Origin of the sequence: Hymenobacter duratus, assembly GCF_014698995.1 — a bacterium.
Taxonomy (GTDB): domain Bacteria; phylum Bacteroidota; class Bacteroidia; order Cytophagales; family Hymenobacteraceae; genus Hymenobacter; species Hymenobacter duratus.
This window is the reverse complement of record NZ_JACWZZ010000001.1, coordinates 460,419-518,089: the sequence shown is the minus strand read 5'-3', so window position 1 is coordinate 518,089 and position 57,671 is coordinate 460,419. Positions and strand designations below refer to the sequence as shown.

The window sequence follows — 57,671 nt, the reverse complement described above, 5'->3', positions numbered from 1 at the left end:
AGCATTACCCCAACCACCGAGAAGATGATTTCGGTGAGAATGATGACCGGCTTGCTCACGGAGTTGAATTGCATTACCAGCACCAGGAAAATGAGGGCAATGGCTCCCACAGCAGCTACACCGAGGAAAGAGCTGGTTTCCTCCTGGTCTTCCTGCGCACCGCCCATTTTCACGCTGTAGCCTGGAGGCGTCGGGAAGGCTTTGAGCGAGGTTTCGATCTGGCGCACCACGTCAGGGCCGGTAAAGCCGTTGAGCACGTTGGAGGAGATGGTGATGACGCGCTTCACGTCTTTGCGCTTGATGCCACCGTAGGTAGTGCCGTAGCGCACATCAGCTACTGAGGAAATCGGAACCTGGCGGATGGCGCCGGTAGCGTCGCGGAACGTGAGCGGCGAGTTCAGGATGGCGTCCACGTCGGAGCGGTAAGGCTCGGCATAGCGCACCTGAATCGGATACTCGTCATCGGGCGTTTTGAACTTGCTGGCCTCGGTGCCATAGATGGCCGTGCGCACTTCGGAACCAATCTGGGCGGTGCTGATGCCTTCCCGGTTAGCGCGAATACGGTTGATATCCACGGCAATTTCGGGGTTGCGGTCTTCCAGGTTGGAGCGCAGCTGCTCAATACCCCCGATTTTCTTGGACTCGATGTAGCGGGTTACGTCTTTCGACAGCTTGATCAGGGTCGGATAGTCGTCGCCGGCTACTTCGATGGCAATGGCCTTGCCCTGCGGCGGACCGCTGGCTTCCTTGTCCACCGAAATTTCGGTACCAGGGATGCCTTTCACCGCTTCCCGGATTTTGTCCATGTAAGTGCTGGTGGCCGGGCCGGTCCGCTCGCTCATCTCCTTGAACGCCACGGCCACTTTGGCCAGGTTCGACTGGGACGTGCCCGAAGCAGAAGCTTCACCTGGGTCAGAGGCACCGATGGCCACGTTGGTAATCACCGATTCCACATCGGGATTGTCCTTGCCGATAACCTTATAGATACGGTTTTCCAACTCGCGGGCTACTGAGTCCGTCACCTCCACGCGCGTGCCCACGGGCATCTTGAGGTAGGTATACACGAATTTCGGGTCACCGGAGGGGAAGAAATCTACTTTGGGGCTGCGGGCACCTACTGCGAAGATGGAGATAAAAAACAGCACCACCATGCTCACCATCACCAATACCGGGTGGCTGATGGCCCAGTTCACGAGACTGGCGTAGCCGTTCTGGAAGCGAGGCAGCACCTTGGTCTGGAAGCCTGCAATCATCCTGTTGAACAGAAACGTATTCAACCAGATAAGTGCCGCAATAGTGAGGAGAAGGTTTCCCAAGAAATGCCCATGGGTCTGGAAGAATCCTGCATCTTCGACCCCAACACCCACTGATGCTCCGGAGGCTACCGGCATACCAATCTCAGCTTTTCCAGTGAAGCCAAGGATATTAAACAGGATACCCAAACCAACCAGCGCGGCAGTCCAGATCAGCAGATTGCGTGTCACTTTCGGCTTTTCGCCGCTGTGGTGGTCTTCGCGCTCCATGAAGCTCACGGCAAACACCGGGTTCATGATGAAGGCCACGATGAGCGACGACATCAGCGTGAGAATGAGCGTGACGGGCAGGTAGAACATAAACGAGCCTACAATGCCCGGCCAGAACATGAGCGGTACGAATGGCGCTACCGTGGTGAGCGTGCCGGCCAGCACCGGAATGAATACCTCTCCGGCGGCGTACTTGGCGGCCTGCGCCGTCGTCAGGTTGGGGTGCTCGTGCAGCAGGCGGTGAGTGTTTTCGATGACCACAATGGCGTCATCGACCACAATCCCCAGGGCCAGCAGGAAGGCAAACAGCACAATCATGTTCAGCGCAAACCCAAAGCCGGGCAGCAGCACGAAGGCCAGGAACATAGAAATCGGCACCGAAAGGCCCACGAACAGCGCGTTGGTCGTGCCCATGAAGAACATCAGAATCAGCGTCACGAGGATGAAGCCGATGATGATGGTATTGATCAGGTCGTGGAGCGTGACACGCGTATCGTTGGATGTGTCGCCCGTTACGGTGATGGTCAGCTCGCTGGGCAGGCTCGTTTTCGAGTCTTTGATAACTTCCTTGATCTTGTCGGAGGCATCAATCAGGTTTTCGCCCTGGCGCTTGATAACGTTCAGGGTAATGGCCGTTTTGCCATCGAGGCGGGCGTAGGATTCGCGGTCCTTGAAGGCATCCGTCACGGTGGCAATGTCGCCGAGACGCACGGCCGCGCCGTTCAGGTTTTTCACCTGAATGTTGGCAATATCCGCGGCCCGGGCATACTGGCCGGCCACGCGCACGGCGCGCTTCTGGTCGCCCACGTTCACGGAGCCGCCCGAAATGGTGATGTTCTCACGCGCAATGGCGGCGCTTACGTCGGTGAAGCTGAGGCGGGATGCCCGCAGACGGTTCAGGTCCACGTCCACGTTCACCTGCTGGTCCAGAGCCCCGATGATGTCAACGCGGGTAATTTCGGGCAGAGCCTCAATCTTGTCCTGGAAGTCGTCGGCGTACTTTTTCAGCTGGCTTACCGGCAGATTGCCCGCCAAGTTGATGTTCATGATGGGCAGCTCCGACAGGTTGACTTCCTGCACAGTGGGCGGCGAGGGCAGGTCGTTGGGCAGCTCGTTTTGGGCCTTGTCTACGGCATCCTTGATGAGCTGCTTAGCATACTGCACGTCCACGCCGGAGTTGAACTCCACATCCACGATGCAATAGTCCTGGTTGGAAGTGGAGCTGATTTTCTTCACCCCGTTCACGCTCTTGATTTCCTTCTCCAGCTGGCGCGTGACAAGGTTTTCAATATCGGTCGGCGAAGTACCCGGATAAATCGTGGCCACGATGATACGCGGAATCACGATGTCGGGAAACTTCTCCTTGCCCAGCTTGATGTAGGAGAAAATACCCGCCACGCAGAGCAGCAGCGTGATGATGTAAATGGTCGTCTTGTTATCAATGGACCAACTGGTGGGCCCGAATTCTTTTTCTACGTCCTGCATGATATAGTCTTTGCGGGGTGGACGAAACGCTCTTCCTCAATGGAGGAAGGGGGTCGCTCTGCTACAGGCTCACCGCCTGGCCTTCGTTCAGGTTCTGATACCCAGCAGAAATTACCTGGTCGCCGTTTTGCAGGCCGCTGGTAACTTCCACTTTGCCATTGTAGGTGTTGCCCACCTGAATGATGCGCTTCTTGGCGACTTGCTTGCCACCTTCCGAAGCCACCACCAACACGTAGCTGTTCTGTTCGTCTTTCTGTACCAGATCTACGGGCAGTACCGTAGCGTTCTGGCGGTCGTAGTTCTGGATGCGCACATTGGCCACCATGTTGGGGCGCAACTGGCCAGTTTTAGCGTTGTTCAGGCGCAGTTCCGTGGTGAAAGTCCGGCTGGTAGGATTGATGGTGCTGGTCACGACGCGCACCGTAGCGGGAGCTTCCTCAGTTCCCAGGTCCGGAATGGTCACCAGCGCCTTGTCGCCGACTTTGATGCGGTTGGCGTAAGCTTCCGATACATCCACGATGATCTTGCCAGTGCCACCGCCGCTCAGCAGCTTCACTACCGGAGCGCCGGGCGCCACGGCTTCGCCCAGTTTGGGCAGCACATCGTCAACGGTGCCGCTGAAAGGAGCCACTACGCTGTAAAGGGCGCGCTGCTGGTTCAGCGTAGACAGGTTGCGCTGCAGCGCCTGGTAGTTGTTTTTGGCCTGCAGATACTGGATTTCGGTCCCAATCTGCTGTTTCCAGAGACGGTCCTGCTTCTCGTAAATCACGCGGGCGAGGTCCATACGGGTGCGCAGTTCGGCAATGTTGGCGTCCAGAATGGAGGCATCTACGGTAGCCAGCGTCTGGCCTTTGCTCACCCGGTCGCCGCGCTGCACGCGCAGGCTGGTAAGCGTACCGGCAGCCCGGGCAGCCACGGTGGCATTCTGGTCGAAATCTACACGGCCCTGCACCTCGAGGTAGCTCTTGAAGCTCTCAGGAGCCACTTTTATCACCGAAACGGGAGTCGTCAGTACAGCAGCCTCTTCACCAGTTTTGCCGGATTTGGCTTCCAGTTCGGCAATTTTGGCCTGATTAGATGCCTGTTCCTGTTTCAGTTTGGCCAGTTCGGCGGCGGGGTCTTTCTGACCACAGGACGCCAGTAGCGCCAGTGCCAGCACGGCCGCGGAGGTAGAGTATTTCATATGCAAAGAAGAGAGTAGCATGGAGTTGAGGAGCAAGAACGAAGTTGTACAAGACTGGGGTAGAAGCGTGTAACACGTGGCATCTGCCGCCCAGCGGCTTACTTCTGCGACTGGTTGTACAGCTCGCCGGTAGCTTTGTCACGGTCTACTTTCGCCACCAGCACATCGTAGATAGCAGCGTAGTAGTTGGTCTGGGCCTCCCGAAGCGAGGTTTCGGCCGTCACGACTTCCAAGTTGGAGCCTACGCCCTCCTGGAACTTGATGCGCGATACGCGGGCCACATCCTGAGCCAAATCGAGGTTGGCTTTCTGGTTGTCCAGTACGTCCAGGGCGTTGATGAGCGTGGTGCGGCTCTGGGCATCCTGCAGGTCGATGCTCTGGCGCAGGGTTTCGAAGCCTTTTTCAATGGTCAGCTGCTGAATACGCGCCTGCTGCACTTGGTATTTGCGGCGGAAGCCGTCGAAGACCGGAATCTGCAGGCTCAGGCCCACGTTGCCGAAACCAAACCAGTTCTGGTTGGGGAAGCCGTTAGACGCCCGCGAATCAGGACCGCGGAAGGCAAACAAGTCGCCGGCGTTCTTGGCCGAGCCGGAGAAACCGTAGGCCGCCGTAGCCAGCAAGCGGGGGTATGCACCAGCGCGGCGGTTGGCTAGGTCGAGGCCAGCCAGCGCCTGCTGGGTTTCCAGCGTACTGAACTCGATGCGGTTGTTATAGTTGAAGGCAGCGGCTAACTGGCCAGTGCGGGCACCGCTGAGGGCCGTCTGCTGATCCTGCTGGCGCTGCGCGTCGGTGTTGCCAGAGTTAATAGTTGGCGCAGTCGGCACACCACCCAAGCCCGTCACACCACCACCAGTAGTGGGGCTGGCAGCGCCCAGGCGCTGACGCAGGGTACCGGCATTTACAACAGCCGTTCCGAGCGAGTCGGTGAGCTGTACGCTCTGGTCCTGGGGCAGGCCCATCTGGAACTTGAGCAGCGCAATGCTCAGGTCCGTTAGGCGCTGGGCTTTCTGCTGTTCTACTACCAAGTTATTGCGCTGCACACGTAACCGGTCCACGTCAAGCTTTTCAGCGAAACCTGCTTTGAAGGTTTCGTTGGTCTGAAAGAGCACCGTATCGAGGCGCTGCACGTTGCGGCCCAGCAGCGCCAGCCGCTCACGGGCTACCAGCGTGCTGTAGTAGGCTTTGCTTACCTGCTCCACCACGTCAATTTCGGCCTGTTGCGTCTGCTTTTTGGCGAGTTCCTCATATACTTTGGCCGCTTTCAGGCCAATGAGGTACGCACCATCGAACAGCAGCTGCGACACCGAAGCACTGGTGTTGCCGGCCCATTGCAGACCAAAGGCAAACGCCTGCGGCGGCACCGGCTCCGAAGGCACCGTTACCGTTCCCAGATTCACCGTTTGGCCGCTCTGGGCTGCCGTTACGTCGGCGGGGGTAAGTGCCGTGGCCGATGCTCCGCCGCCCAGCGCCCCAAAGTCTACCAGCGCCTTCTGCAGCTTGAAGTTGTCGGCTACGTTGGCCGCCACGTTCACCTGCGGCAAACCGGCAGACCGAATTTCGCCTACTTTGGCCTTTGCGGTTTGCTCACCGAGGCGCGTGGAGAGTAGCGTTGGCTTGTTTTTGACGGCGTAGTCGATGGCCTGCTGCAACGACAGCGAAATAGTGCCCACCTGCTGGGCCTGGGGCGCGCCGCCTACCTGGGCCTGAGCGGCTGCCAGAGGTCCGCAGAGCGCCGTAGCCAGCAGCAAGGGTCGGATGATTCGTTTCATAGAGTGGTGAAACTGGAGCAGAAAGGGGGTTATTCTTCCTCCGTCACATGACGGAATGTATTAATGAGTCGGTGGCCCTTGAGCGTAGCCACGCCCAGCATGAAGTGTTCCTGCGTGGTCAGAATCACACGCTTGGGGTCGAATTCGCTGGGGGGAAATACCTGGGCGTTGAATGCCAGCTCCACCTGCGAGAGGCGCAGACGGGCCAGCACTTCCACGTCGAGGTCGGCGCGGTAGAGGCCCTCGGCCATACCCCGCCGAAGGTTGGCTATTATCTGGGCCAGGATGTATTTGTTTTTGTGTTCCAGCCACAGCTGCCACGACACCGGGTAGTATTTCTGCATATCGTGGAAGATGCTGGGATGGATATCGGCGAACTGGCTTTTCATCCAGTCCAGCATCCCAAACAGCTCCCCAATAGCCGACGAGGCCTTGCCAATCAGCACCTCACACTCGCCCTGGGTCTGGCCCAGATGCTGCCGTATCACGCCCTCTACTATCTGGTCCTTGTTTTCGAACCACTTGTAGAGCGTTTTTTTCGACATGCTCAGGTGCGTGGCAATGTCATCCATCGAGACGCTGCGGATGCCGTTGCGCGTGAACAGCTCCCGCGCTGCCAGTAAGATTCGGTCTTTTATTTCCATGAGTTACTTCCGGGCCCAAAGGTACAACGGAAACTTTTATTGTTTCCAAAGTTTCCGCATCTTTTTTCTCAGTGCTTTCGGGGCCCGGAAAGTTCCATCTTCTTCATGGACGATACAGGCCGGGTTTTACCTTAAATCCGGCGAGAAATTTCTGTTATCAGCCACTGTCGCTGGGCCAGCTCGGTACCGTTGTGGCCGCTGGCTCACCTGTTTCGGCAGCTTTGAAGGCTACGTGCTGCCGGCGCTTACCTTTGCGCGGTAGCCAGCCAGCGCCGGTTGGCTCTCTGTAGATTCATCTTTTCTTTTCCGCATGAAAATCCGGACCGGCTTCGGCTACGACGTTCACCAGCTCCAGGAAGGCCTGCCGTTCTGGCTCGGCGGCATTGAGGTACCGCATACCCACGGTGCCCTCGGCCACTCCGACGCCGACGTGCTCATCCACGTCATCTGCGACGCGCTGCTGGGCGCGGCCAACCTGCGCGACATCGGGTTTCACTTCCCCGACACCGACCCGCAGTATAAAGGCATAGACTCGAAGCGGCTGCTGGCCGAGGTAGTGCGGCTGCTGCGCGAGCGGGGCTACAGTATCTCCAATATCGACTCTACGGTTTGCCTCGAAGCGCCCAAGGTGAACCCGCACATCCCGGAAATGCAGCGGGTACTGGCCGAGGTAATGGGCATCGAAGCCAACGATATCAGCATCAAGGCCACTACTACCGAGAAGCTGGGTTTTGTGGGCCGCCGCGAAGGAGTAGCGGCCTACGCTTCGGTGCTCATTGTGCAACCCTCCTGATGACTTCGTGACTTAGTGAGGTACTACGTCACGCATCCGCAACTTTCTCCTCTTCCTACTATGAACAGACATTCCTTCCTGGCGCTGTTGCTGGCGGCCGGCATGGCATCTTCGGCCGTAGCTCAGCAGACGCCCGAAAAAGTAAAGGTCAAGAATAAGCGCAAGGCCAAAACGGAAGCCACCGTGCAGCCGATGCCGGCTACTCCGGCGCTGGCCGGCCAAATCGACCAGTCGGCCCAGACGGACTGGGCCAATGCCTACGCCGAAACCATCACGCAAAACGACCTGCGCGAGCACCTGACCGTGCTGGCCTCCGACGCCTACGAGGGCCGCGAAACCGGTGAGAAAGGCCAGAAAATGGCGGCAGACTACCTTAGTACGGAGTTCAAGAAGCTGGGCTTGGCAGGCCCGGTGAAGGACTCTGACAACCCGTACCTGCAGCACTTCACGATGGTACGCAGCACCTGGAACGAGGATGCTACCCTCAAGCTGGGCGGCCAGACCTACAAGTGGCTGGTGGATTTCTACGCTATGGGCAACTCGCCTTTCCAGCAGGAAACCACGGTACAGCCGGTATTTGTGGGCTACGGCATCGAGCAGGAAGGCTACTCCGACTACGCCGGCAAAGATGTGAAGGGCAAGGACCTGATCATCCTGCTGGGTGAGCCCACCTCTCCCGACGGCAAGCCCGTGCTCAGCAAAGACCGAAGCACCACCAAATGGGGCAACGGCTACCGGGCCAAAGCGGCTATGGCCGCTGAGAAAGGCGCCCGCAGTGTCTTTTTCATCGATTTTGACCCCAACAGCAACTTCGATAAGCTGGTGCCGCGCATGATGCCCTCCATCCGTCGGCCCGGTATTTCGTTCAAGGATGCCAAAGCCGAAGCCCGCCCGACAGCCTTTTTCGTGTCGCCGAAGGTGGGCTACAAGCTGCTGGGTACTACGGCTCCGGCGGTTACAAAGTATATGGCGGCGGCAGGCAAGGCCAGCAAGCCAGTGGTCAGCACCTTCAAGCCGACGAAATTTGCCATCAAAGCCGCCAAAAAGCAGGAGGATTTCACCACCGAAAACGTGCTGGGCTTCTTGGAAGGCTCCGATAAGAAAGACGACGTATTGGTGCTGTCGGCCCACTACGACCATATCGGCATCATTGACGGTGAAGTGCACAACGGCGCCGATGATGATGGCTCGGGCACGGTAACGGTGCTGGAAATGGCGCAGGCGTTTGCCAAAGCCAAGGCCGAAGGCCACGGCCCGCGCCGCAGCATCCTGTTTCTGTGCGTAACGGGCGAGGAAAAAGGCCTACTGGGCTCCGAGTACTACACCGACCACCCGGTTTTCCCGCTCAGCCAGACGGTAGCGGACCTGAACACGGACATGATTGGCCGCACCGATAAAGACCATGAAGGGAAAGGAGACTATGTGTACGTTATCGGCTCGGATAAGCTTTCGTCGGAGCTGCACGAAATTGTGCTCAACTCCAATGAGAAGTACACCAAAATGGAGTTGGATTTCCGCTTCAACGACCCCGAGGACCCGAACCATTTCTATTACCGTTCCGACCACTACAACTTTGCCAAGCACAAAATACCGGTAGCCTTCTTCTTCAACGGTGTGCACGACGACTACCACGGTGCCGGCGACGAAGTAGAGAAAATCGAGTTTCCGAAAATGGAAAAGCGGGCCCGTCTCGTGTTTCACTCGGCCTGGGAGCTGGCCAACCGCGACACGCGCGTGGTGGTAGACTCGAACAAGCCCTAGCTTTTTTAGGGGCTAACGTTAGAAACGCCTGTCATCCTGAGCCAAGCGAAGGACCTTATCACGCCTGAACGACTGTCAAAACAACGACTCGTTCAGGCGTGATAAGGTCCTTCGCTTGGCTCAGGATGACAGGCGGCTCCCTTCTTAGTTCTGGCCTCCCGCCTTTATATTTGTTGGTATCTGCTGGTCTAACTGCTGCACGCCATGAACCCGACGACGACCACCTCAGCCAACAAAGCCGCCCAATTTCTGGCCGATTCCGATGCCAAGGCCTTCGACCTGGAGCACCGGCGCAAAATCCGCTTCAACATTGGCAAGTACAACGCGGCTGTCAGCACCGGCCTGGGCTTCTACCAAGACCATGAGCTGGCGCGGGAGCGGGCATCTTACCTGAAATCCAAGGTGATAAACCACCTGGACGAGTACCTGCTGGAGTTTGAGCGCAACTTCACGGCGCGGGGCGGTAAAGTAATCTGGGCGCAGAACGCGGATGAGGCCCTGCGCGAAATCGGGAAGATAATGGCGCGCCGCCACGCCCGCACCGTGGTGAAAGCCAAGAGCATGACCACCGAGGAAATTCACCTGAACCATTTTCTGGAGCAGAATGGCATTGAGTCGGTGGAGACAGATCTGGGCGAGTTTATCGTGCAGCTAAACGGCGAGCGGCCCTACCATATCGTGACGCCGGCCATGCACCTGAGCAAGCTCGATATTGCCGATATCTTCGTCAAGCACCTCGGCACCGAGTATACTGATGATGCCCAGAAGCTGGTGCTCACGGCCCGCCACCTGCTGCGCAACAAGTACACCACAGCCGAAGTGGGTATTACGGGCGGCAACTTCCTGATTGCTGATACCGGCGCCGTGTGCGTCACCGAAAACGAAGGCAACGCCCGGCTGTCGGCCACCTTTCCGCGCACGCACATTGCCATTGTGGGCATCGAGAAGGTGATACCGAAGCTGGAAGACCTGGATTTGTTCTGGCCGCTGCTAAGCACCAGCGGCACCGGCCAGCAGGTGACGGTGTACAACACCATTTATACCGGCCCGCGCCAGCCGCTGGAAAAAGACGGCCCCGACGAAATGATTGTGGTGCTGCTCGACAACGGGCGCACCAACCTGCTGGCCCAGCCGGCCCAGCGCGAGGCCCTGAACTGCATCCGGTGCGGCGCCTGCCTCAACATCTGCCCGGTCTACAAGAACATCGGCGGCCACACCTACGAAACCACGTACTCCGGCCCCATTGGCTCGGTTATCAGCCCGCACCTGAGCGGCATGGCCGAGAATAAGCACCTGAGCTACGCCAGCAGCCTGTGCGGGGCCTGCACTTCGGTGTGCCCGGTCAAGATTCCGATTCATAACCTGCTGCTGCAGAACCGCCAGCAGGCCGTGCGTGAGCAGCTCACGGAGAAGGACGAGCGGACAGCTATCCGGCTGTGGCTGCTGGCTATGAAAAACCGTCGCCTGCTGGACCTGTTGCCGGCCCGCGCCAAAAACTGGGTGCTGCTGCGCCTGCTCAGCCAAGTAGGCTGGAACAAGCGCCGCGACGCGCTGGAAGTAGCTCCACAATCTTTCCGGAAGCTATGGAAAGCGCGGAACCGCTGAAAACAGGCTGGACCGGTAACTAGTAAGACCGATACCAGAATAAGCTAAATACGTCTCAGATTCCTTAAAAAGCCAACCCATAGGAAGGGTTGGCTTTTTAATTGGATGTGAGATGGATAGCAATGCTTGAATAATGCGCTAGAACCTGTATTTTTCAGGCCCTTAAGTTTTTGTTCTCTTCTTGGGCGGCATGTGTCCTGCTTCCAAGATTATCTATCTTTCTCGTTTTGCTTTCATGCGCTTTTCTACCCCCAGTATCTATTTGCCGCAGATATTCGAAGCGCTGATTCTTTAGCCGCTCTATCTTATAAAAGTCGGGCATTTTTAGCCCAGCCGGTATGCTCACGGCCACTTTGCCTTTGTTGCTCCCGCTTGCCAACCCGCCTTACACGGCTGCATAGCCCTTGTAAGAACTACTGATTTCCCTTACCCTGTTTTCACCCATTTTTTCACCAACCCATTTTCCCTTTTATGCACACACCTTTACACACGTCTGCTCTGGCTGGTCCTCCCCCGGCTACAGAGCAGCGAACCGGCCGCTGGCTGCGGCGCCTGCCGGCCCTGGCCTTTCTGGGGCTATTGGGCACTTCGGCCGCGCAGGCGCAGGTAGTTCGTACGCTGCCCGGCACTTATGCCAGCCTCTCGGCTGCCATCACCGACCTGAACACCAATGGCGTTCCGGCGGGTGGTGTTACCATCGACGTGGCAGCGGGCTACACCGAAACGGCCATCAACCTGACCCTGACGGCTACCGGCACCAGTACCAGCCCGATTGTGTTCCAGAAAGCCGGAACCGGGGCCAACCCGCTGGTGACAGCGGCTACTGGCAGCACCAGCACGACGCTGGATGCCATTATCAAGCTAGTGGGCTCCGATTACGTCACGTTCGACGGTATTGACCTGGCTGAAAACGCGGCCAACACAACGGCCGCCACGCAGGCTGAATTTGGGTACGCGCTGTTCCGGACTTCGGCCACGGATGGCAGCCAGTACAACGTCATCAAGAACTGCGTGGTGACGCTGAACAAAACCAACGCCAACACCATCGGTATCTATGGCGCCAACTCGCTGCCGACGGCTACTACGGCCCTGGCCGTGACCAGCGCGGACGGTAGCAACTCCAACAACAAGGTGTTCGGCAACGTGGTGAGCAACGCGGCCACGGGCGTTCAGTTTTCGGGTAGCTCGGCCGCGGGCTTCCTGGATGCCAACAACGAAGTCGGGGGCCCAGTCGGCAACACGATTGGCAACTTCGGCAGCACGACGACCAACTGGGGTATCGGGGGCTCCAACCAGATTGGCTTTAAAGTGGTGGGCAACACCATCAACAGCACGCTGAACTATACGTCGGCCACGGCTTCCACGCCGGTAGCTGCTTCCACCGTGACCAGCACCCTGCGCGGCGTATACACGCCCTCGGGCACGTCGGCCAACATCGACATCACCAACAACATCATTACGCTGGCCAGCGGTGGCACCACGGCGCAGATGTCGGGGGTTGAAAACGGAGCCGGAAATACGGCGGCCAACAACACTGTCAACATCAGCAACAACACTGTTTCTCTGACCTATACCACTGCTACTTCGGCTACGGTACACGGCATTTATAACTCTGCGTCGCCGGCTACGGTGGTAATGAGCGGCAATACGCTGAGCGCTACGCTCTCGAACACCGGCACCACATTCATGCTGGATAACAACTCGAGTGCGGCCTCTATCACGGCACTGAACAACCAGGTAACGAGCCTGAGCCGCACGGGTGCTTCCGGCGCGGTATATGGCTACTACAACAATGCGTCGGGCACCGGTACCCAAACGGTTAGCAACAACACGTTCAACAACGTGACGGTGGCGGGTACCAGCACGTTCTACGGCGTGTACTCGAACACTTCGGGTTCGGAAACCCAGATCCGCACGGGCAATACCGTCAGTAACATCACGGGTGGCACGGGCGCGGTATACGGCATGTTTACGGCCTACGGAACAGCTACTTCGCAGTTCAGCAACAACACCGTAACCGGCATCAGCACGGGCGGCACCATTTACGGACTGTATTTCGGCAACACCGCTTTTGCTGGCTATGAGGCCTTCGGCAACACGGTCAGTGCGCTAAGCACGACGGGAACCTCCAGCATCATCTACGGTATTTACACCTCCTCTACCACGTCCAATGTGTTCCGCAACAAGGTGTACAACCTGTCGGGCACGGGCACGGGCCTCACGATTTATGGCATCGGGGTACTGGGCGGCACTACGGTAACGGTTTATAACAACCTCGTGGGCGACCTGCGGGCCCCGGCGGCTACGGGCACGGCGGCCATCAGCGGCCTGTACGTGAGCAGCGGCACCAACGTGAACCTGTACTACAACACCGTATACCTGAATGCGACGAGCACCGGTGCTACGTTCGGCACGTCGGGCATCTATTTCACGACCACGCCCACTTCGCTGGACCTACGCAACAACGTAGTAGTCAACAAAAGCACCGCGGCGGGTACGGGTGGCTACACGGCAGCGCTGCGCCGCGCTTCCGGCACGGCCGGCACGGTACCGGCCAACCTGGCCAGCACCACCAACAACAACCTCTACTACGCCGGTACGCCTTCGGCCACAAACCTGATTTATGTGGAAGGCACCACTACCGCTACCAACGCCAGCCAGACGCTGACAGACTACAAGAGCCTGGTAGCACCACGCGAATTGGCATCCCAGACAGAGGATGTGCCGTTCCTGAGCACCACTGGTACCGACGCTACTTTTCTGCATATCAACCCGGCCGTTCCAACGCTGGTAGAAGGAAAGGGCCAGCCCATCAGCAGCATCACCACCGACTTTGACGGTGACACGCGCAACACGACTACTCCCGACCTGGGCGCCGATGAAGGCACCTTTATACCCGGCGGAGCGGCCGTGGATGTGGCCGCCACCGGCCTCGTTTCGCCGGCAGCCACGGGCTGCTACGGTTCGGCGGAGAGCGTGACCGTAGCCATCCAAAACAACGGCACGGCCGCGCTGGACTTCGCCGCGAATCCGGCCACGGTGACGGTAAACGTCACGGGGCCTGTGACCCAGACGCTGACGGCGACCGTGAATACTGGCACCCTCGCGCCAGGCGCTACGCAAAGCGTCTCGGTTGGCACACTCAACATGAGCGCCGCCGGCACGTATTCCTTCGCCATTGCCGCCACCGCCACCGGCGACGGAAATACCGCTAATGACAACATTGTCGTAACGCGCAGTAAAACTGCCGTAGCTGCTCAGCCACAGCAGCTCAATTTCACCGGTCTTACGGCCACGAACTTGTCAACGCTCTACCCAGGCTGGTATGAGGCTACGGGCGCTACGCTGCCCACCGGCACTACTTCGGCCTGGACTGCTGACGACTTCGGCAATGTGGTGGGCGGACCGAATGGAACGGCTGCCAAAATCAACCTGTTCAGCACCGGCAAAAACGATTGGATTGTAGGTCCGCGCATTCTGGCCACGGCCAGCACCCTGCTGAGCTACGATCTGGCCCTGAATACGTTTGGTGCCACTACCGTTGGCACGCTGGGCTCCGATGACCGTCTGGAAGTCCGGGTTTCGGCCGATTGCGGCCTGACCTTCACGGCAGTGAAAACCTACACGGCCAGCACCGTCATCAGCAATACCGGCCAGCTGGAGCAGATAAACCTGGGCAATTACGCGGGTCAGGAAATCATTGTGGCCTTCTTCGCTACCGAAGGCACCGTGGATGATACGAACGACAACGACCTGTTTATCGACAACGTGAACCTGGGCAACGGTGCAGCCGTTGATCTGGCACCTGTAGCGCTACTGACACCGCCTACCGGCCAGACGTGCTACAGCACGGCCGAGAACGTAACGGTATCGGTGCGCAACATTGGCACGGCCGCGCTGGACTTCGCCGCCAATCCGGCCACGGTGACGGTAAACGTCACGGGTCCTGTGACCCAGACGCTGACGGCGACTGTGAATACTGGCACCCTCGCCCCGGGTGCGACGCAAAGCGTATCGGTCGGCACACTTAACATGAGCGCCGCCGGCACCTATTCCTTCGCCATTGCCGCTACCGCCACCGGCGACGGAAATACCGCCAACGACAACCTGGCTACCCCAACCACCCGCGTAGTAACGGCACCGGTGGCTGGCACTATAACTCCCAGCGCAGCCTCGCTGTGCGTGAGCGGCACCGTAACGCTGGCCCTGACGGGCTCCAGCAACGGCAGCATTCAGTGGCAGCAGTCCACCGACAACGTGACCTTCACCGACATCAGCGGGGCTACTTCAGCCACCTACACGTCGGGCGTACTCACGAGCACTACGTATTTCCAGGCCCGCACTGTATGTAACGCAGCCGTAGCTACTTCCAACGTAGCTACCGTCACCATCAACAATCCCCAGATAACCACTACCAACTCACCGGTAGCCATCTGTGAGGGCAGCACCGCCACTCTGACGGCCACTGCTGCGGCCGGTACCACGGTACGCTTCTTCGATGCTGCTTCCGGCGGTACGGCGCTGGCGACGGGTACTTCCTTCACTACGCCGGCTCTCACGGCTTCGCGTCAGTATTTCGTGGAAGCTACCACGAGCAGCACCGAAACCGTTGGCCGCCTGGCACCTGCTGCTACTACCAGCACTACTGCCTCCAGCTACGGTCTCGTGTTCAATTCCACTGCTGCCACTCAATTGGTTTCGGTTGATGTATACCCGGCTGGCACCGCCGGCAACCTGGTAGTACAGGTACAGGACAATACCGGCACGCTGATTCCGGGTCTGACGGCTACGGTCGCCATTCCGGCCGGCACGGGCACCACGCCATTTACAGTACCCCTGAACTTCACCCTACCGGTTGGGACTGGCATGCGGCTGATTGCCGTGAGCAGCCCGGCTATGGTGCGCGAGTCGAGCCTGGGAGGTTTTCCTTACGTGTCGCCTAGCGGCAACGTGAGCATCACCAACGGCTACATCTCGGGTACTTCCACTACCTACTACTACTTCTACAACTGGCAGGTATCGGCGGAGTGTACCGGAACGCGTGCGCCTATCCAGGTGAACGTAACGCCGGCCCCAACGGCTACGCTGCCAGCTACGGCCGCTACGTGTGCCGCCACGGCGTACCAGCTTACCGGCTCGGTAGGCGGCTCGGCTACGACCGGCACCTACACCAGCACGGGCACAGGCACCTTCTCGCCGAATGCTACCACGCTGAATGCCACGTATACGCCCTCCGCAGCTGATGCCACGGCAGGTAGCGTTACGATTACGCTCACGGCTGATCCGGCCACTGGCTCGGGCTGCTCTACGGCCACGGCTCAAACCGTCCTGACGATTACCCCGGCAACGACAGCAACGTTCAGCTACCCAGCCACAACGCTGTGTGTGAGCGGCACGGCCAGCACGCCTACCGTCACAGGCACTGCGGGCGGCACGTTCAGCAGCACCACCGGTCTGAGCCTCAATGCCACGACCGGCGTGATTACGCCCGGCACGAGCACGCCCGGCACCTACACCGTGACGTACAGCGTAGCGGGCACCTGCCCGTCCTCGGCCACGACCTCCGTGACCATCACTACGGCTCCCGTAGCTACGTTCTCGTACGCCAACGCCGCCTACTGCGCCGGTGCCTCCGGCACGGCAACGCCGGTCTTCGGCACCGGGGCCTCAGCAGGCACCTTCTCGGCCTCAGGAACCGGACTGGTACTGAATGCCACCACTGGCGCCATCAACCTGAGCACTTCGGCAGCCGGCACCTACACCGTGACCAACGCCATTGCTGCCAGCGGTGGTTGCGCAGCCTCGACGGCCACGGCTTCGGTAACGATTACTGCCCGCCCGGCCCAGCCGACGGTCTCGCCGGTCTACAACGGCACGACCACCACGCTCACCAGCTCCAGCGCCACGGGCAACCAGTGGTACCTGAACGGCACGCTGATTCCCGGCGCCACCAACCCGACCTACGTGGTCAACTCGGCCGCCCAGTTCGGCCAGTACACGGTGGTCGTAACCAACGCCACCACGGGCTGCGCCTCGCTGCCCTCGGCCCAGCTGCTGGTCAACTCCAGCGTCAAGGTGCTGGCTGGCTCCTCGCTGAGCGTGTACCCCAACCCCACGGCCGACGGCAACGTCACGGTAGAGCTCAGCGGCTACACGAAAGCCACCGAGCTGACCGTGTACAACGCCGTAGGCCAGCAGGTATACCACAGCACGGCCGCCGGCAAGAACGATGTGCAGACCGCCACGCTGGATCTGCGCCAGCTGCCAGCCGGCGTCTACATCCTGCGCGCCCGCACCGAGAGCGGATTTGATGTGCGCCGTATCACCAAGCAATAGGCAGCAGCCTTTTCAGAACGAAAAGGGCCTTCCCGATTGGGAAGGCCCTTTTTTTGTGTACCTGTTTTCTGGTGCAGCTCTTGGTTAGCGGGTTGTTGCTATTCTCCTTCGTCAGGCAGAATCTGTACGTCCTGCACCAGTACCATCTTCTCGATTTCGCGGCCGCGCGGGGTATTAGCGAGGCCGCCGAGGGCCGTTTCCTTGTAGCGGGTTTCCATGCTCTGTCCTACTTCGCCGAGGGCCGCCACGCACTGATCCACCGGAATAACGGGGTCGATGCCGGCAATGGCAATCTGAGCGGAGCTGAAGGCAATGGCGGCAGCTGAGGCGTTGCGCACCACGCAGGGCACCTCCACCAGCCCGGCCACCGGGTCGCAGACCAGCCCCAGCATGCACTGAATAGTTACGGCCACGGCCGCAAACGTCTGGTCAACATCCCCACCCAGACAGTACACGATGGCACCGCTGCCCATGGCCGCTGCCGAGCCGGTTTCAGCCTGGCAACCTCCTACGGCGCCGGCCAGCGAGGCATTCTGCTCGATAATAAGAGCAATGCCGGCCGCTACCAGCAGGCCTTCCAGAATGGTGCGGTCCGAGAGCTTATGCAGCTCCTGCAGCGTCACGAGCACGCCGGGCAGGATGCCGGAGGCCCCGGCGGTTGGGGCGGCCACCACCCGGCCCATGCAGGAATTTACCTCCTTGGCGCCCATGGCCCGCGTTACGAGTTGCTTGAACTCCGGCGACAGCACCGTGACAGGCGAGGCCGCAATCTTCTTCGCCCCGTTGTTGATCATGCCCGAGCGAGAGGTCATGTCGTGGGTGAGGCCGGTTTGCACGGCGTCGCGCATGACGTCGTAGGCGCGCTGCAGGCCGTTCCAGATTTCGTCCTCGGTGCGGCCTTTCTGCTCAATTTCGTAGGCCAGCACAGGCTGGTAAAGCGGCTCGCCGGTGGCAGCGCAGTGCGCACGCCAGGAGGCAAAATCAGTGAAGAGAAGTGACATGGGAATGGGGTGGGAATGAGGATAAAGGACGACCGGTACGGGGCAGAGGTTTTACGGCGAAGCTCGTATTTTGGCAGAAGATACACCTACTACAATTCGTATTCTACCATGAACGCGCTACGTATTTACGGCCACCTGGCCGGCTTGCTGCTGCTTGCTCTCACGGCCTGCCACGTCAATTCTTCCCGCCTGAACGACGAGCAGGACAAAGTGGTGGCCGACGAGTTTATGGTGGATTATTTTTCCAACCAGCAGCTCGGCCACACCGAAACCAACTTGCGGCTGTTTTCCTCCCGCTTCTGGCAGGTAACGCCGCGAGACAAGGTGACGCTGCTTTTCAGGAAACGGGACGAGCTACTGGGGCGGCTGCAAGATACGGCGCTGAAAGACTGGACCACCAAAGTAATCAGCGGCACCGACCCCTCGGGTGAGTACCAGCTGCGCTACGAAAACCAGTACGCCAACGGCACGGCCATCGAAACCTTTACGCTGGCGCGCGAGGCCAACGATTCGCTGAGAATCCTGTCCTACAACATCAGTTCCGACGCCTTTTTTCGCTGAATACAGCCAGGCACTAAAAAGCCGAGCTGCTGAGGTCAGCAGCTCGGCTTTTTAGTGTTTCCGCCGTTGCGGCGACTGCGCTTCTAGGCCTCGGCTTTCTCGCTCACCAGCTTGATGCTGGCCGAGTTGATGCACAGGCGCAGGCCGCCGGGCGGTGGGCCATCGGGGAATACGTGGCCCTGGTGGGCGTCGCAGACGTTGCAGAGCACTTCCACGCGGGTCATGCCGTAGCTGGTGTCCTTCTTGTAGCGGATGGCGCTTTCGTCCACGGGTTGGGTGAAGCTGGGCCAGCCGGTGCCGCTTTCGAACTTGGTGCGCGAGTCGTAGAGTGGGGTGCCGCAGCACACGCAGGCGTAGAGGCCGGCTTCGTGGGCTTCGCAGTATTCGCCCGTGAAAGCCCGCTCTGTGCCGTGCTCCCGCGTGACGTGGTACTGCTCGGCCGTGAGCTGCTGACGCCATTCAGCATCGGTCTTTTCCACCCGCCGAGGCGGGGTCGGGCTGCCGTGGTTGGCCAGCCGGATTACATCATTCCAGGTTTGCATATCGTCGGTTTTAGAGGTCAGAATCGAATGTCTACCAAACAAAACGAAATAAGGAATGGGAAGTTTAGCGGCCGGTAGCAGGGAGGCGGAAATCCATTCCGAATGACTACAGCTGTTCGTGGTCCTCTGCTTTCTCGATGCTGAACTTCTGCCACTGCTGCCGGGCAAAAAGCAAAAACGCTACTGGCGCCTTTCGAAACTCTTTTTCTGATTCATAGCGTCCGGCAACCAGCTTATATCCATCAGGAGCATTCAGCTGCCGTTGGCTGATGGTATCGAGACAGCACGGATTGGCAGGCGTCCGCTCACTTACTGGACCGGAGTCGTATGCCACTACCATTTGCCCACGCAGCGCATACTTCGCCGCTCCTTCACGCATAATCAGCTTCAGGCCAGAAGGACTTACATCACTGCGGCAGGTGAGCTTGTAGAGTAGCGTTGTTTCAGTTTGTCCATCCTTGTCTAAATCGGTGATGGACGTAGCACCGGGCAGAGGCCCCAGCCACATGTCAAACGGACAATTTTGGACGGCATCCTGCAGGCGCCACAGCTCCTTGTAGCTACTACTGCCGGCCCGCACATACTGCCGCGCTGTAAGCTGTGCAGAACGCTCAAAGTCTTCTATATCCTGCACGTCGCTCGAATCGGGCGGCGCGGCGGCCAACTGCTGCCGGGACTTGGTTACGGTCCGGAACACTACCAGCATGTTTTCGCCCTGGCTATCCGTCCAGCGCCACGCCTCCAGCAGTTGGCCCGGTAGCCGCAGCTGGGCCGGTAGTTGCGCCAGCGGCACCTGCTCAGGCACAATCGGTGCTGCTGAATTGGCAGCAGCAGAGTCCGGGGCAGCTGCCGCAACAGGCGTTTCGGCTGAGAGAAGGGTGGTTTCTGCTTTCTTATCGGAACAGGCGACGGCCAGCAAAGCCAGCAGCAACAGTACGTATTTGGGCATAGCAGCTATGCAATGTGCGACTATCAATAGCCGGCAAGATACCGTATGATAGAGTACCATGAAAATTCTTACCGCCCGCCAGACCCGCGCCCTCGACCAGGCGACACTGCAGGCCCAGGGCATCAGCTCCGAGGCGCTGATGGAACGCGCCGCTACCGCCTGCACCACCTGGCTTCTCGACCAGCTCCAACCGGCTTTCGCCACGCCTATCCACATCTTCTGCGGCCCCGGCAACAACGGCGGCGACGGCCTGGCCATAGCCCGTCAGCTGCATGCGGCCGGCTACACGCCCCAGGTATGGTTGCTACCTGCCACGAAGCACTCTCCCGATTTTCTGCTGAACCGCCAACGGCTGCCGCCGCAGATTCCCTGCACGAAGCTTAGCAGCCGCACGATGCCAGCGCTGCCCCCCGAAGCCGTAGTGCTGGATGCGCTGTTCGGTACCGGCCTCAGCCGGCCGCTGGCGGGCCTGGCGGCCGACGTTGTGGCGCACCTCAACCAGTCAGGCGCGACTCTACTTGCTGTTGATGTGCCTTCCGGTCTATTGGCTGATAGTTCCCAGCCCGCTGATAGCCCAGTGGTACAAGCCCGCTACACCCTCAGTTTTGAGCTGCCCAAGCTGGCGTTTCTGCTCCCCCAGAATGCTGGGTTTGTAGGTAAATGGACTGTGCTGCCCATTGGGCTCGACGCCGACTTTATCCACAAGGAGGCTGTGGATAACCACTTTGTGGATGCAGGTTTTCTGCGCGGAAGACTACCGCAGCGCGGAAAGTTTTCCCACAAAGGCACATTCGGGCACGCACTGCTGCTGGCGGGCAGCTACGGCAAAATGGGCGCGGCGGTACTGGCGGCGCGGGCCTGCCTGCACGGTGGCGTGGGGCTGCTCACGGTGCGGGGCCCCGCAGTTGGCTACGATATTCTGCAGATTTCAGCTCCGGAGGCCATGGTACTTGCTGACCCCGGCCGGGAATTCGTGACGGAGCTGCCCGCGCTGCAGCCGTACGCCGCTGTGGGCATGGGACCGGGCCTGGGGCAGGAGGCTGCTACCGCTGAAGTGCTCCGGAACTTGCTGCAAAGCGGTTCCAAACTCCCGCTGGTGCTTGATGCCGACGCCCTGAACCTGCTGGCTGCCCACCGTGCGCTGCTGGAGCTCCTGCCCCCCAACAGCCTGCTCACACCGCACCCCAAGGAATTTGAGCGCCTCATCGGGGAGCCCGCCCGCGACGACTACCACCGGCTGGAGCAGCTGCGCGACTTCTGCGCCCGACACCGCTGCTACTGCGTGCTCAAAGGAGCCTACACGGCTTTAGGCACGCCCGAGGGGCCGGTTTATTTCAACAGTACCGGCAACCCCGGCATGGCCAGTGGCGGTAGCGGCGACGTACTAACCGGCCTGCTGCTGGCGCTACGCGCCGACAAACGCCTCTCCCCTCTCGACGCGGCGCTGCTGGGTATATATGCTCATGGCCGCGCCGGCGACCTGGCCGCCGCCGAAACCGGTCAGGCCGGCCTCACCGCCAGTGACCTGATCCGTTACATTGGTCCCGCTTTGCAGGAGCTAACGGATAGCTAGCAGCGGCGTCGTCTTGCCTACGGATGGCAGGCGGAATTCCTGAGCGGCATGCCGGTAGTTCAGGTAGCCCAGTACACGGCCAGAAACTGTACGATCATCACGCCATCGGTGAGAAGGGCGAAGTAGTAGTCCGGCCGGGTTTCGTCGGCGTACCAGATGACGGCCGCCGCCAGCACCGAAGGCAGCAGCAGGGCCAGCAAGTGGGCACTACTCACTCCCCAGGGCAGCAGTACGTTGGCGACAGCCAGCACGGCCAGCGCAAACAGCTTGGTAGCCCGCACCCCGAATACGCCCGGAAACGTGAGCGTACCGGTCAGGCGGTCTTTGGTATAGTCGCGGATATCGAAGACGAAGGCCAGGGCCAGGATGAAGCAGAACCGCCGCGCGAACAGTACCAGCACCAGCGGAGCGGCCAGGGGTTTTCCCAGGTACAGCGCCGGAATCCAGACCGTCACGGCGGCCCAGACATAGGCAATGAGGAATACCTTGAGCAGCGGCAGGTCGCGGAGGGCACGCCAGCGGCTGCGCCACTTCACCAGCGGTAGTGAGTAAAGCAGCGAAATAGCGGCCAAGTGTCCCAGAAACAGGGTCAGGTGCTGCCAGCCATCCAGAAAAAACAGGACCGCCGCTACCACCAGTGCCGCTATAGCTAGCGCAAACAACTCGCGGCGGTGTGCCAGCATCCAGCGCTTGCGCCCGCTCAGCACCAGCTGCTGCTGAAACTTGTAAGGCAGCACGCTGTCGATGTTATACAGGAAAAGAGTGGCCGCAAAAATAAGCACCGCCAGCCGCCACGGAATGTCTACCCGCCAAAACAGAAACGTGGCCCAGGTGAGAGCCAGCGCGGCCAGCGCCAGCCACGTGCTGCTGTAGAGCACGGCGTCGGTCCACTGCCGCAGAATGGCGGTCCAGGGCAAAGCGCCGGAAGAGGCAGCACCGGAAGGCTTATCGGAGGAAGGACGCATAGGGCCAGGGCAAGCAACAGACGAAAAACCCGTGGGCCCAAAAGTACGACAGCCCCGGCTTTACTCGCCCGTTTCATCGTGGCTCGCGTCCACAGGCTTCGACTCTGGCGAACCTTTCTGCCGCAGAAAGATGGGAAGGCCCATAACAGACACAATGCTCAGCAGCCTACAACGCGAAGCGCCTCTCCCAACCAAGTGGTCAGGAGAGGCGCTGCGGGTAGCCTAGTAGTACCGCGAGCCTACAGCTCGACGCCAGAGGTCTGCTTGGCAGAAGCCGCAGATGCGCCGTTCGGGAACGTCTCGTGATAGAGCGTGATGCTGTCCTCGATGATGCGGTAAGCCTCTTCGCGGCCCATGAAACGCTCCACGGTCACGTGCTTGTGCTCCAGAGCTTTGTAGTCCTCGAAAAAGCGCTGCATTTCGTTGAGCGTGTGCGGGGGCAGGTCGGCAATGTCGTTGAAGTGGTTCACGGAGATGTCGTGGGCCGCTACCGCAATGATTTTGTCGTCCTCTTCGTCGCCGTCAATCATCTGCATTACGCCAATAACCTTGGCTTCCACGAGGCACATGGGCACGATATCTACCGAGCAAAGCACCAGAATATCGAGCGGGTCCTTGTCGTCGCAGTAGGTCTGCGGAATGAAGCCGTAGGCGGCCGGATAATGCACGGCCGAAAACAGTACGCGGTCCAGTTTCAGCAGGCCGCTGTCTTTGTCCAGCTCGTACTTGGCCTTCGAGCCTTTCGGAATTTCGATGATACCGTTTACAACTTTGGGAGCGTCGTCGCCGCGCGCCACATCATGCCAGGGATTGAAATGAGCCATGAGAAAAAAAGCAGGTGCCCGTTGCACCTAATGGTATGAGTAAGTAAGTGTATGACGCGGAGGTGCCTGCCCGGGATACGGACCGGCGGGTTATTTGGCCGAAAGAACTTCCAGCAGGGGCTCGCCGGTGCAGCCGTTGGGTTCCTGAATGTGGAGCCAGCGGGCTACGGTAGCTGCAATATCGGTGATTTTAGCCGGGTGGCTCGACTCGCCCTGCTTCACGCGCCAGCCCCAGAACAGCAGAGGCACGTGCGTATCGTAGTTGTTGAGGGAGCCGTGGGTAGTGCCTTTATTGACGGGGTACGAGTACGATTCCAGCCAGCCCGGCTGTAGCACCACCAGCACGTCGCCGCTGCGCTTGGGGTAGTAGCCGTTTTCCAGATACATCAGCATGCCGCTTTCCCAGTGCGACTTCTGCACGTCGTCGGCCGTGATGGCGCGGTTGACGCCGGCCAGCTGCCCGGCAATGTCCACTACTTCGTCCTGCACCAGGCGCAGGTTCAGCTTCTTTTCGGCGATAAGCGGGCGGTTGAGGTACACCTGCTGGTTTTCGTAGCTGAGCACCCACTTGCCGGGGCCGTGGCGGCGCACCAGTGCCTGCTGAATGGAGTCCTGCATGAGGCGCGGGCCCACCGAGCCGCCGGGCAGGTGGTGGTCGGCGAGGAAGCCGGGCGCGTGGGCCGCAGCATGGTCAGCGGACAGAAACACCAGCGCCTGGCCTTTGCCCACGGTCTTGTCGAGGTAGGTGAGCAGGCGCGCAATGTCCTGGTCGAGGCGCAGGTAGGTGTCCTGGGTTTCAATGGCATTCACCCCAAACTGGTGCCCTACGTAGTCGGTACTGCTGAAGCTGAGGGCCAGAAAATCGGTCTGGCCGCGCTGGCCCAGCTGCTCGGCCCGCACAGCTTCCAGCGCGAAATCCAGCGTGAGCGAGTTGCCGAAAGGCGTGGAACGAATCAGGTCGAGGTTGCGGGCCGGGGTCGTTTTCTCGCCGGTAGCCTGCAAGGCTCCCTTTACGGCGGCCGGCAGCGTGGCGCTCAGCGTGGGCAGATCATGCGGGAAAACGGGCTTGGCTTCGCCCCGGAACGCCGATTCCCAGGCCACGTCGTCGGGCGAGCTTTCGGTGTACTGCCCGATAGGCAGCAGGGTATTCCAGGGCTGGTCGAGGTAGCGGGCGGCGCGGTTTTCACCGTTGAACTTCGTCACCCACTCGGGCAGCGTGTTCTGGTAGTAGGTGCTGCTGATGAAAGCGCCGTTGCTGCCATCGTACCAATAGGCTGCGTTAGCCGCGTGCCCGGCCGGCAGAATGGAACCCCGGTCTTTGATGCACACCCCAATCACCTTGCTCTGGAAATTGGTCGCCAGCCGCAGCTCGTCGGTGATGGTAGAAGTCAGCATGTGGCGCGGCGACATCTGGCCCTGCTCGCTGGTGCTGCCCACCGACTTCACGCTCCGGTCTTCCGTGACGTAGGTGCCGCGGCCGGTTTCGCGCTCAAACCAGTTGTTGCCGATGATGCCGTGGAACGAGGGCGTGGTGCCGGTATAGATGCTGGCGTGGCCCGGCCCGGTGTAGGTGGGCACGTAGTTGTAGTGGGCGTTTTCGTAGCTGAAGCCTTCGCCCAACAGCCGCCGGAAGCCGCCGCTGCCGTACTTGCTCCAGTAGCGGTAGAGGTAGTCGTAGCGCATCTGGTCTACCACGATGCCCACCACCAGCTTCGGACGCGCCAGGGCTTTCCCTTTTTTCTGCCCCACGGCAGACCCCGCCAGCGTGGCGGCCAGCAACAATAAGAGGCTCTTTTTCAAATCAGAAGGCAATTAGGCGCCGCCGCCAACGCAGCAACCCGCGTAAGCGGCCCCAAAGATAGAGGCCAACGACCGGAATTACTTCGCTGGCAGCTAAATCGTACCCGCTGCGTACAGCAGCAGGCAGAAGCCCGGCTTCGCTTTACCCGCATTTCTTACAGCTGAAGCCGCTGCTTCGGCGCACCCTTTTGCTATGCCCGACCAGCCCTACGCCCTTTTGTTCGACATGGACGGCGTGCTCATCGACAACACGCCCGAGCAGGCCCGCGCCTTTCAGCTGCTGTTCCGCGACCTGGGCCTGAGCACCAACGCCCGCAAGCTGCTGGAGCGCCTCAACGGCATGCCCGCCACCAACATCCTCAAAACCGTCTTCACCAATCCTGTTCCTAAAAAGAAGCTGGAGGAATATGCCGCCCAGCGCGAGTTCCTTTACCGCACGCTCTACTGGGACAAGCGCCGCGAGTTAGCCGGCCTCACGCCGTTTTTGCAGGCCGCCCGCGCCGCCGGCTTCCGCATCGGGCTGGGCACCGGCTCCGGCGCCGATACCATTGCCTACATCATCGACCACATGGGCCTGCGCCGCTACTTTGATGTGGTGGTGGGCAAGGACGACGTGCCGCGCGGCAAGCCCCACAGAGACACCTTCCGTGAAACAGCCCGGCAGCTGGGTGTGCCGCCGGAGCGCTGCGTGGTCTTCGAGGACGCCCTTCTGGGCGAGCAGTCGGCTTACAAGGCCGGAATACGCGTCATCGGGGTCAGCACGACCCTCAAGCCCGAGCAGTTCCAGGCCCCGCTCACCGTCATCCGGGACTTCACCGGCATCACGCCCGAGCAGGTACTGGCGCTGCTGGCCCGGCACCCCGAAACGCCCAAACCCAGCCGCGCGCTGGCAAAGCGGCAGTACATGCAGTTGTAAGCCCGGTACCGAAAGCACTAAAACAAGAAAGCCCCGGCGCTACGCGCCGGGGCTTTCTTGCGGGAGGCGGGTGCGCCGCCAGATTACTCCAGTTACTCCAGCACGAGGCGCGTAGCCTGCGTGCCGGAGCGCACCACGTACACGCCCGCAGGCTGCCCGGCCGGCAGCACCAGGCGGGCCATGCCCGTGGCATCGGCCGTGGCGGTCAGCACGAGGCGGCCGACGGCGTCAAACACCTGCACCGTGGCGCCGGCTTTCGCGCCAGCCAGCGTGGTGGCCCCCGTCGTGGGGTTGGGTACCATCATCAGGCGAACGGCCGGCGTGGCGGCGCTCAGCGCCACGGCCCGTACCGGAGAGTGCGAGAACGTGCCGTCTTGGTCTACCTGGCGCAGGCGGTAGTAGAGCATGGAGGCGCCGGTAGGCAGCTGCCGGTCAACCGTGGTATAGGTGCGGGAGGTGCTGCTGCTCCCCGCGGCCTGCACCGTAGCGACGTCCCCGAAGGTGGCGCCGTCCAGGCTGCGCTCTACCTCAAACCGGGCGCTGTTTTTCTCCGAAGCTGTGGCCCAGGCCAGGCGTACGGTGTGCGGGCCTTCGGCCGTGGCCGTGAAGGCGGTCAGCTCTACTGGCAGCGGAGCCGCCGAGTTGCCCAGCGTCCAGATTGAGAAGCTGCGGATGCCGGCCTTGGTAACGGTGTTGGCCGCCGCGCTGCGGCTGGTGAAGCGCTGGTTGGCCCAGGTGTCGGGGGCGCCGGTTTCCGATTTAAACAACACGAGGTTGGCTTCGGGAATAGCGTTCAGCTCGTGCTCAAAGTAGCTGAACACCATCGTTACGTCTAGGCCCGTGCGCGTGGCAGGCTGAATATCGAAGTTACGCAGGATGCTCACGCTGTTGTCTACGCCGGTCAGGGCGGTGCCAGTGGTGCGCACCACTGGCGTCAGGCCGGGTGCCGTGGAGCCGGCAGCCGGCGTCAGGGTCAGCCCGATGCCGCCGAAGGGCTGCGTCGCGCCGGCCGCGAGGGTCCGGGATACGGCCACCTGGCCCAGCACGTAGCTGGTTTCGGTTTCGCTGAGACTGGCCGCTGCGCCCAGCGTGAGACGGTACGCAGAGCCCGTGTTCAGGATACCGACGTTGGCGGCGCCCGGCGCGAAGGTCAGGGTGCCATCCAGCGTCAGGTTGCGCTGCAGCTCCACGGTGCCGGCCGTTTTGTTCACGCTCACGTTGGTGAGGGCGGCCGTGCCGGTACCGCCCAGCGTGTGGGTAGCGGCCGTGCCCACGAAGGCGATGGTGCCGCCCAGCGGGTCGGTACCGCTGTAGGCAAAATTGCCGTTGACCTGCACCGTGGCCGCGCTGCCCAGCGTGATAGGAGCCTCAATGGTCAGGTCCTTCACGGCTACGGTGCCGGCACTCAGGCTGGGGTAGCGGCTCAGGCCGGTCGGGATAATGGCGTTGGTGGCGGCATCAGGCACTTTGCCGTAGCTCCAGTTGGCGCAGTCGGTCCAGGTGGTGCTGGCGCTGCCGTTCCAGGTGGTCGTGGCCGTGGGCGGCACCGTTACGGTCACAACCGCCGACTGTGTGGCCGTATTGCCGCTGGCGTCGGTCAGGGTGACACGCACGGTCTGGGGCGTGCCGACCTGGGCGCAGGTGAAGGTGTTCGGGCTCACCGTAATGGAAGCCACGCCGCAGTTGTCGGTGGCGGCGGCCGTGGTGAGCTGGCTGCCCGCTACGGTGGCCGTGCCATCGGCTCCCAGCGCTACTGTGGCCGGCTGCGTGAAGGCGTTGGTGTTGGGCACCAGCACGTAGAGGCTCTTAACCGTGTAGTTGCCAACGTTGCGGGCAAACGTCCAGTCGGGGTTGCCGGAGCCACCCACCTGGTTGCCGATGCCCACGTCGTCGCCATCGGTCTTGTGCCAGGCATTGTAGGCCAGCACCGTTTGCCGGGCGGCCAGGTTGTGTACCTGGAACGAGCCGTAGCCGTTGGTATTGGTGGCCTGGTCGCCGAAGTCGTACACCGAGCCGCTGGCGCCGGGCACGTTGTCGGTGTTGGCCTGGGCATAGTCGCCAGGCCACATTTCCACGCGGCCGGTGCCCAGGTTGGTGCCCGTAGCCAGCGTGCCGCCGGCATTGCTGAACACGTTCAGGTTACTTACGCTTTGGTGCCAGTTCACGGGGTTGGCCAACCGGTGCGGCAGGCCCAGCTGCGTGAGGGTGCTGGCGAAATTGTCCATCGACGCCCACACCCACTGCGTGCCGCTGCCGTTGGTCAGCTCCATGAAGTAGGCCACGCGGGCCGGAGTGCCCAGCTGGGTGTTGCTGCTGTTGTTGATGGTGTACGGCACCGCCGCCAGGGCCCCGAAGTTGGCGTTGGCCGGCATATCGAGCTGGTAGAGTACGCCGTAGCCAGTGGCTTCGGGCACGTTGGTCAGGGCCAGGGCCGGGGCGGCGGGCAGCGTGCCCTGGGCCGGCGCCCGGTTGTCGGTGACGGTCACGGTCGTCAGGGCCAGGGCGGTGTTGCCACCGGCATCGGTCACCAGCAGGGCCGCGTAGTTGAGCCCTGCTTCGGCGCAGCCGTAGGTGAGCTGCGCGGCCGGAGTACCAACCGGGTAGGCATACGTGGCCCGCACGGCCAGCTTCTTGAACGTTCCCACGCAGGGGTCGCCGAAGGTGGTGTTGCTGGCGACGATGCTGCCCGTGTTCTGACCCAGCAGCGCGGCTTCCACCACCGACAAGCTGGTGGTGGCGTGGCAGCCGCTGAGGGCGTAGTTGCCTGCCGAGCCAGTGGGCGTGCCGTAGCTGGCAAACTCCACCGACACAAACCGGGCGCCGGCCGGGGCCGTCAGGGTCAGGGTTTGGCCTTCGGGCACTTCACCAAAGGCCACACCCGTCGTCCATTTTTGCAGCGTCAGGCTGCCGGCGGTGGCCGGGCCGCAGTTGGCGGTGCTGCCATTGTTTACTGCCGTGGCGGCCAGCGTAGCGCTGCCGTTGGCATCCAGCACCAGGGCCACGGGCCGGGCCGTAGCTACCGGGGCCGGGCATACCGTGAAGGTGTTGGTATTGGAGTTAACACTTACCGTCCGGCCGCTGAGCTGGGCCGTGGCGTACACCGTATGGCTGCCCTGGGCCAATGCCGTGGGCTGCACCAGGGTCCAGCTGCCGGCGGTGCTGGCCGTGGTGGTGCCCACCGTCGTCCCGTCCACGTAGACGGTGATAACCGCGCTGGCCGAAGCCGTGCCGCTGTAGGTGGGGGTGCCGGTGCTCAACTGGCTGCCGTTGGCCGGAACCGTCACGACGGGCGCGGGCGTAGCGGGCAGCACGTAGGTAAGGCTGTAGGCTCCTGCGGCGGCCGTATTGAAGTTGCTGGCGGCGTCCTGGGCCACGTTGGCCGGCACGTTCACCGTCACGGGCCCGCCGGCGGTGGGCGTCACGGTGAAGGTGTAGACGGTGCCGGGGCTGGTGCCGTTTACCACGTTACCCGTGATGGCGCCGTTGGTCACGGTCACGTCGCCGCCCACAAAGCCGCTCACGTTTTCCGAGAAGGTCACCGTGAACGGAATCGGGGCGGTGCCGGTGCTGCTGCCGCTGGCACCCGCTGTGCTGCTGATGGCCACGGCGGGGCGGGTCTTGTCGATGTCATAGGGCTGGCCACCCGTGAAGGGCAGCTCGCTTACCGTGGGCGAAATGCCGCTGCTGCTGGTCAGATCCAGCCGCAGCGTGCCGTTGCCCGTGCCCGTGTTCACGTTGACCGTGTAGGTAGTGCCCGAGCCGACCAGGCTGCTGATGGAAGCGCCGCTGAGGCCGCCGGTCGTCGTGACACTGAAATTGCTGATGGATATCCCCGTCACGGGGCTGGCAAACGTCACGGTGAAGCTGACCGAGCCGGCGTTGGTGGGATTGGTGGTACTGGCCCGCACGATGGACGTGACGGTGGTGGCAGTCGTAAACGGCTGCACCGTGCCGTAGCTGGTGCCCGCGCTGTTGATGGCGTAGGCCCGCACGTAGTAGGTGGTGCCGGCCGCGAGGCCCGCCACGGTTTCCGAGAACGTACCCGCGCCCGTACCATTGGCATCCTGCGTTACGCCGGTGCCGCCGATAGCGGGCGTGGTGTTGGTGGCGCTGTACAGCACGCCGCGCTGCGTAACGGCCGCGCTGCCGATGGCCGTTACGTTGCCGCCCAGCACGGCACTGGTGGAGCCGATGGTGGTAGCCGCCGCCGTCGTGACGGTGGGGGCCACGGCCGCCTGCTGATACACCACCTCATCGATGCCGATGTAATCGGAATTGTTACCCAAAACCCCGCCGTTGGTTACGAAGTAGCGGAAGGCAAACCGGCCCGTCATCAGCGAGGGCACGCCGGTAACCGTAACGGTGTACTGGGTCCAGCTACTAGGGTACCCGCCTATCGTGAGGCCGGGGTTAATCTCCAGCGCCAGCGTCGTGAAGTCGCCCACGTCGGTGGCGCTGGCACCTACGTTGGTGCTGGCGCCGGCCGTGCTCAGGCGCACCTGCAAGCGGTCAGGGTAAGAACTTCCTGCCACCGCGCGAGTCCAGAAGCGAAACGTCGAGCCGTTGACCAGACTCAGCTCCGGCGTCAGCAGCCAGGAGCTGATGGTACCCTGGGAGCTGACGTTCTCATAGTTGGCCGCAATGTAGCCCGAGCTGCTTTGAGGGGGAAAATCAATGGTGTTGCCCTGAAACCAGGAAGTGGTGCCTACCGGCTGCGACTGGTTCCGGATAACCCAGCCGGCGGGCGGCGCTACGTCAAAGGATTCACTGAGCGTGCTCAGTTGCGCCTGGGCCGGAGCCGTGGCCGCCAGCCCAAGCCACAGGGCCAGCACCAGGCTCCAGGGCGCACAGAGTTCACCCAACGCGCGTAAGCCGCGCCGGGCACAAGAGTAGCGTGTTTGCATGCAGAAGATGGAGCGCCACCTCCCGTAGATAAGGCAACGGCCCGAGCAGACAACTTGCCCGGCCGCAACAAAGGATGAAAAGAAGATATCCTGGCAAAGATACCGGATGAGGAAAACTTTATCCTAGGATTAATTCAATAACCCGGCGGTTTATTTTTACGTAGCCGGCCCCCTGTCCGGCCTATGCGCAGGCGCGGCTGGCAGCCCGGCGGCAGTGCCCGGCGGGGCGCCGCCCGCCGCTGCCCCCGCCCCGCCCCCCAACGCGCCGGCCCCGCCGTGCCCGGTCACGCTCCTGCCAGGGTCCGGGGCCAACCCGATAGCCGACAGCCGGCCGGCAGCGGGGCCCTTGCGCCGGCCGCCACTGGCCCCCTCCCTGGCCGGCCGGCCAGCGGCACCCGCTGCCCGGTAGGCGGCCCCGGCTCTCTTGAGCGCCGCACTTGGCCCGGCCGGCAGCAAAAAGCCCCGCCCCAACCGGGGCGGGGCCGAACGCGGGACCGTGGCCGGCCGCTACTGCACCAGGCGGCTCAGCACCTCGGTGAAGGGCTGCTGGTCGGTGTCACCGCCCACGGCGGCTACTTTGCAGTACACCCGGTCGGCGGTTTTGCAGGCCGTGAGCAGCGCGTCGCCGTCGCGCACCACCACCGTCAGCCACTGGTTGTCGGGCAGCTTCTGGTCGGTGGTGTACACATACTTCAGGGCCACGGCGTGGGCCGGGCGCTTGGCCTTGGCGCAGAGCGTGCCCGGCTGCGGGCCATCCACGAGCTGAAACCGGGTGGGCGCGTCCAGGGTGGTGTGCCGCTCGCGCTCCTTGCTCAGGGCCAGGCCCGTGGAGAGCAGCGCCGCCTCGTCCTGGGGGTAGAGCGTGTTGGCCATCTGGGCCACGGCGCTCAGGCTCTGGTTGAGCGTGGCGCGCAGCTGGGCCAGCTCGGCGGTCTGGGTGGGCGTGGGGTGCAGAATGCTGGCGGCGGCCAGGTAGGGCGTCAGAGCGTCCTGTAAGGCCTTGAGCTGGTCTTTGGCGTCGGGGTAGCGGGGGTTGGCCGCCATGTTGGTCAGGCAGTTCTGCGCCAGCGGGCCAATGTCCATCTTGGACATGTTGTCGAAATTGGTAATCAGTCGGCGGGTTGCCATAATTGAAATGCGGTAACGAGTAGAATAAGAGAGAAACGGCCCTTCGGCCCCGGCGCACCTGCGTTCTTCGTCACCAGACGGCCCCCCGGCGCTCCGGTACGGCCCGCCCCTGTTGGGTACAGCGTGTTTCCAGGCATTGGACAGCGTTTTCACTGTTTAGGAAAACGTGTTCAATGCGTTGGAAGCCGTGTTCAATGCGTTGGAAGGAGCGTTCAATGCATTGAACAGCGTCTTCAATGCGTTGGAAGCCACGTTCAATGCGTTGGAAGGAGCGTTCAATGCGTTGAACAGCGTCTTCAATGCGTTGGAAGCCGTGTTCAATGCATTGAAGACGCTGTTCAACGCATTGGACGCGTGGCATAACGGCCGAAGCCGCAGACAGCACCAGGTGAGGGCGGGGCACAGCCCCGGCGGCAGCCGGTACCCCACGGGCCCGACCGGCATAACAGAATACAGACACGCAGGCAATAGAAATAAAGGTAATCGGGGGCCGGGCGGCGGTGGGCAGCCCGCGGCTACCGCCCTGCCTGCCAGGAGGCTGCACTAAATATAGGTGTTTGACTTATTCGGTGTCAAGAGGGGGCGCGAAATAGTTTCGGGGGCGGCGGCGGGGCGCGGTGGCAGGGGCCGCGCCGGGTCCCGGAAGGGCAGGCGGCCGGGCGGGCCGGAGTGCCCCGCCCCGCCCGACTGCGGTCGGCACGCCTGGCCGGCCGGGGCCGCCGGGGCACCTCCTCTACCCTACTACCGGCCCGGCCGGCCGGGCCTGCCAGACCCGTTGACCGCATAACGGGAGGCCCGGCCTCAGGCCACCGGCGCGGGGGCCGGGGCGGCCGGCAGCGCCACCCCGTAGAGGGCGGCTACCAGCGCATCAATCTGCGCTTCCAGGGCCTGGGTGTCGGCGGCGGCATCGGCGGCTTTGGCGGCGTCGTGGTAGCACACCAGCTGGCCATCCAGCAGCTTCAGAAACAGCAGGCGGTTGACCTACATCAGGCACAAAGCCAGGGCCACGCCCTCGCGCTGGGCGGCGGGGGCCAGCATCTCCTTGGGGTTCTTGGGTCCCTTCACTTCCAGCACCACGCCCACAGGCGAGTCGGCGGTGTCGCCGAGGTGCAGCACCAGGTCGCGCTTGTCCTTCACGTTGCCGTAGCGCGTGCCGCCCTCCGCCGGCTTGCTCACGTGGCGCAGGAAGTCGAGGATATGGGTTTCGCCGTGGCGCTCAATCTTGTGGGGGTCGAGGTGCTTGAGCATCTCGGCTAGGTGCCCTCGGAAGGCGGCCAGCTCGTCGGGGCTGGGCTTGAGGCGGCGCAACGCGGCCGTAGCAGTATCGGGCGAGAGGTATCGGGGCTGTAGCATAGCGGCCGTAAGCTACGGGCCACCGCACACACTCCGCGCCCCCCAACCAAAATGGCAGGCTGCCGCCACAGGCCCCTACTCCACCACCAACGCCTGCCCGAACTGCTGCCCCGGCTGCTGCCCTTCTGCCTGCACCTGCAGCCAGTAGCGCCCCGGCGCCAGCCCCGCCACCGACACCCGAACTACCCGGCCGGTAGCCGTCCGCGCCAGCGGCAGCCGCGCCACCACACGCCCCTGCGCGTCCAGCACCGTCGCCACCGGACGAAGCGCCACCACCCCCGCCGGTACCTGCACGGCTACCCAGCTGTGCGCGGGGTTGGGGTAGAGCTGCAGCGCGCCGGGCGCGGCCGGGCGCGACACGCTGAGCGTGCCCGGCGCGAAGGCCAGCGCGTTGGTGCCGCCGCCGGGCACGCTCAGCGTGAGCGGGCCAGCCACAGCTCCCGCGGGCACCGGCACCCCGGTCACGTCGGTGCCGGCCGCATTCACGGTCAGGTTGGGCACGGCCACCGGCCCGTTGGCGGTGGGGAAGTTCACGGCCGTGGCCCCGGCCAGGCCGGTGCCGCTGATCGTAATGCGCGTGTTGCCGCTGCCCGGCACAAAGGCCCAGCTGCGCAGCGTGGCCAGCTGCGGGTCGCGGTAGATGCCGAAGTGCGAAAGTGGCACGCTGCTGTCGAACACCGCCTCGAAGTTGCCGCCGGCGTAGAGCAGGCCGTCGGGGCTGAGGGCCAGGGCCAGCACGTTCTGGTTGAGGCCGTTGCCGAGCGCGCTCCAAGCCTGGCCGTTCCAGCGGGCCAGGAAGTTGGCGGCCTGGGGCGGCGGGCTGCTGGCAGCGTAGAAGTCACCGCCCACGTACACGCTTGAGCCCGACACGGCAATGCTCGTGACGCCGCTGTTGGGGGCCAGGGGCAAGCCCGGGCCGAGGCCCTGCCAAGCGGCGCCGTCACACACGGCCACGTTCCTGGCCGGGCGGCCGTCGGCGGTGGTGAACTGGCCGCCGGCGTAGAGCTTGTTGCCCGCTGCGGTCAGGGTCGTCACGCGGCTGTTGAGGCCGGGGGTGGGGCCGCTGCCCACGGGGGCCCAGGTGGTGCCGTCCCACTGGGCCACGTACTGCACCAGCGCCACGTTGGGCGGCCGCACCGAGAAGCTGCCGCCGGCATACACCACGCTCCCCTGCACCACCAACGACCTGACTTCCCCGGCCACGCCGTTGTCGCCGTTCATGAGCAGCGGCTGCCAGGTTTGGCCGGTCCATTGCGCAATGGAGTAGGCCGGCTGCCCGTCGGCGGTGCTGAACGAGCCGCCCGCGTACAGCGTGGTGCCCTGCAGGCACAGCGCATTCACCACGCCGTTGGTGCCGGTGCCCAGCGCGCGCCACGCCGTGCCGTCCCAGCGGGCCACGCGGCTGGCGGGCTGCCCGCCGGCCTGCATAAAGTCGCCGCCCACATACACGTCGTTGCCGGCCACGGCCAGGGCCAGCACCGTGGCATCTACGCCGTTGGCGGAACCAGTGCCCAGGCTGCTCCAGGCGGTGCCGTTCCAGCGGGCCACGTTGTTGGCCGCCACGCCCCCTGCCGTGCTGAACCGGCCCCCCACGTACACGTCGGGGCCGGCCACCGCCACCACGGCCACCACGGCCGCGCTGTTGATGCCAAGGCCGCCGCCCAGCGAATGCCAGGCGGCGTTTTGCCAGCGGGCCACGTACGAAGCCGCCACGTCGGCGGCCGCCGTGAAGTCGCCGCCGGTCACCAGTGTTCCGCCCACTGCGGCCAGGGCCCGCACCGGGGCGTTGGTACCTTGGCCGAGGCTGGTGCTTAGCGGCAGCCAGGCGGCGCCGTCCCACTGCGCCACGTGGCGCGCGGCCGTGGTGCCCGCCTGCCCGAAGGCACCGCCCACGTACAAGGCAGTAGGCGTGGCGGCCAGGGCGTACACGGCGTTGTCGGGCCCGGCGCCCAGGCTGCGCCAGCCGCTGCCGGTCCACTGTGCCAGGTAGCGGGCCGCTATGCCCCCGGCCTGCCAGAACAGCCCGCCCACAAACAGGTTGGAGCCACGGAGTGCCAACGCCAGCACGGCGCCGGTGGTGCCCGTGCCCAGGCTGCGCCAGGCGGTGCCGTCCCACTGCGCCACGTACGCGGCCGGGGTGGGGCCGGCCTGCGTGAAGTAGCCGCCCACGTACAGCGTGCTGCCCTGCACGGCCAGCGCGTGCACGCTGTTGTTGACGCCGCCGCCCACGGCGCTCCAGTTGCTGCCGTCCCACCGGGCCACGTGCGGCGTCAGCGCCCCACCGGCCGTCGTGAAGTTGCCGCCGGCGTACAGCGTGGCGCCCGACACGGCCAGGGCGTGCACCTCCGCGTTCATACCGGCGTCGGGGCCGGCGCCCACGGCGCTCCAGCTGCTGCCGTTCCACTGCGCCACGTTGCGGGCCGTGGTTCCGCCGGCCCGGTTGAAGCGCCCGCCCACGTACAGCGTCGTGCCCACCATGGCCAGCGCATTGACGGCATTGTTTACTCCGTTGGCGGCGCCGGTACCCAGGCTGTTCCACTCGGTGCCGTTCCAGCGGGCCACGCTGTTGGCCGGTATGCCGCCCACGGAGGTGAAGTCGCCTCCCACGTAGGTATCGGCCCCTACCTGCAGCACCGCGTTGATGCGGGAGTTGGCGCCCGGCGCCTGGAACCCCGCCTGCCAGTGCTCGTCGCCGGCACCGGCAGCCTGGCCGGGCCCCGCCGCCCGAAACACCGGCTGCCCGTCGGGCGCCATGTACAGGCGGTGCGCCCGCGCATCGAAAGCGCCGTGCACACCGGCGCGCAGCGTCCCGTCGGGGTTTAGTGCTTCGGCCAGCGCGCTTTGCCCGGGCGGGCTTTGCTCGGCAGCCGGCAGGCTTGCGGCCGGCGCCGGCCGGCCCACTAGCCCCAGGACAGCGCACAGCAGCAGCCCGGCCAGCACCCGGTAGCGCCCTGACTTCAGATTAAGTAGTGGCCGAGCGCTGTGCGGCAGAAGTAGAGTTGCAACCATAGTGGGCACCAAGAGACGTTTGCCGCTAAAGGTAGCCCCGGTGCTGCATCCGCCCAAGCGGCCGCCTGCCTTCCCCGCCTCTACCCAACCCGGCCGCCGGCCGCGCGGGCTTCCCGGCAGGTTCTCTAGCCCCCAGCATGGCCCCCAAACACACACGAGGCCCGCCTCCTTACGGAAGCGGGCCTCGTGTGTGTAAATAGAGCCATCTTACCGGCTGGCAGCCAGCGCCTCAGCACCACCCACGATTTCGAGAATCTCGGTGGTAATGGCCGCCTGACGCGTCCGGTTATAAGTCAGCTTGAGCGACTTGAGTAGCTCACCGGCGTTTTCGGTGGCTTTCTCCATGGCCGTCATGCGGGCGCCGTGCTCCGAGGCGTTGCTTTCCAGCACGGCCTTGTAGAGCTGCACCTTCAACGACTGCGGAATCAGGGTCTGCACGATTTCCTCTTTCGAGGGCTCGAAGATGTAGTCCACGTTCGAGGTCTGCACGGCAGCCGGGTTTGGCTCGGCGGGTACCAGCGGCAACAGCTGCTCAGCCCGTACCACCTGCGTGGCCACGTTCTTGAACTCGTTGTACACCATCACCACTTCGTCGTACTGGCCGGCCCGGAAGCCGTCCATGGCCTGCTCAGCCGCCTCCCGCACCGTGTCGAACGACAGTTTGCCGAACACGTGCGTGTAGTTGCCCACCAGCGGACCGCGGCGCCCGAAGTAGTCGTGCGACTTCTTGCCGATGGCCATGTAGGCCACATTACCGGCCGCGGCCTGCGCAGCGTAGCGCTCCTGCACCAGGGCATTCACGCCCTTGAACACGTTGCTGTTGAAGGCACCGGCCAGGCCACGGTCCGACGTGATGGCAATTACCAGCACCCGGCGCACCTGGCGCTGCACGGCATATTCGCTCACCACGTCGTCGCCGACCTGGGCCGTCAGATTCGTCAGGATGCTGTTGAGCCGCTGCGCGTAGGGGCGCATACGCAGGATGTTGTCCTGCGCCCGCCGCAGCTTGGCCGCCGCCACCATTTTCATGGCTTTGGTGATCTGCTGCGTGCTTTGCACCGATACGATGCGGTTACGGACTTCTTTTAAGCTAGCCATTTTTTGTTGAGCTGTTAGCTGTTAGCTATTAGCTGTTGGCTTTCCCGGCATTATATCAGCGCGGAAGAAAACCAGTAGCTGTTGGCTGCTGGCGGCGCTTCCGAAAAAGCCAACAACCAACAGCCAACAGCTAACAGCTTATTTAGTGGCGTATACCGCCGACAGGTCTTTGGCAACCTGACGGATGGCACCGGTGATGGTGTCGTCCAGCTTACCCGCCTTCAGGCCTTGCAGCACTTCGGGGTGGCGGTTGTTGAGCACCTGCACGAACTCCTTCTCGAACTCGCGCACCTTGTTTACGGGCACCTGGTCGAGCAGACCGTTGGTAGCGGCGTAGATAACGGCCACCTGATCTTCCACGCGCTGGGGCGAGAACTGGGGCTGCTTCAGGATTTCGAGGTTACGACGGCCGCGCTCGATGGTGAGCTTGGTCGAGGCATCGAGGTCGGAGCCGAACTTGGCGAAGGCTTCCAGTTCGCGGAACTGGGCTTGGTCGAGCTTCAGCGTACCAGCCACTTTCTTCATCGACTTGATCTGGGCGTTACCACCCACGCGCGATACCGAGATACCTACGTTGATAGCAGGGCGGATACCGGAGTTGAACAAATTGGTTTCGAGGAAGATCTGGCCGTCCGTAATCGAAATTACGTTGGTCGGGATGTAGGCTGAAACGTCACCTGCCTGGGTTTCGATGAGCGGCAGAGCGGTCAGCGAGCCACCACCTTTCACCAGGTGCTTGATGCTGTCCGGCAGGTCGTTCATGTCCTTTGCAATGGTGTCGGAAGCGTTGATCTTCGCGGCACGCTCCAAGAGACGGCTGTGCAGGTAGAATACGTCACCGGGGTAGGCCTCACGTCCGGGAGGACGACGCAACAGCAGCGACACCTCGCGGTACGCCACCGCCTGCTTCGACAAGTCATCATACACTACCAGAGCCGGACGGCCCGTGTCGCGGAAGAACTCGCCGATGGCGGCACCCGTGAAGGGCGCGAAGAACTGCATGGGAGCCGGGTCAGAAGCCGAAGCCGAAACCACCACCGTGTAGTCCATAGCACCACCCTTGGTCAGGGCGTTTACTACCTGGGCTACGGTCGAAGCTTTCTGGCCTACGGCTACGTAGATGCAGAAAACCGGCTCGCCGCGCTCAAAGAACTCGCGCTGGTTCAGGATGGTGTCAATAGCTACCGTCGACTTACCCGTCTGACGGTCACCGATGATCAGTTCGCGCTGGCCACGGCCAATCGGAATCATGGCGTCAATAGCCTTGATACCGGTCTGCATCGGCTCCGTTACGGGCTGACGGAAGATTACACCGGGTGCCTTGCGCTCCAGGGGCATATCGTAGGTCTGGCCCTGGATGGGGCCACGGCCGTCGATAGGCTGGCCCAGCGTGTTTACCACGCGGCCCACGATGCCTTCGCCCACCTGAATGGAGGCAATTTTATTGGTGCGGCGCACCGTGGCTCCCTCGCGGATTTCGCTGTAGTCGCCGAGCATTACGGCACCTACGTTGTCTTCTTCCAGGTTAAGAACCAGGGCCTGCAGGCCGTTTTCAAATTCGAGCAATTCCCCCGACTGGGCTTTGCCCAGGCCGTAGATGCGGGCTACACCGTCGCCAACCTGCAATACCGTACCAACCTCTTCGAGTTCGGCTTCGGTTTTGAAGTTGGACAACTGCTCCCGCAGAATGGCGGATACTTCATCCGGACGTACTTCTGCCATGTGGATTATAGTTGAGATTGGTAGGGGTTCTTCGAGAATTCGGTGCGCAGCTTGCGCAGCCGGAAGCTCACGGAGTCATCTATCTGCCGGTCGCCCACGCGCAGCACAAAGCCGCCGATGAGCGAAGCATCTACTTTCTCGGTGAGAATAACCTGCTGAAGGCCGGTCTGCTGGCGAACCAGCGACTCTACCTCCGCGCGCAGTGCCGGCGTCAGCGGCATAGCCGTTGTCACTTCGGCAGTCTGTATGCCGCGCAGGGTGTTGTATTGGGTCAGAAACTCGGAGCCGATGAATTCGAGCGCGCTTTCGCGGTTTTTCTGGGTAACAATAGTGAAGAACTTCTCGGTGAGAATCGACACTTTGCCCCCGAAAACGGCGCGCAGGATAGCCAGCTTCTTGTCGTGCTTGACGATGGGGTTGCGCAGCAACAGGCGCAGGTCACGGTTTTCGTTCAACGTTTTGTTGAACAGGTCCATGTCCTGCTTTACCTGCTCCAGCGTACCCTGCTCCTCGGCCAAATCGAGCAACGACTTGGCATAGCGGGAGGCAACTCGTAGTTCAGACATTAATGTAGGGTCTTAGGGTCTTGGGGACTTAGGGTCTTGGATAGGAACAGGGCCCGGAAAACCAAGACCCTAAGCCCCCAAGACCCCAACAACCTAATTCAGATTTACTTCCTTCAGGTACGAGTCCACGAGTTGCTGCTGAGCCGGTTGATCCGTCAGCTCGCGGCGCAGAATACGCTCCGCAATATCGATGGACAGCTTGGCAGCGGTGTTTTTCACCTCAGCCAGAGCCGCGTTCTTTTCGTTCTGAATGGCTTCGCGGGCCTGCACAATCATGCGGCCGCCTTCTTCCGTTGCCTTGGTTTTCGCCGTCTCGATGAGCTGGTTAGAAATTTCCGTGGCTTCCTTCAGAATACGGTCACGCTCCAGACGGGCTTCGGCTAGCAACTTTTCGTTGCCGGCTTTCAACTGCTGCATTTCGATCTTGGCCTGATCGGCCATACGCAACGCCCCTTCGATGGAATCTTCCCGCTCGCGCAACGAGCTAAGGATAGGTTTCCAGGCGAACTTGGTCAGCAGGAAAAGGAGAATCAGAAAAATGACCAGCTGCCAGAACAGCAGGCCGAAACTAGGGTTGGTAAGCATTAGCGCTCAGCGAAATTGGTGAATAATCGGGCTTCGGCTCGTCGCGTTTTAGCGCTTCACAAAGCCCGCTACAACCCAAAGAAAACGCAAGCCCGACGCACCTGCCGCCTAGCAATGCCAGGGGCCGGTGAGTCGGGCCGGGCGGCTTCTCTACTGAAGCTTCAGAGCAATCAGCAGGCAGACTACTACTGCGAACAGAGCAGCACCTTCAACCAGAGCAGCCACAATCAGCATGGCGGTCTGGATTTTGCCGGAGGCTTCCGGCTGACGGCCAATAGCTTCCATGGCCGAGCCACCGATGCGGCCGATACCCAGACCAGCACCCAGAATAGCCAGACCGGCACCGATACCGGCACCCATTACAGCCAGACCAACAGCATTAACAACCTGCAGCAACAGAGAGAGCAGCATAAGACAAAGAGTTTGAGGGGAATGTGAAATGAAAAAACGCAGGAAAAAAAGCGGGAATTAGTGAGCGTTGTGGCCCGTCACGTGCAACGGAGCATCGGCGTCGTCGCCACCGATACCGTAGTCATGGTCGTGGTGCTCTTCTACCGCCCCGCCAATGTACATAGCGGTGAGCAGCGTGAAGATGTAGGCCTGCAGGATAGCAACCAGCAGTTCCAGCACATTGATAAACAGGCCAAAAGCAATAGACAGCGGCGCAATACCAACTGTATTGAAGATGAAGATCAGGGCAATAAAGCTCAGGATAATGATGTGACCGGCCGTGATGTTGGCAAACAGTCGAACCATCAGCGAGAAGGGCTTCGAGATGACGCCAATCAATTCCACCGGAATCATAATCGGGCGCAGCCAGAGCGGAACACCGGGCGTCCAGAAAATGTGCGACCAGTAATACTTATTGGAACTGAACGTGGTGATGCACAGCGTAATGAAGGCAAACAGGAAAGTTACGGCCAGGTTGCCGGTAAGGTTGGCAGCACCCGGCAGCAGGCCCAGCAGGTTGTTGAACCAGATAAAGAAGAAGATGGTCAGCAGGTACGGCAGATACCGCTCGTACTTGGGGCCAATTGCCTTCTTGGCTACTTCGTCGCGCACAAAAATGATGATCGGCTCGAAGAAGGACTGTACTCCCTTGGGAGCACGGCCGTGGTTTTTGCGATATCCGGCCGATACGGAGAAGAACACAATCAGCAGCAGCGCAACGCTAATCAGCATCGACGCTACGTTCTTGGTGATGGACAGGTCGTATACTTTGCTGCCATCCGTAGCTTCCAGCGTTTCGTGCTCCAGCTTGAGGCCTTCGTGCACGGTACCCTCCGGATAGAGGTGGTGCGAAGAGAATACCGACAGACCTTTAGCGGGCTGGTAGGCAATGATGGGCAGCGGCAGCGTGAAGTGGGCGCCTTCGCCGGCTTCCCCGAAAAAGTGCCACTCGTGCGCGTCGCCGATGTGGTGGAGAATCAACTCCCCGGCATTGAAGCCTTCCTTCTCATTTGCCTCGTGCTTGGAGACGGTCTGGTCCTGGGCAGAAACCGAGAACGAGAGTAAGCAGAAAAGGGCTACAAATAAACGCTTCATCCAGAATGACTTAAGTCAATGTTCACCAGAAACTCACAAAGAGCTTTCACCCGGTTTTGAAAACGGGCGCAAGTTAGTCAGAACGCTCCAGATTTCAAACCCGGTGAAGAGAAAATACCCGATAAAGAAGGCTCCCAGTGCGGTGTAGGTGCCGTTGCCTTCGTGGGCGCCGCCTTTATATAAGTATACCAGCACGAGCCCCATGCTCAACAGCATGCGTACCACCATGGAGCCAAAGTAGGCGCCCATGAAGTTGTCGGAATTGGAGCGCACCAGCCGGGCCGTAAACCAGTAAATGACCGCCGTAAGCACCGCAAAGTAGGCCAGGATGTACGAGGCCAACGGATGCACCACGGCCGTCCCATAGCGGGCATTCAGCAGGTAAAGCGTGCCGTAAAGCAGCAAAACCAGTAGCAGCAGATTGCGAAAAAACCGGAGCAATGCGAGTACGTAGTGGGTGATGGGGCCGCAAAGGTACGCCAGCCGATGCTACCAACCACGCATTTGTCTCATTTTCACAGCTTACTTATCGCGCTTTGTCTACTAGCCCTATTTATCCGACACTTCCCGGATGACCAAGTACATGGCGACGAACACGCCGGCCAACGTGAGTACAACCGTTCCCCAGGGCCCGCTGCTGAAGCGCCCATCCAGCCAGATACCGAGCCAGGTGCTCAGGCCAATGGTGGCCAGCATCTGAAAGCCGACGCCCATGAATCGGCCGAAGTTGCCGCCGCGGGGCGTTTGGGGGGCGGGAGTCGGGGCATCAGACATAGTGCAGCAGTTGGAAAGGTGGAGGTTATACGCGGCGGGAAATTGCTGTACGTAAACGTCTCGTTGGGCAGCTAACGCCCACGGCTGGGAAAAAGGCGTAATTTTACCCAACGTGCGTCGTTATGACTGCTACGCCGCGTATGAGCTGAACAAACCGATTGGTTTTCAGCGTTGGCGTATTCGTAAGCTATGCTCCCGACTTCTGTTTTGACTGTATCTTCCTTTTCCCATTTGCTCACCCGGCCCCTGGCGACCCTGCTGCTGCTGGCCGGAGTAGGCGGCTGCGCTTCTGAGCGCCGCAGCGTGATAGGCCATGCCTACGACAACGTAGTGGCCCGCGACAATGCCTATTTCCTAGCCCGTGAGAAAATGCGGGAGACTGAGCAGAAGCTGTACACCGCCCGCCAGAACGACTACAACCGGGTACTGCCCCTTTTCCCGACGATGGATGAGGCCAGCGCCAAAACGGTGGCCACGGATATGGAGGATGTGGTGAAAAAGGCCTCGCTGCCGATTCAGTACCGCGCTGCCTCCGACTGGACGGATGATGCCTATATCCTCATCGGCAAGAGCCGCTTCTATACGATGGAGTATGAGGATGCGGCCAAAACCTTCAAGTACATCAACAGCACCAGCAAAGACCCCAACGCCAAGCACGAGGCGCTCATCTGGCTGATGCGCACGTTTGTGACCACCAAAGAGTTTGAAAACGCCAAGGCCGTATCGGATTTGCTGGATAAGGAGGAAGGCCGCGAGGCAAATGCCAAGGAGCTGTTTCTGACCCGTGCTGACTACTACATTAAAGTAGAGGAGCCCGCCAAAGCCATTGAGAATCTGGAGAAGGCCATTCCGCTGATTGAGCAGAAAAACGAACAGTCGCGCACACGCTACATTTTGGCGCAGCTCTACCAGAACCAGGGCGAGGACAAGAAGGCGTACGCCGAACTGAACCGCATTCTGAAGAAGAATCCGCCCTACGAGCTGGACTTTTTCGCCAAGCTCATGCTGGGCCAGGTATCGGACCTCAACACCACCGACAAAGCCCGGCTGGACAAGTATTTCGCCAAGCTGCTGAAAGACTCCAAGAACAAGGAGTACCGCGACAAGATCTACTATGAAATGGCGCGCCTCGACTACCGGCAGCAGCGCTATACGGAGGCGCTGAAGCTGCTGGAGCAGTCGGCACGGGCCACTTCCACCAACCGGGCCCAGAAGTCTTATACCTACCTGCTGGCGGGCCGTATCTACTACGAAAACCTGCAGAAGTACCGCCTGGCTGCCGCGTACTATGACAGCACGGTGCAAAATCTCCCGAAGGAAGCACCGGGATATGCTGCTACAGTTGAGCGGGCCTCCATTCTGAAAGACTTTGCCCAGCAGTACTCCATCATCGAAACCCAGGATAGCCTGCAGGCACTGGCTCGGCTGGATACGGCAGCCCTGCGTACTCGTTTGCTGGCGTTTGCGGATGCGGAACTGACTGCCCGCCGCAAAGAGGCCGAGGCTTTAGCGGCCAGGCAGGAACTGGCAAGCCGCCGCCAGACGGCCACCGGGCCCAGCTCGTCCCGTGACCTGCAAACTGGTATCGACCCCGAAGATTTTATCAACGGCAGTACCGGCGTAAAATGGTATTTCGACAATCCGACGTCGTTGAGTACCGCCCGGGCTGACTTTATCCGGAAATGGGGCGACCGGCCCTTGCAGGACAACTGGCGTACGGTGAGCGTGGCCAGTTCTTCGCCCGTGACAGAACGGGGTGGCAGCGTGCCGGTGAGCATTGCGGGGGCCAACAAAACCAACGTAACGGCCGGCGCTACCACCGGACTGGGGCAGGCCGCAGAAGATCCGGCCGTGCAGCAGCGCGATTTGGTGGCCAAATACCGTCAGGCATTGCCGCTCACTCCCGACCTGATGAAGGCTTCGGAGCAGCAGGTAGAGGAGGCGTTGTTTGCGTTGGGGGGTATCTACAACCAGCAGCTCCGGGAGCCGGTGCCTGCCGCGCAGACGTACGAAAAGCTCACCACGCGCTTCACGGCCAGCAAGCATCTGCCGGAAACGTACTATAGCCTCTATCTGATTTATAAAGAGCAGAACGAGCTGGCCAAAGCAGAGCTTTATGCGCAGCGCCTGCGGCAGGAATTCCCCAACACTGCCTACGCCCGCCTGGCCGCCGACCCCGAGTACCTGCGTCGTACGTCGCTGGTGAATCAAGAAGTAGCAGTGCATGTCGATTCGGCATTTGTGTTCTACAAGGCACAGGAGTTCAAAAAAGCCTCTGCCGTATTGGCTCGCACCAAGAAACGCTACCCCGAAAACGACCTGAACGACCGGATAGCCTACCTCAACGCTCTGATTGCTATGCGGACTCAGCCGCCGCTGGTAGCCAAAGCCACGCTGGAGAAGTTCACCAAAGATTACCCTGCAACCCCGCTGGGCAATGATGCCCGCAACTTCCTGAACTCTTACAAGAAGTACGAGGCAGGTGAAATCGTAGGCGCTTTAGCATCTACTCAGAAGCCGGTAGTATCCATTTTTCGCCCCGGCGAGGTGAACAACCGGATGCGCATTTATTACGCAGAGAATGAAACGCCTGCCAGCGTAGCCCCTTCAGTAGTTCCTGCCAAGCAGCCGGAAACATCCAAACCGAAGGAGCCTACCATTCCGGCTAATAAAACAGAGACTTCTAAAGACAGCACGGCAGCATTGTCTCCTACGAAAGTAGAACCCACGAAAGCGGAGCCTGCAGTTGACCCGGTGAAAGCAGCCCGCATGGCGGCAGCACAGGCCAGGGCGCGCGGCAAGAAAACGCCTAAGGCACCAACCCCATCCAAATCCGCAGTTCCGGCAACCGACTCGGCTGCTGTTGGGGCTGGTGCCGCGCCAACAGGCACCGCCACGCTTTCCATTCCTGCCCCTGCCGCCACAGCACCGGCCCCAACAGTAGCCGCTACTCCACCAGCGCCCGCTTCGCCTTATGCTGCGGCTCCGGCTGCGGGCCATGCCGTTGTGCTGGTGTTTGCGAAGGGCGCCGAGCCGGCCCAGAGCCTGCCCGCCCAGCTTGGCACCTACAACAGCCGCTACTATCAGGCCAGCAAGCTGCAGGTGCAGCCGCAGGCTCTCGGCGACTCTCTGGAGCTGATAGTGGTACAGAGCCTACCCAATGCCAAAGTAGCGCAGAGCTATGCTCTTAAGCTGCGGAGCCCTCAGTCGCCGCTCAGCAAGCTACGCGGCGCGGGTTACCAAACGCTCATCATCGGTATTGATAATCTGCCAGTGCTGTTGCAGCGCCGCAACGTGGAAGAGTATCAGCGCTTCTACCAACAGACTTACTCCAAATAATTCTGAATTGCGCCTTCTTATCAGACAGTTGCCTGCTCCTCGGTGCAGTTCAGACTGTCAATCGGAAGGCAGATTCTTCATTTAGAAGTTCCGAATGGCTTACCCCGCCACCAAAACCAAGACTAACTCCCGCAAACCGCAACGCCCGGGCCGTTTTACGGCACTCACCCGCACGATGTGGTTACTGTTCGGCGGCGGTGTACTTGCTTTTGTACTGTTTGTATTCGCAGTTAGCATCAACTTCGCCGACCTGTTTGGGCAGATGCCCAACCTGAAGACTCTCGAAAGTCCCCGTAGCGAGCTAGCATCAGAAGTATACTCTGCCGATGGAGTGCTCATGGGCAAGTACTTCCGTGAGAACCGTACACCAGTCAGCTATGAGGAACTGGCTCCTACGACCATCGATGCTCTTATTGCCACAGAGGATGCGCGCTTTGAGGTGCATTCCGGCATCGACCCCAAGGCTATGGCCCGGGTAGCCTCCGGCCTAATTGTAGGCGGCAAGAGTGGTGGCGGCTCTACGCTCAGCCAGCAGCTAGCCAAAATGCTGTTCCGCACCCGCGAAGACCTGAACGACGGCCGTCTGAACGATGTGCGGGGCCTGGGTATGGTTATCACCAAAACCAAGGAGTGGATTCTGGCAGTACGCCTGGAGCGCAATTATACCAAGCGCGAAATCCTGCGCATGTATCTCAACACGGCCGATTTCGGGTCCAATGCCTTTGGCATCAATGTAGCGGCCAAAACGTTTTTTAATAAGAAGCCCAAGGCACTTACGCTTGAAGAGTCGGCTCTGCTCGTAGGCTTGGTAAACGGTCCGTCGTGGTTTAACCCGGTACGTAACCCAGAACGCTCCAAAAAGCGCCGTAACTGGGTATTGGGCCAGATGCAGAAAGCTAACTACATCGATGCGCCTACCTACACTGCCGCCATCGAGAAGCCCATAAAGCTCGACTATAAGGTAGAAAATCAGAACGAGGGTATTGCTCCGTATTTCCGCACCGAACTCAGCAAAACACTGCGCGATTGGGCCAAGGAAACCGAACACGACCTATATGCCGACGGACTGAAAATCTACACCACGATTGATTCGCGGATGCAGAAATATGCCGAGGCGGCTGTGGCTGAACATATGAAGCTACAGCAGAAGTGGTTTGATGCGCATTGGAAAGGTCAGCAGCCTTGGCGCGATGAAAATGGCCGCCTGATTGCGAATTTCCTCAGCACTTCCATGCAGCGGACGGCCCGCTACCAGTCGCTCAACGCCCGCTTCGACGGTAACAAGGACTCCATCAAATACCATCTGAATAAGAAGTATAAGATGAAGGTGTTTACTTGGAACGGTGGCGAAAAGGAGGTGACGATGTCGCCAATGGACTCGCTGGCCTATTACAAGCGGCTGCTGCACTCCGGATTTATGGCCATGAACCCACTCAACGGCCAGATTAAGGCGTGGGTAGGCGGCATCAACTACAAGTATATCAAATACGACCACGTGAAGCAGGGCAAGCGCCAGCCTGGCTCCACGTTCAAGCCGTTCGTCTACGTAGCCGCCATCGACCAAGGGTACTCACCCTGCTATCAGCGACCCGACGTAGCAACGACGTTCCCGGCTGAACGTGGCCGGGCCGCTTATACACCCCGCAACTTCGAGGGCTCATTCTCGGGCCGCACCTTCACGCTACGGCAGGCACTGGCCCGCTCCATGAACTCAATTACGGCGTGGCTCGTGCAGAAACTCGGCCCCGATGTAGTGGTCAGCTATGCCAAACGCCTCGGCATCACCTCCCCTATTGATGCGGTGCCGGCTATCGGCTTCGGCTCTTCTGATGTCAGCATTTTCGAGATGACCGGAGCCTACAGCACGTTCGTCAACAAAGGCATCTGGACTTCCCCCATGATGGTGACACGTATCGAGGACAAAAATGGTAACGTACTGCGCGAATTTGTGCCGCAGACCCGAGAGGCCCTCAGTGAAGAAACAGCCTACCTGATGACGTATATGCTGCGCGGCGCTACCGAAGAACAGGGCGGCACTTCCATTATCCTCAAAGGCGGTTTCAAATTTCCGTATGAAATGGGCGCCAAAACCGGTACCACCAACAACTATTCCGACGGATGGTTTATGGGCCTTACGCCTGATCTGGTGTGCGGCATGTGGGTGGGCGGTGAAGACCGCAGCATTCACTTCCGCACAGGTGCCTACGGACAGGGCTCACGCTTGGCACTGCCGCTCTATGGTATCTTCATGAAGAAAGTCTACGCCGACAAAAACATCGGCATTAGCAAAGGTGCTTTCCCCAAACCCGATACGCTGAGCGTAGAAATAAACTGTTCACGCTACTACAACGGCGCGGGCCAGCGTGATACCATTCCGTACGACCAGAAACTCAACCAAGTAGAACTGGACGACTTGAACGAACAGGATATTTAAGCGGGGTTATTTTAGAATTCAGAAACGTGGTCGGGACTTACCGGCCACGTTTTTTGTTTACACTCGCACCAGCACACGGTTTCTACGTATTTCCTCCGGCAGTTCTGCCGCTTAATGCGGATAGCTCTGCCCTATTGCTCGTACCTACTCCATCTGTCCCAATCAGCACTATATGGCTGCTAAAGAGCATCTGCAAGAGCAAATTCGCCAGCTCCCCCACCGCCCGGGTGTGTATAAGTACTTCGACGATGAGGGCATCATCTATGTGGGCAAGGCCATCGACCTGCGGAAGCGGGTGAGCAGCTATTTCACCAAGCAAGACCACAACAAGAAGACGCAGCAGCTGGTCAAAAACATCAAGCGCATCGAATTCACGATTGTGGACAGCGAGTCGGATGCGTTTCTGCTGGAAAACAACCTCATCAAGCAGCACCAGCCGAAGTACAACATCCTGCTGAAGGATGGCAAAACCTACCCGTATCTACTGCTCACTAACGAGCGTTTTCCGCGCCTGATTCCAACTCGCAACAAACGCCCTGGCGACGGCCGCTACTACGGCCCCTACGCTAACCTAACGGCCATGAACGTGCTGCTGGAGATGATCCGGATGCTGTATCCGCTGCGCACCTGCACCTACAATCTGTCGCCTGAGAATGTAGCGGCCGGCAAGTTCAAAGTGTGTCTGGAGTATCACCTCGGCAACTGCAAAGGCCCGTGCGAGGCCAAGGAAGATGAGGAAACCTATCAGCAGTACATCCACCAGATCCGGCAGATTCTCAACGGCGACCTGCGCCTGCCTAAGCAGTACTTCCGTGAGAAAATGACGCAAGCGGCTCAGGAAATGCAATATGAGCAGGCCCACCAGTTCAAGCTCAAGTTGGACCGGCTCGATGATTTCCAGGCCAAAAGCACCATCGTCAATGCGTCGTTGTCCAACATCGACGTATTCAGCATTGCCTCTAATGAGAAGCTAGCCTTCATCAACTACCTCAAGGTGATGAACGGCTCCATTATCCTCACGCAGTCGGTGGAGGTGCAAAAGAAGCTGGATGAGCCCGACGATGAGATTCTGGCGCCCATGATTATGCAGATGCGGGAGGAGTTTGAGAGTCAGTCGAAGGAAATCCTGACCAACGTGCCCGTGCCCGACCTGCCGCTGCCCGGCGTAGCTATTGCGCAGCCCCAGATCGGCGACAAGCGGAAGCTGCTGGAGCTTAGCATCAAGAACGTGCTCTACCTGCGCAAGGAAAAGGAAAGCATGACCGACCGCAGCAAAGACCTCAATGAGGTCCGGATCATGGAAACCGCCAAAAAGGATTTACGCCTGAAAGAGCTGCCTAAGCACATCGAGTGCTTCGACAACTCCAATTTCCAGGGCGACAATCCGGTGGCAGCCATGGTGTGTTTCCGCAACGCCAAGCCCAGCAAAAAAGACTACCGCCACTTCCATATCAAAACCGTCGTCGGCCCCAACGACTTCGACTCGATGTATGAAATCGTGACGCGCCGGTACCGCCGCCTCTTGGATGAGGGAGCTTCGCTCCCTCAACTCATCATCGTGGATGGCGGCAAAGGCCAGTTGGGTATGGGCGTAAAGGCCCTGAAGGACTTGGGCATCTGGGGGCAAATTCCCATCATCGGTATTGCTAAGCGGCTGGAGGAAATCTACGTTCCCAACGACCCGCTGCCGCTCTACATCGATAAGAAAAGCGAAACACTACGCCTCATCCAGCGCATGCGCGACGAGGCCCACCGCTTCGGTATTACCTTCCACCGTAGCCGCCGCGACGCCGCGACGCTCAAAACTGAGCTGACGGATGTGAAAGGCCTAGGCCCTATTACTGCTGATAAGCTATTGACTAAGTACAAGTCGGTTAAGAAAATAAAAGAGCTTTCTGAAGCTGACCTTACAGCTGAAATTGGCAAGGCCAAGGCCCGTGTTTTACTCGACTATTTCAGCCAGGAAGCTACGCCTGAGTAGAGCAGTTCTCCACTAGCTGATACATACAAAAAGCCCCGACCACACAAATGGCCGGGGCTTTTTAACATTTTAGCTACACGCCGGGGCTTTAGAAGCTCCAGAGGTTGTATTCGTATTCGATGAGGTCGGAAGCTGCTTGCTGCGAGGCCAGAATGCCTTGCTGCTGGCCACCGTAAATTTCATCCAGACGCGCATCGTTCGGGTTAGAAACCTTTACGATATACGAGTTGAACAGCCACAGCTCAAAGGCATCAGCAAGGTTCTTGTGCTGCGCATCGTTCTGGGAGTTGAACCAGATGGCTTTGTCCGGATTGTTACGGAATACCTTCACCAAGTCGCTGTACTTGAACGTGCCGATAGGTTTTTCAATACCGGAAGCATTAGAGCTCAGCGTCGAAGGAACCAGCAGCGTGATGGTTTTGATATCGTGATACATCCGCGACCGTTTCTTGTCGAAGATCATATCCTCCTTCAGTTCCATCTGATACAGGTCCTTGTAGCGGTACTCGTAGCTCGGTGGCGCGGCTGGAGTTTTGGCAACTGGCTTAGCACCTTTTTTCTTAGGAGCACCCCAGTCATCACCGGTATCTTCTGAGAAACCAGCAGCTTTTTCTTCGTCACTCAAGCCGGCGGAAGACTCCGCGTACGACATGTTAGACGTTACCTCGGCACCAGTGAAAGTTGTCGTCAGCGAATCATTGCGGTAAGCGACCAGCTCACCCCGCTTCACAGCATCAATGATAACGCGGCTGATTTCTTTGCCTTCCGAAAACATCGGCTTGTTCTGCTTTTCACGCAGATCCACGGCCCGCCAAATCGTTTTGCGGAACATGATATCCGAGTTCGGAATCGGACGGTACGAGCCGTTGCTGCTCGCAGTAGTCGCTTGTTCCTGAGCCGAAGCCGACAGTGACAGCGTAAGACCAGCTGCCAGAGCAGCGAGAGAAAGAACCTTATTCATAATGCAGGAAAGCGAATCAGACGCTTTTAGTTCATCAACTGAAACTTACAACAACGGCACGTTGAACTGCTTAGACACGTTTACCTGCTCCGTGTTGCCCTGGAAGTTCATACGCTGAACTTCTTTTACTTCGATGTAAAGACGGTCGCCTTCGCGGGCCGAGTTTACAACGTCGTTTAGGCTAACATCCGGGCCGTTCACGGTGCGGGTAGGCATAGCCGGGCGCTTACCGCGCACCAGCGTTACTTCGTAGCGGCTTACGCGGTAGCGAGCATCCTCCGGCAGGAAAGTAGCGAAACCAGCATCCGGAATAGCTTTCAGGCTTAGATTGCGCACAGCCGTAATCGGAGTTCCTTGCTTCTCGTTAGCCTCACGGCCACCTACGATGCACTTAATTTCAGGCTTCGGAATAGGACGAACCTGGAAGGTCTGCGAGCCGATAGGGTTGCCACCGCTGCTAACGCTCAGGGTCACTTCTTTCGCATTTGGAACCAGCGTCACTTCGCCTTTAGCCGAACCTTTGATGGTAGAGGCACCGGAAGCAGAGAAGCTAGGATCATACTGAGCACCCAGAGCAGGTACCTGTACGCTCAGCTTGTTGCCGCACTTGAAGTACAGCGCCTGCACCGAAGCCGACTGAATCTGCATTACAGGCTTGGTAACCGTGTAGGGAACCGTCACTTTGAAGGTGGTGTCGCGGCCGTTCTGCTTGAAGCGGATAGTACCAGTCCACTGCGCCTTGGCATTGCCAGCGGCATCAAAAGAGCCTGGGCGAGCCGTGAACTCCACCTTGCCTTTGCCAGTAGAAGCGTCTACTGCCAGCGGCGAACCGTTCAGCGTCATGGTGGGGCGCAGGCCTGTGGCCGAGGCCGTCAGGAACAGTTCTGCTTTATACTTGGTGCCAGCAGCTACCGTGTTCGACTCGGCGCTAGCGAAAGCACCTACTTTGTCGAATACGATGATGTTGCCACCTACTTTGGCCGACTGAGCAGCCAGAGCATCTGACTCGTACTTCAGTACTTCGGTCTCTTTCTGCGACAGAGTAGCCAGTGCAGCTACCAGCGGCGTGTTCTCGAAGTTGAGCTCCGCAAAGTTCTTCGAACGCTGCTCCGGGTCTGTCACCATTGGATCCTCTTTGGCATCAAGTGCCAAAGGATTAGCGCTGGGAACGAATGTTTTGATGTAAGAAGAATACTCATTGAGTTTGTTCTTCATTTCATACGCAGCACCGTCTTTTTTGCCGCCGAGCATTGTGATGGCCACTTTGTCTTCGGCACTCATGTTTTTGTACTCGTTCTTGCCTTTGGTGTTTTCCGTGGCTGTCACGAGTTTGTCGCGTACACCGCGCAGATAATCAATCATCTGCTTGGTACGCTCACGAATTTCTTCGCTCTGCTTCAAAACGGCAAGGTCAGCAGGAGTATTGCGGTTTTTCTCAACCTGGGCTGCAATGCCTTTTACCGTGCCATCGTTCGATTTAGACACCTTTTCGTTGATACCGAAGAGGCTGTCATCAAGGAACTTGAATTTGAGCAGAATTGCTGAGTTTACTTGTAGGGCTAGAAGCGCAGTCAGTACCAAGTACATCATGCCAATCATCTTCTGCCGCGGAGTTTCTTTGCCTCCCGCCATTGTGTCTACCTATCTTATATAAAAGGTGGGACCGAAATTTCGATACGTTACTACTCAGCCTTAGCTGGTAGCACGCATAGCATTCAGCATGTTGCCGTACACCCGGTTCAGCGAGTTCAGGTTGCCCGTCAGAGCAGCTACCTCTTCTTTGAACTTCTCGGTGTCTTTGCTGGCGTCGGTCATGTTCTGCATGGCCTGGCTCAGCGTACCGTAGAACTGGTTCATGGACTTCAGGTGCGTGTTGGCATCCTGCAGTTCCATTTCATACACGGCATTCAGAGCGCCCAGGTTTTTGGTAACATTCTGTACCTGTACGTGGTACTCTTTGGCGTCCTGCGTGGCATCCGACATAGCGCTCATCGCCTGAGCGGTGTTGGCATAAGCCTCGTTGATGCGTTCCAGGGAAGTAGCAGCAGTACGAACTTTGGCCGTATACTCTTCAGTAGCATTGGTAGCGTCGCCCAGCGAAGAAAGCTGCTGCGTGGTGGTGCTCAAACGGTTCAGGCCCTGGCCCAGCGAAGAAATAGCCTCCGGCGTTACGTTGGCATCTTTCAGCATATCGTCCAGCTTGCGCGTCAGACCTTTGCTGTTGTTCTCTTCCACAAACTTGTTGCTGTTTACTGAAGGGTCATATCCTTCGGACAGCTCGGGATATACCAGCGACCAATCGGGGTCTTTATGTTGAGGTTGGAAAGCGCTAAACAGGAAGATGAGAGCCTCGGTACCAAGACCAACAATCAGCATAACGTCAGCACCTTTCCAGTGCTGAATTTTGAATAGAGCCCCGACAATTACGACTGCAGCGCCAATGCCGTAAATCATCGGCATCACCTTATCGAAGAAAAAATTACCGCCTTTAGCTGCCATGTGAGTTGATTGTGAAAGAAGAGTTTGGTGATTGGGTGAAAAGCGAAAAAAGAAACGCGGGTGAAGAGGGAAGTATTTTGCGGTAATCGGTTAAGCTATTAGTTCAGGCTGCTGTTGGTACCCATGCCAATCTGAATCATGGCGGTGCGGAAACCAATGAAGGAGCGCGAAGAATCCTGGTATTCGAAGTTGCGCGTTCCGGTTTCGAGGAAGTAAGCAATGTCCTTCCAAGAACCGCCACGAACCACCTTGCGGGGCTCGTTGTCATCGGGGTTTGTTGGGTTCATATCCCAAACTACCGGAACCGACGCCTCCATGTAAGCATCGTCGCACCACTCGGCTACGTTGCCCGACATATCATACAGGCCGAAGTCGTTGGGAAAGAAAGCTCCTACCGGTGACGTGTAGGCGTAACCATCCGAAGCATAGTCACCGCGGCCTGGCTTGAAGTTAGCCAACATGCAGCCTTTCGAGTTACGCAGGTAAGGACCGCCCCAAGGATAGGTAGCGAGGTCACGGCCACCACGAGCCGCGTATTCCCACTCAGCCTCGGAGGGCAAGCGGAAATTCGGGGTCGGAGCCAGACCAGCTTCCTCATTGGCGGCATTCTTGTTTTTGGTGCGCCAGTTGCAGAAATACTTTGCGGCAAACCAGTCTACCCCTACTACCGGATAGTCATCAAAGGCCGGGTGAGTGTAGTAGTACTCCATCAGCGGGTCACCCATATGGTACGTGAAGTCACGAACCCACACTGTAGTGTCAGGGTACAGCTCCGTCATCACATATTCTTCCCCCAAGACATCAATTGAGTCCTGCCGGATGGCATTCATAAATTGACGGTACTCGTTGTTGGTAATTTCTGTCTCGTCCATGTAGAAGCCGGCGATAGTCACCTGCTTGTTCATGTTTACCATAGACGCGGATATATCCTGGTCAGTCTGGCCCATGTGGAACGTTCCACCAGGGCAAGGAACCATACCGTAAGGAACTTCCTGAGGATTGAACTCGGGACGGTCCTCTGCTCCGACTAGGTCGCCTTGCGGTCCTTTGCCAAAACCACAGCCTCCCAAAATCAGAGCCGAAATGGCAACGAGAGGCAATACGAGAAACTTGTTCATGTGAGGAAGAAAAAGACTGTTAAGGCGGCGATATCCGAAGATTACAATTTTGTGAGCTGGCAAATCTAGCGAATCTTACGTTCGTGCGCAAGCCTATCGCTCAATGCCTTTCGTTTGTCTACGAACTAGCGGTATCGCCAGTTAAACGATGAAAGGCAAAGAGTTAGTGTGCGTCAGCTAGAAATCCTTCCTCCACGTAATCAGGGCACCGGGGTGATCCACCTCAGCCAAATAGTCTAGAAGCTATATCGTGGCGTGCGAATAGCAGGTTTTGTAGCCATACCCGGTTTAGGCAGGCGGTAGGATAGCATAATCTCGTGCGAGCTCAGTGCACGTGCATCTTGGTTAAATGCAACAAAGTCGAAGGCATAGCCTAAACGTAGCGCGTTATCCTTGGCCAGGGCTAGGCCCGCCATGCCGGTGAAAGATTCCTGATAGCGGTAGCCAAGTCCGCCCCAGAATTTGTCGTTGAAAGTAGCTCGCACGTTAGCTTCGTACGAGTTATTTTTAAACGTAAACTTGCCGTCGTCGCCAAACTTACCGGGCATCACCATCTTCACGAGTACCGAAGGTGTTACCACAACGGAGGAAGAAGCCTCGATATTGTAGCCGGCGGTAAAGTAAGAGTGGTTCTCACCGATGTATTTAGCGGTGTTGCTGCTGCTCGTGCTTTCGCTCGTGAAGTTGTACTCAGAGCGCAGCAGGTTATTTACGCTCAAGCCAGCGTAGAAGGTGGGCGATTCGTACCAAACGCCTACGCCAGCATCAATTTTGCTGTCGGAGCCGTCACGGGGTACGCTGGCATCGTCCGGGTCAATGGCACGGTACACTCCCTTCGACAGGTAGTTGTAGATACCCTGGACGCCTACGCCCAGTTTGCCTTCTCCTACTTCGAAGTGCTTGGAGTACGAAAGCTGGGCGTTCGTCATCTCGAACTGCGCAATTTCGTCGCGGTAGACGTGGAAGCCGATACCGCCACCCAGCACGCGCACCGGCAACGAGCCAGTAATCATGTAGGTTTTGGGTTCACCTCCGTCGTCGAAGCTAGCCTTGTAGTTGAAGTACTGGTAACGACCGATGGCCGTTATCTCGCCCTGGCCTTTAATGCCAGCATAAGCGGGGTTGAGATACATGCCGTTGAAGCCGTAGTGGGTGAACTGCGGCTGTTGCTGTGCGAGAGCAGTGCCCGCAACGGTGGTCAGCAAGAGGGTGGAAAGTAAAGTTCCCTTCATAGAAACAACTGATTTTGGGTGCGTTACGAGTGGGGTGGGACAACGTAAGTGGTTTCCAAATGTATGCAAAAAACCCTGTGCAACAAATCCTGCCCAAAAAACAAACGGGGAAGCAGTACTACTGCTTCCCCGTTTGGGACTTTAGGCGCTTTGTTTGCCGCTCTTATTCTTCTCTTTTCCTACGTCAGGGCCATGATGGAGACGTATATACGCTTCTATGGCGCCGGTCATGGAAGGCGCATTAGGATGCGGCGCCTCGATGTCTAGCTCGAGGCCGGCATCCAGCACTGCTTTGGCGGTAGTGGGGCCAAAGGCAGCTATGCGGGTTCCGTTTTGCTCGAAATCAGGGAAGTTGATGAAGAGCGAGCTGATACCGGACGGACTGAAAAACGCAATACAGTCGTACTTCACGTCCGAAAGGTCCGACAGGTCGCTGGCAACGGTGCGGTATATGACGGCTTCTGTGAACTTAAAGCCGTTGGCCCGCATGAACTCCGGAATATCATCCTTGCGGATATCGGAGCACGGGTACAGAAACTTCTCGCTCTTGTGTTTCTTGATGACCTCAAACAGATCGACGGCCGTGCGCTGGCCTACGAAAAGCTTGCGTTTGCGCAACACGATGTACTTCTGCAGGTAGTTAGCAGTCTGCTCCGAGATGCAGAAATACTTCATCTCGGCAGGCATTTCCAGCTTGGCCTCCTGGCAAATGCGGAAGAAGTGGTCTACCGCATTGCGGCTGGTGAAGATAACCGCCGTATGCTCGAGAATGTTGACTTTCTCCTTGCGAAAATCCTTGTAGGCAACCGGCTGAACGTCGATAAACTCACGAAAGTCTACTTTAATACCGTATCGTTCGGCAATGGTAAAGTAGGGCGAAACGTCGTTGGTCGGCTTAGGCTGGGTGACAAGAATGCTGGAGATTCGCTTAGCATGACGACCCGTCCCCGGTTTGTCTTTGCTCTCGGCCATATGGTAAAGAAAAGGGTAAGTCTAGGGCAATAAGAAAACGATGTCGGTAGCCCGTGCTAAGCTGAGAAGCAGCGGTTAGTAGGTAAAAACAATCAGCTTTAGCAGAATGACCAGAGGAATCACTTCTGTGGCGCAAAGGTACGAAAACAAATGCAGATTTAGTAGCGAGGCCCGACGGTGGATGGTTCTGGCAACTCGCACAACTGTACCCACCAACAATA

The 57,671-nt window shown here is 59.8% G+C and carries 42 protein-coding genes (2 of these 42 cut by a window edge); 11 read left to right on the top strand and 31 right to left on the bottom strand.

The features are described from left to right. The 4 genes from IC231_RS02110 to IC231_RS02095 form a co-directional block, all read right to left on the bottom strand. Window positions 1-3,008, bottom strand: partial view of an efflux RND transporter permease subunit gene (locus IC231_RS02110; RefSeq protein ID WP_190782962.1) — the 5' portion only. It extends 505 nt beyond the left edge of the window; 3,008 of the gene's 3,513 nt are visible here — the first part of the coding sequence; the start codon lies at window positions 3,006-3,008; its stop codon lies beyond the left edge, outside the window. Window positions 3,009-3,069: 61 nt separating this feature from the next. Beyond that, on the bottom strand, window positions 3,070-4,191 hold the full coding sequence (locus IC231_RS02105; RefSeq protein ID WP_185887858.1) for an efflux RND transporter periplasmic adaptor subunit: 1,122 nt from the start codon (window positions 4,189-4,191) through the stop codon (window positions 3,070-3,072). A 98-nt stretch (window positions 4,192-4,289) separates the two neighbouring features. After that, window positions 4,290-5,960, bottom strand: a complete 1,671-nt coding sequence (locus tag IC231_RS02100; protein WP_185887859.1) for a TolC family protein — start codon at window positions 5,958-5,960, stop codon at window positions 4,290-4,292. Between the two features lie 29 nt (window positions 5,961-5,989). Further along, complete coding sequence (locus IC231_RS02095) at window positions 5,990-6,604, bottom strand: TetR/AcrR family transcriptional regulator (RefSeq protein ID WP_190782961.1); 615 nt, start codon at window positions 6,602-6,604, stop codon at window positions 5,990-5,992. Window positions 6,605-6,914: 310 nt separating this feature from the next. On the opposite strand from IC231_RS02095, the gene ispF reads away from it, so the two are divergent. The 4 genes from ispF to IC231_RS02075 all read left to right on the top strand — a co-directional run bounded on the left by ispF (window position 6,915) and on the right by IC231_RS02075 (window position 17,099). Then, window positions 6,915-7,397, top strand: coding sequence for a 2-C-methyl-D-erythritol 2,4-cyclodiphosphate synthase (gene ispF / locus IC231_RS02090; protein WP_190782960.1), 483 nt, complete (start codon window positions 6,915-6,917; stop codon window positions 7,395-7,397). A gap of 60 nt (window positions 7,398-7,457) precedes the next feature. Beyond that, the gene (locus IC231_RS02085) at window positions 7,458-9,158 is read left to right on the top strand and encodes a M28 family peptidase (RefSeq protein ID WP_190782959.1); all 1,701 of its coding nucleotides are present in this window, start codon (window positions 7,458-7,460) and stop codon (window positions 9,156-9,158) included. Between the two features lie 204 nt (window positions 9,159-9,362). Further along, the gene (locus IC231_RS02080) at window positions 9,363-10,763 is read left to right on the top strand and encodes a LutB/LldF family L-lactate oxidation iron-sulfur protein (protein WP_190782958.1); all 1,401 of its coding nucleotides are present in this window, start codon (window positions 9,363-9,365) and stop codon (window positions 10,761-10,763) included. 471 nt (window positions 10,764-11,234) lie between these two features. Continuing rightward, on the top strand, window positions 11,235-17,099 hold the full coding sequence (locus IC231_RS02075) for an Ig-like domain-containing protein (RefSeq protein WP_190782957.1): 5,865 nt from the start codon (window positions 11,235-11,237) through the stop codon (window positions 17,097-17,099). Between the two features lie 98 nt (window positions 17,100-17,197). Here the strand turns inward: IC231_RS02075 and sdaAA are convergent, their stop codons facing one another. Next, a complete protein-coding gene (gene sdaAA / locus IC231_RS02070; protein WP_190782956.1) occupies window positions 17,198-18,100 on the bottom strand; it encodes an L-serine ammonia-lyase, iron-sulfur-dependent, subunit alpha in 903 nt (300 codons plus the stop codon). Between the two features lie 108 nt (window positions 18,101-18,208). Between sdaAA and IC231_RS02065 the strand changes: the two genes are divergently transcribed. Then, entirely contained in the window at window positions 18,209-18,661 is a 453-nt protein-coding gene (locus tag IC231_RS02065) for a hypothetical protein (protein WP_190782955.1), read from the top strand. Window positions 18,662-18,744: 83 nt separating this feature from the next. Here IC231_RS02065 and msrB read toward each other — a convergent pair whose 3' ends face one another. Both msrB and IC231_RS02055 read right to left on the bottom strand, forming a co-directional pair. Beyond that, entirely contained in the window at window positions 18,745-19,203 is a 459-nt protein-coding gene (msrB, locus tag IC231_RS02060) for a peptide-methionine (R)-S-oxide reductase MsrB (RefSeq protein WP_190782954.1), read from the bottom strand. A 106-nt stretch (window positions 19,204-19,309) separates the two neighbouring features. Next, complete coding sequence (locus tag IC231_RS02055; RefSeq protein WP_190782953.1) at window positions 19,310-20,152, bottom strand: M949_RS01915 family surface polysaccharide biosynthesis protein; 843 nt, start codon at window positions 20,150-20,152, stop codon at window positions 19,310-19,312. 58 nt (window positions 20,153-20,210) lie between these two features. Here IC231_RS02055 and IC231_RS02050 point away from each other — a divergent pair, with 58 nt between their 5' ends. After that, window positions 20,211-21,725, top strand: coding sequence for an NAD(P)H-hydrate dehydratase (locus IC231_RS02050; RefSeq protein ID WP_190782952.1), 1,515 nt, complete (start codon window positions 20,211-20,213; stop codon window positions 21,723-21,725). A 59-nt stretch (window positions 21,726-21,784) separates the two neighbouring features. Here IC231_RS02050 and IC231_RS02045 read toward each other — a convergent pair whose 3' ends face one another. The 4 genes from IC231_RS02045 to pafA form a co-directional block, all read right to left on the bottom strand. Further along, on the bottom strand, window positions 21,785-22,690 hold the full coding sequence (locus tag IC231_RS02045) for a UbiA family prenyltransferase (RefSeq protein WP_190782951.1): 906 nt from the start codon (window positions 22,688-22,690) through the stop codon (window positions 21,785-21,787). Between the two features lie 60 nt (window positions 22,691-22,750). Then, window positions 22,751-22,885: a DUF6766 family protein gene (locus tag IC231_RS20280; protein ID WP_317173245.1), complete on the bottom strand. Its 135-nt coding sequence runs from the start codon at window positions 22,883-22,885 to the stop codon at window positions 22,751-22,753. Window positions 22,886-22,929: 44 nt separating this feature from the next. Further along, a complete protein-coding gene (locus tag IC231_RS02040) occupies window positions 22,930-23,514 on the bottom strand; it encodes an inorganic diphosphatase (RefSeq protein WP_190782950.1) in 585 nt (194 codons plus the stop codon). A 90-nt stretch (window positions 23,515-23,604) separates the two neighbouring features. After that, complete coding sequence (pafA, locus tag IC231_RS02035) at window positions 23,605-25,314, bottom strand: alkaline phosphatase PafA (protein ID WP_190782949.1); 1,710 nt, start codon at window positions 25,312-25,314, stop codon at window positions 23,605-23,607. Between the two features lie 193 nt (window positions 25,315-25,507). Between pafA and IC231_RS02030 the strand changes: the two genes are divergently transcribed. After that, window positions 25,508-26,230, top strand: coding sequence for an HAD family hydrolase (locus tag IC231_RS02030; protein WP_190782948.1), 723 nt, complete (start codon window positions 25,508-25,510; stop codon window positions 26,228-26,230). A gap of 92 nt (window positions 26,231-26,322) precedes the next feature. Here the strand turns inward: IC231_RS02030 and IC231_RS02025 are convergent, their stop codons facing one another. Beyond that, a complete protein-coding gene (locus IC231_RS02025; RefSeq protein ID WP_190782947.1) occupies window positions 26,323-31,134 on the bottom strand; it encodes a T9SS-dependent choice-of-anchor J family protein in 4,812 nt (1,603 codons plus the stop codon). 507 nt (window positions 31,135-31,641) lie between these two features. Continuing rightward, window positions 31,642-32,262, bottom strand: a complete 621-nt coding sequence (locus IC231_RS02020; RefSeq protein WP_190782946.1) for a hypothetical protein — start codon at window positions 32,260-32,262, stop codon at window positions 31,642-31,644. Window positions 32,263-32,428: 166 nt separating this feature from the next. Between IC231_RS02020 and IC231_RS02015 the strand changes: the two genes are divergently transcribed. After that, on the top strand, window positions 32,429-32,809 hold the full coding sequence (locus IC231_RS02015; protein ID WP_190782945.1) for a hypothetical protein: 381 nt from the start codon (window positions 32,429-32,431) through the stop codon (window positions 32,807-32,809). Between the two features lie 254 nt (window positions 32,810-33,063). On the opposite strand, the gene IC231_RS02010 is transcribed toward IC231_RS02015, so the two are convergent. The 11 genes from IC231_RS02010 to IC231_RS01960 all read right to left on the bottom strand — a co-directional run bounded on the left by IC231_RS02010 (window position 33,064) and on the right by IC231_RS01960 (window position 42,914). Continuing rightward, window positions 33,064-33,201 carry a hypothetical protein gene (locus IC231_RS02010; protein WP_190782944.1) on the bottom strand — a complete coding sequence of 46 codons (138 nt, stop codon included), beginning with the start codon at window positions 33,199-33,201 and terminating at the stop codon, window positions 33,064-33,066. 42 nt (window positions 33,202-33,243) lie between these two features. Beyond that, entirely contained in the window at window positions 33,244-33,615 is a 372-nt protein-coding gene (locus tag IC231_RS02005; protein WP_190782943.1) for a DUF7149 domain-containing protein, read from the bottom strand. 75 nt (window positions 33,616-33,690) lie between these two features. After that, a complete protein-coding gene (locus IC231_RS02000) occupies window positions 33,691-36,624 on the bottom strand; it encodes a T9SS type A sorting domain-containing protein (protein ID WP_190782942.1) in 2,934 nt (977 codons plus the stop codon). A 207-nt stretch (window positions 36,625-36,831) separates the two neighbouring features. After that, complete coding sequence (gene atpG, locus IC231_RS01995) at window positions 36,832-37,722, bottom strand: ATP synthase F1 subunit gamma (RefSeq protein ID WP_185887875.1); 891 nt, start codon at window positions 37,720-37,722, stop codon at window positions 36,832-36,834. A gap of 138 nt (window positions 37,723-37,860) precedes the next feature. After that, window positions 37,861-39,444: a F0F1 ATP synthase subunit alpha gene (gene atpA / locus IC231_RS01990; protein WP_190782941.1), complete on the bottom strand. Its 1,584-nt coding sequence runs from the start codon at window positions 39,442-39,444 to the stop codon at window positions 37,861-37,863. 5 nt (window positions 39,445-39,449) lie between these two features. Beyond that, window positions 39,450-40,010, bottom strand: coding sequence for an ATP synthase F1 subunit delta (atpH, locus tag IC231_RS01985; protein ID WP_190782940.1), 561 nt, complete (start codon window positions 40,008-40,010; stop codon window positions 39,450-39,452). Window positions 40,011-40,103: 93 nt separating this feature from the next. Then, window positions 40,104-40,595, bottom strand: coding sequence for a F0F1 ATP synthase subunit B (locus IC231_RS01980; RefSeq protein WP_190782939.1), 492 nt, complete (start codon window positions 40,593-40,595; stop codon window positions 40,104-40,106). A 150-nt stretch (window positions 40,596-40,745) separates the two neighbouring features. Further along, window positions 40,746-41,006 (bottom strand): ATP synthase F0 subunit C, encoded by a 261-nt coding sequence (gene atpE, locus IC231_RS01975; protein ID WP_044511419.1) that lies wholly within the window; start codon window positions 41,004-41,006, stop codon window positions 40,746-40,748. Between the two features lie 57 nt (window positions 41,007-41,063). Continuing rightward, complete coding sequence (gene atpB, locus IC231_RS01970; RefSeq protein WP_190782938.1) at window positions 41,064-42,140, bottom strand: F0F1 ATP synthase subunit A; 1,077 nt, start codon at window positions 42,138-42,140, stop codon at window positions 41,064-41,066. A 33-nt stretch (window positions 42,141-42,173) separates the two neighbouring features. Next, window positions 42,174-42,581, bottom strand: coding sequence for a hypothetical protein (locus tag IC231_RS01965; RefSeq protein WP_190782937.1), 408 nt, complete (start codon window positions 42,579-42,581; stop codon window positions 42,174-42,176). Between the two features lie 108 nt (window positions 42,582-42,689). Then, window positions 42,690-42,914 carry an AtpZ/AtpI family protein gene (locus IC231_RS01960; RefSeq protein WP_211538812.1) on the bottom strand — a complete coding sequence of 75 codons (225 nt, stop codon included), beginning with the start codon at window positions 42,912-42,914 and terminating at the stop codon, window positions 42,690-42,692. Window positions 42,915-43,145: 231 nt separating this feature from the next. Between IC231_RS01960 and porW the strand changes: the two genes are divergently transcribed. From porW to uvrC, 3 genes are all read left to right on the top strand, one after another. Beyond that, complete coding sequence (gene porW, locus IC231_RS01955) at window positions 43,146-46,253, top strand: type IX secretion system periplasmic lipoprotein PorW/SprE (protein WP_190782936.1); 3,108 nt, start codon at window positions 43,146-43,148, stop codon at window positions 46,251-46,253. A gap of 94 nt (window positions 46,254-46,347) precedes the next feature. Continuing rightward, window positions 46,348-48,687, top strand: a complete 2,340-nt coding sequence (locus IC231_RS01950; RefSeq protein WP_211538811.1) for a penicillin-binding protein 1A — start codon at window positions 46,348-46,350, stop codon at window positions 48,685-48,687. A gap of 172 nt (window positions 48,688-48,859) precedes the next feature. Next, a complete protein-coding gene (gene uvrC, locus IC231_RS01945) occupies window positions 48,860-50,668 on the top strand; it encodes an excinuclease ABC subunit UvrC (RefSeq protein ID WP_190782935.1) in 1,809 nt (602 codons plus the stop codon). Between the two features lie 88 nt (window positions 50,669-50,756). On the opposite strand, the gene porN is transcribed toward uvrC, so the two are convergent. The 7 genes from porN to IC231_RS01910 all read right to left on the bottom strand — a co-directional run. After that, a complete protein-coding gene (gene porN, locus IC231_RS01940) occupies window positions 50,757-51,629 on the bottom strand; it encodes a type IX secretion system ring subunit PorN/GldN (protein ID WP_073280797.1) in 873 nt (290 codons plus the stop codon). Between the two features lie 45 nt (window positions 51,630-51,674). Continuing rightward, on the bottom strand, window positions 51,675-53,261 hold the full coding sequence (gene porM, locus IC231_RS01935; protein WP_190782934.1) for a type IX secretion system motor protein PorM/GldM: 1,587 nt from the start codon (window positions 53,259-53,261) through the stop codon (window positions 51,675-51,677). A gap of 60 nt (window positions 53,262-53,321) precedes the next feature. Beyond that, window positions 53,322-54,128, bottom strand: a complete 807-nt coding sequence (gene porL / locus IC231_RS01930; RefSeq protein WP_185887884.1) for a type IX secretion system motor protein PorL/GldL — start codon at window positions 54,126-54,128, stop codon at window positions 53,322-53,324. 98 nt (window positions 54,129-54,226) lie between these two features. Further along, window positions 54,227-55,246 carry a T9SS ring complex lipoprotein PorK/GldK gene (gene porK / locus IC231_RS01925; protein WP_073280800.1) on the bottom strand — a complete coding sequence of 340 codons (1,020 nt, stop codon included), beginning with the start codon at window positions 55,244-55,246 and terminating at the stop codon, window positions 54,227-54,229. A 236-nt stretch (window positions 55,247-55,482) separates the two neighbouring features. Next, complete coding sequence (locus IC231_RS01920; RefSeq protein WP_190782933.1) at window positions 55,483-56,478, bottom strand: PorP/SprF family type IX secretion system membrane protein; 996 nt, start codon at window positions 56,476-56,478, stop codon at window positions 55,483-55,485. A 141-nt stretch (window positions 56,479-56,619) separates the two neighbouring features. Further along, a complete protein-coding gene (locus IC231_RS01915) occupies window positions 56,620-57,450 on the bottom strand; it encodes a uroporphyrinogen-III synthase (protein ID WP_190782932.1) in 831 nt (276 codons plus the stop codon). Between the two features lie 75 nt (window positions 57,451-57,525). Next, window positions 57,526-57,671: the final stretch of a DUF4271 domain-containing protein gene (locus tag IC231_RS01910; RefSeq protein ID WP_190782931.1), read on the bottom strand. 1,051 nt of this gene lie beyond the right edge of the window; only the last 146 of its 1,197 coding nucleotides appear in the window; the start codon falls outside the window, past its right edge — the gene reads right to left on this strand; it ends in the stop codon at window positions 57,526-57,528.

What these genes read in the sequence shown, in the direction of transcription:
- IC231_RS02045 (WP_190782951.1), bottom strand. Translation starts at nt 22,690, where the DNA reads ATGCGTCCTTCCTCCGATAAGCCTTCCGGTGCTGCCTCTTCCGGCGCT.
- IC231_RS01960 (WP_211538812.1), bottom strand. Translation starts at nt 42,914, where the DNA reads ATGTCTGATGCCCCGACTCCCGCCCCCCAAACGCCCCGCGGCGGCAAC.
- uvrC (WP_190782935.1), top strand. Translation starts at nt 48,860, where the DNA reads ATGGCTGCTAAAGAGCATCTGCAAGAGCAAATTCGCCAGCTCCCCCAC.
- IC231_RS02105 (WP_185887858.1), bottom strand. Translation starts at nt 4,191, where the DNA reads ATGAAATACTCTACCTCCGCGGCCGTGCTGGCACTGGCGCTACTGGCG.
- IC231_RS02085 (WP_190782959.1), top strand. Translation starts at nt 7,458, where the DNA reads ATGAACAGACATTCCTTCCTGGCGCTGTTGCTGGCGGCCGGCATGGCA.
- porN (WP_073280797.1), bottom strand. Translation starts at nt 51,629, where the DNA reads ATGAATAAGGTTCTTTCTCTCGCTGCTCTGGCAGCTGGTCTTACGCTG.
- atpB (WP_190782938.1), bottom strand. Translation starts at nt 42,140, where the DNA reads ATGAAGCGTTTATTTGTAGCCCTTTTCTGCTTACTCTCGTTCTCGGTT.
- IC231_RS02075 (WP_190782957.1), top strand. Translation starts at nt 11,235, where the DNA reads ATGCACACACCTTTACACACGTCTGCTCTGGCTGGTCCTCCCCCGGCT.
- IC231_RS02025 (WP_190782947.1), bottom strand. Translation starts at nt 31,134, where the DNA reads ATGCAAACACGCTACTCTTGTGCCCGGCGCGGCTTACGCGCGTTGGGT.
- IC231_RS02100 (WP_185887859.1), bottom strand. Translation starts at nt 5,960, where the DNA reads ATGAAACGAATCATCCGACCCTTGCTGCTGGCTACGGCGCTCTGCGGA.
- atpG (WP_185887875.1), bottom strand. Translation starts at nt 37,722, where the DNA reads ATGGCTAGCTTAAAAGAAGTCCGTAACCGCATCGTATCGGTGCAAAGC.
- porM (WP_190782934.1), bottom strand. Translation starts at nt 53,261, where the DNA reads ATGGCGGGAGGCAAAGAAACTCCGCGGCAGAAGATGATTGGCATGATG.
- IC231_RS02040 (WP_190782950.1), bottom strand. Translation starts at nt 23,514, where the DNA reads ATGGCTCATTTCAATCCCTGGCATGATGTGGCGCGCGGCGACGACGCT.
- IC231_RS02005 (WP_190782943.1), bottom strand. Translation starts at nt 33,615, where the DNA reads ATGCTACAGCCCCGATACCTCTCGCCCGATACTGCTACGGCCGCGTTG.
- IC231_RS02065 (WP_190782955.1), top strand. Translation starts at nt 18,209, where the DNA reads ATGAACGCGCTACGTATTTACGGCCACCTGGCCGGCTTGCTGCTGCTT.
- IC231_RS01980 (WP_190782939.1), bottom strand. Translation starts at nt 40,595, where the DNA reads ATGCTTACCAACCCTAGTTTCGGCCTGCTGTTCTGGCAGCTGGTCATT.
- sdaAA (WP_190782956.1), bottom strand. Translation starts at nt 18,100, where the DNA reads ATGTCACTTCTCTTCACTGATTTTGCCTCCTGGCGTGCGCACTGCGCT.
- IC231_RS01920 (WP_190782933.1), bottom strand. Translation starts at nt 56,478, where the DNA reads ATGAAGGGAACTTTACTTTCCACCCTCTTGCTGACCACCGTTGCGGGC.
- ispF (WP_190782960.1), top strand. Translation starts at nt 6,915, where the DNA reads ATGAAAATCCGGACCGGCTTCGGCTACGACGTTCACCAGCTCCAGGAA.
- IC231_RS02050 (WP_190782952.1), top strand. Translation starts at nt 20,211, where the DNA reads ATGAAAATTCTTACCGCCCGCCAGACCCGCGCCCTCGACCAGGCGACA.
- IC231_RS02000 (WP_190782942.1), bottom strand. Translation starts at nt 36,624, where the DNA reads ATGGTTGCAACTCTACTTCTGCCGCACAGCGCTCGGCCACTACTTAAT.
- IC231_RS02080 (WP_190782958.1), top strand. Translation starts at nt 9,363, where the DNA reads ATGAACCCGACGACGACCACCTCAGCCAACAAAGCCGCCCAATTTCTG.
- atpH (WP_190782940.1), bottom strand. Translation starts at nt 40,010, where the DNA reads ATGTCTGAACTACGAGTTGCCTCCCGCTATGCCAAGTCGTTGCTCGAT.
- IC231_RS02030 (WP_190782948.1), top strand. Translation starts at nt 25,508, where the DNA reads ATGCCCGACCAGCCCTACGCCCTTTTGTTCGACATGGACGGCGTGCTC.
- atpE (WP_044511419.1), bottom strand. Translation starts at nt 41,006, where the DNA reads ATGCTGCTCTCTCTGTTGCTGCAGGTTGTTAATGCTGTTGGTCTGGCT.
- porK (WP_073280800.1), bottom strand. Translation starts at nt 55,246, where the DNA reads ATGAACAAGTTTCTCGTATTGCCTCTCGTTGCCATTTCGGCTCTGATT.
- porL (WP_185887884.1), bottom strand. Translation starts at nt 54,128, where the DNA reads ATGGCAGCTAAAGGCGGTAATTTTTTCTTCGATAAGGTGATGCCGATG.
- IC231_RS02095 (WP_190782961.1), bottom strand. Translation starts at nt 6,604, where the DNA reads ATGGAAATAAAAGACCGAATCTTACTGGCAGCGCGGGAGCTGTTCACG.
- atpA (WP_190782941.1), bottom strand. Translation starts at nt 39,444, where the DNA reads ATGGCAGAAGTACGTCCGGATGAAGTATCCGCCATTCTGCGGGAGCAG.
- IC231_RS02055 (WP_190782953.1), bottom strand. Translation starts at nt 20,152, where the DNA reads ATGCCCAAATACGTACTGTTGCTGCTGGCTTTGCTGGCCGTCGCCTGT.
- IC231_RS02020 (WP_190782946.1), bottom strand. Translation starts at nt 32,262, where the DNA reads ATGGCAACCCGCCGACTGATTACCAATTTCGACAACATGTCCAAGATG.
- IC231_RS01950 (WP_211538811.1), top strand. Translation starts at nt 46,348, where the DNA reads ATGGCTTACCCCGCCACCAAAACCAAGACTAACTCCCGCAAACCGCAA.
- IC231_RS01915 (WP_190782932.1), bottom strand. Translation starts at nt 57,450, where the DNA reads ATGGCCGAGAGCAAAGACAAACCGGGGACGGGTCGTCATGCTAAGCGA.
- msrB (WP_190782954.1), bottom strand. Translation starts at nt 19,203, where the DNA reads ATGCAAACCTGGAATGATGTAATCCGGCTGGCCAACCACGGCAGCCCG.